The sequence below is a fragment of the Rhodobacter capsulatus genome (genome assembly GCF_052363175.1).
Classification (GTDB): Bacteria; Pseudomonadota; Alphaproteobacteria; order Rhodobacterales; family Rhodobacteraceae; genus Rhodobacter; species Rhodobacter capsulatus_D.
Map to the genome: position 1 here is coordinate 3280661 of NZ_CP198946.1, position 53721 is coordinate 3334381.

A 53721-nucleotide genomic window follows, 5' to 3' on the forward strand; every position below is an offset into this window, starting at 1 on the left:
GGGCTGAAAACCGGCGTCGCGACGCTCTGCATCGGCGGCGGCGAGGCCACGGCGATGGCGGTGGAGCTGATGACGTAAGGGCGGGGTCGGGCGGAGCGGGAAAGGCCTCGGCGATGGCCGAGGCCAGGTCTTCCTGACACGACCTGCAAAGCGCCCCATGCCGCAAGGCTTCGTGGTTGGCATCGCCCCCCGGCCTGCGCTAGAAGGGCGCAAGCCAAAGCCAGTCCGGAGACGCCAGATGCCGCATTATCGTTCCCGCAAATCGACCCATGGCCGCAACATGGCGGGGGCGCGTGGCCTCTGGCGTGCCACCGGCATGACGGATGGCGACTTCGGCAAGCCGATCATCGCCGTCGTCAACTCCTTCACCCAGTTCGTGCCGGGTCACGTCCACCTGAAGGACCTTGGCCAGATGGTCGCGCGCGAAATCGAAGCCGCGGGCGGTGTCGCCAAGGAATTCAACACCATCGCCATCGACGACGGCATCGCGATGGGCCATGACGGGATGCTGTATTCGCTGCCCTCGCGCGAGGTGATCGCGGATTCGGTCGAATACATGGTCAACGGCCATTGCGCCGATGCGATGGTCTGCATCTCGAACTGCGACAAGATCACCCCCGGCATGATGATGGCGGCGATGCGGCTCAACATCCCGGTGATCTTCGTTTCGGGCGGGCCGATGGAAGCGGGCAAGATCAGCTCCGACGTGATCGACCACGACCTTGATCTGGTCGATGCGATGGTCGTGGCCGCCGACGACAGCTACACCGACGAACAGGTCGAGGCGATCGAGAAAGCCGCCTGCCCGACCTGCGGCTCGTGCTCGGGGATGTTCACCGCGAACTCGATGAACTGTCTGGCCGAGGCGCTGGGTCTGGCGCTGCCGGGCAACGGTTCGATGCTGGCGACGCACGCCGACCGCAAGGCGCTGTTCCTTGAAGCCGGGCGCAAGATCGTCGAGATCACCAAGCGTCACTATGAAGGCGAAGAAAAGGGCCTGCTGCCGCGCGACATCGCCACCTTCGAGGCGTTCGAGAACGCGATGAGCCTTGATATCGCGATGGGCGGCTCGACCAACACCGTGCTGCACCTCCTCGCCATCGCCCATGAAGGCGAGGTGAATTTCACCATGGACGACATGGACCGGCTGTCGCGCAAAGTGCCGTGCCTGTCCAAGGTCGCCCCGGCGAAACAGGATGTGCACATGGAAGACGTGCACCGCGCGGGCGGCATCATGGCGATCCTCGGCGAGTTGCTGCGCGGCGGTCTGCTGCATGGCGATGCGAAAACCGTGCATTCGGCGACCATCGCCGAGGCGATTGCGAAATGGGACGTGATGGTGGCCAATGATCCCGCCGTCGATACGTTCTACCGCGCCGCACCGGGGGGCGTGCGCACCACCGAAGCCTTCTCGACCCAGAACCGCTACAAGGAGCTGGACCGCGACCGCAAAAGCGGCGTGATCCGCTCGGTCGAGCACGCCTTCACCAAGGACGGCGGTCTGGCCGTGCTCTTTGGCAATATCGCGGAAAACGGCTGCATCGTGAAGACCGCGGGCGTGGACGAGTCGATCCTGAAGTTCACCGGCCCGGCGAAAGTCTTTGAATCGCAAGACGATGCGGTGTCCGGCATCCTGACCGGCAAGGTCATCGAGGGCGAAGTGGTGGTGATCCGCTTCGAGGGCCCGCGCGGTGGCCCGGGCATGCAGGAAATGCTCTATCCGACGAGCTATCTGAAATCGAAGGGGCTGGGCAAGAAATGCGCGCTGCTGACCGATGGGCGCTTCTCGGGCGGCACCTCGGGGCTGTCGATCGGGCACGTCTCGCCCGAGGCCGAGGAAGGCGGGCTGATCGGTCTGGTGGAAACCGGCGATCTGATCGAGATCGACATTCCGAACCGCAGCATCCATCTGGCGGTGGACGAGGCGACGCTGGCCGCCCGCCGCGCCGCCAAGGGACCGCTGCCCTGGGCGCCCGCCGCGCCCCGTCCGCGCCATGTGTCGACCGCGCTCAAGGCCTATGCGATGTTTGCCTCTTCGGCGGCGAAGGGCGGCGTGCGTATCCTGCCGAAGTGATCGCAGATCTATCGGAGTGAAAAAGGCCCCGCCGCGGCGGGGGCCTTTTTCATCTCCAGTGTTCAGGACCAGTTTTGCAGCACATGCGCAGCGGCGGCGATCATCGCCCAGATCACCCCGTGCACCAGCGCCAGCGCGCCAAGCCCGGCCACCACCCCGGCCATTACCCAAAGCCCGTCACGCTCGAAAAGCCCGATGCCGATCAGCGTCAACGCAAAGGCCGGGCCGATATTGCCCAGCGGGATCGGCAGCGTCAGAATGATCGCCAGCACCAGCGCCAGAAGCCCCAGCCCCTGCTCGGCCCATTTCGAAGACAGAAAGCCCAGCCGCGGTTTCAGCATCTTTTCCGCCCGGGTCAGCCGCGGCACGACAAACGCGGCCAGCCGCGCGAAATCCTCCCGCGCGATCGAGCGCTTGGCGATGAAGGCCGGAAACCACGGCGGCCCGCCGATCAGCATCTGAAAGGTCAGGAAAATCAGCGGCAGCCCCAGCACGGCCGAGGTGCCCGGCGGCGTCGGCAAAACGTTCGGCAGCGAGAAGATCACCAACAGCGGACCGAAAGCGCGCACGCTGAGCCGCGTCAAAAGATCCGAAAGCGCGATGCGGTCGCGGCTTTGATCCTCGGCCAGTTCGGTCAAGAGTTCCGACAGCCGCTCGGGCCGGGGCTTGCGGGCCAGACGGCTGCGCAGGCGCGCGGCAACGGCACGCGCCCGGGCACGCGCGGCGGGGCCGGACATCCGGCTCATGCCCACCCCCCGGGGGAAATGCAGGGCAGGCAAGGGCGGCACATGGCAATTTGGCACGTCATGAGCGGAGGTTTCACAAGGATCAGAGGAGGATATCTGGCAGATAGGCACCCCCTTCCCCGCTCGCAAGGCCGCTGCGGCCGAATGTTGCGGCGGGGTCGATCAGGGGCGATGGTCAGGCTCATGGCGGCTCTCCTCTTGGGCTCAGGCAAGCGCAAGCAGGTGACGGCGGCTAGCCCGCAAAGCGGACGAGGATTGCCCGGATTGCGCGAACCGCGGGGCCATGCGATGGTGCGTCATGGCCGAGATCGTCAATCTGAACCGTTTCCGCAAGCAAGCCGCCCGCGCCGAAGCCAAGGCCGCGGCAGATGCCAATGCGGCCAAATTCGGCCGCACCAAGGCGCAGAAAAAGCTGGAAGAGACAGAAGCCGCCAAAGCCCGCGCCGCGCTGGACGCGCATCGGCGCGAGGACGGCCCAGAGGACAAGGCGTGAGCGAGGCCCCACGCAAGCATTCGCTGACCCTGGGCGGGCACCGCACCTCGGTCTCGCTTGAGGACGAGTTCTGGGCGGGCTTCAAGGCGCTGGCCGCAGAGCGCGGTCTGGGCATCAACGAGACTGCCCGCGAAATAGACGCCAGCCGCGATCCGGGCACCGGGCTTGCGACCGCAATCCGGCTGGCCGTGCTGCGCTATTACCGCGACCGCTGAGCCATGCCCGACCGCACGGCAGCCTCGCAGGCTGCCGCCAGATCCTTGCGCGAGGGGTAATCCGACACATCAAGCGGCGCATGGAACACCACCTCGGCCGCGCCCTGTTTCGGCGCCGACAGCACCTTGACCAGATGCGATCCGAACGGCATGTCCCGCCACCAGCCGTAAAAGCGCGGATCTTCGCCGCCGGGCGCGGTGTAATTCACCGTCACCGGCTGGATCTGCATCACCTTGTCGAGCCCGTGGGTGTAGAAGGCGGCAAAGAGCGTCGTCTTGAAGGGCAGCACCTGCAGCCCGTCGGTCGAGGTGCCCTCGGGGAAGAACAGCAGATGATGGCCGTCGCGGATGCGCTCCTCGAAGACCGCCTGTTGCGCCTTCGCCTCGCGCGGGTCGCGACGGATGAAGACGGTGCCGGTGGCACGGGCCAGCCAGCCGATGAAGGGCCAGTCTGCCACCTCGTCCTTGGAGACAAAATAGAGCTTCTGGCAAGCGTTGAGGGTAAAGATGTCGAGCCAGCCGGTGTGGTTGGCGACGACGGCGCCGATGTGGCGCATGGGCTCGCCGCGGACGCTGTAGCGCAGACCAAGGATAACGATGCAGATCCGGCAGACGACGGTGGTGATCGCGGGCGTCCAGGGCCGATGCTCGCCATGCAGCGGACGCTCGATCAGCCGCACCGACAGATGCACGACGAGCCCGATCAGCAGAACCGTCGCCATCGGCGCGCCCCGCAGGATCATCCGCAGCCAATCCGCGAGGGTCGCGGGCCTGTCGGGCGGCGGCTCATCCCCCATCCAGATCGGTCGTGTCATCCGCGCCCCTCCACCCGTCGCGTATAGAATTCCCGGTGCTTTTCCGACATCGCCTGCGTATCCATCAAAAGCATGACATCCGTGGTGTTGAAGGGCCGGTCGACAAAGGCGCCTTCGCCGACGAACCCCCCCAAGCGCAAGTAAGCCTTGATCAAATTCGGCATCGCTTCCATCGCGCTGCGGCGATCGAGCGCATCTTCGGGCACCAGATCCATGGTCTGGAAATGCGTCGCACGCGGGCGCAGCCCCTCGGGGGCAAGATGGTGGTGATGCAGCCAGGAGAGCGGCTGTTTCAGCGCCTCGACATCGGTGCCGTGGAACGAGGCGACGCCGAACAGGATCTCGATCTCATGCGCCAGAACGTAATCGGCCAGCGCATTCCACAGCATCAACATGGCCGCCCCGCCGCGATGATCGGGATGCACGCAGGACCGACCAAGCTCCAGCAACCGCCGCCCCGAGGCCCGCAACGGCGTCAGGTCATATTCCGCATCGCAATAAAAGCGCCCGATTTCCGCCGCCCGATCCGAGCGCAAAAGCCGGTAGGCCGCCACGACGCGATCCAGATCGTCTTCGGGTTTCGACGTGTCGATCAGCACGAGATGGTCATACAGCGGGTCGAATTCATCCGCTTCAAGCCTGTTTTCATGATCGATCAATGGCCCGGCGCCACCCAGTTCCTCGACGAACACGACATAGCGCAACCGTTGCGATGCCCGAATGTCCTGTGCATCCCGCGCCAATCTGATTTCATAAGAAAGCGGTGCTGCCGCCATGATCAAAGCCTTCTGTCTGCATCCGGTGTAGGCCGTCGCGCGGGTCGGTGCAATGACGGCCGACAAGCGTGTCCCCCCTGACGTAAGGTGACCTGCCCAGGGTTACATTTTCGGCATCAGGGTGTTAACCAATCTTAAAGCGGTTAACCTTTTATCAACCTTGGTCAGGAATAACGAGTGCAAGCTGCACCCGTCGTCCATCGATCACCTGTTTGCCGGCATGTTCGAAATTGACCGTCACCTTGTCGCCCACACGCGACTGCACCTGTCCCAGCCCCCACTCGGGGACCTGGGGGTTCTTGACCAGCATCCCCGGTTCCAGAAACTCGTTCATCCTGCCCTCGCTTCGGCGACCCCCCGAAAGGGAGACCCTTCATGCCTCATGACGCTTTTGTCACCGCCCCGCTTGCCGAAACGGCCCCGACCGAGGCCGATCTGGTGGCCCTTGTCGGCTCGCGACTCTGCCACGACCTTATCAGCCCTTTGGGGGCGATCGGCAACGGGGTGGAACTTCTGGCGATGTCGGGGCTGGGCGACAGCCCCGAGGTGCAGCTGATTTCCGAAAGCGTCGCGGCGGCCAATGCGCGGATCAAGTTCTTCCGCATCGCCTTTGGTCAAGCCTCGGTCGATCAGCGCATCGGAAGCTCTGAAATCCTTGGTGTGATTGACGAAGTCTCGCGCGGGGGGCGGGTGAAATATCACTGGCTCGAGGTCGGCGATCAGTCGCGCCGGGTGGTGAAACTGATCTTTCTCGCCATCCTCTGCCTTGAGCCCGCGCTGCCTTGGGGTGGCGAAGTCGTGATCTCGGAGGAAGACGGCGAATGGCGTCTTGTCGCGCAGGCAAAGCGCACGAAACCCGATCCGGAACTGTGGTCGCGGCTGTCGGGCAGCCTTGCCACGGTCACCCCCGCGCAAGTCCAGTTCCTGCTTCTGCCACGCGAGGCCAGCCATCAGGGCCGACGCATCGTCTGGGACGTGGCCGAGACGAGCGTCGAGATCCGGTTCTGAGCCTCGGGCCCGGCTCTATGCGCGGATCGTCCCATCGCCCCGCACGATGTATTTGAACGAGGTGAGCTGCTCGGCCCCCACCGGGCCGCGCGCATGCAGCTTGCCCGTGGCGATGCCGATCTCTGCCCCCATGCCGAATTCGCCGCCATCGGCGAACTGCGTCGAGGCATTGCGCATCAGGATCGCGCTGTCGAGCCGTTCAAAGAACCGCGCCGCGGTGGCGTCATTCTCGGTCAGGATCGATTCGGTGTGGCTCGACCCGTAGCGGCGGATATGGGCGATGGCCCCGTCCACCCCGTCCACAAGCTTCGCCGCGCAGATCATGTCGAGGAATTCACGCCCGAAATCCTCCTCGGCCGCGGGAACGGTGCCGGGGATATGCGCGAGATCGGCCGAAACCCGCATCTCGACGCCCTTCGCGATCAGATCTTCGATCAGCACCGCGCCGTGCTTTTCGTAGAACTTGCGATCGATCAGCAGACATTCCATCGACCCGCAAATCCCGGTCCGGCGGGTCTTGGCGTTCACCACCACGCGCCGCGCCTTGTCCAGATCGGCATCGGCATCGGCGTAGGTGTGGCAAATCCCCTCCAGATGGGCAAAGACCGGCACCCGCGCCTCGGCCTGCACGAGACCCACGAGCCCCTTGCCGCCGCGCGGCACGATCACGTCGATATGGGCCACGGCGCGCAGCATTTCGGCCACCGCGGCGCGGTCGCGCGTCGGCACCAGCTGGATCGCCGCCTCGGGCAAATCCGCCGCCTTCAGCCCGGCCACCATGCAGGCATGAATGGCGCGCGAGGAATGGAAGCTTTCCGAACCGCCGCGCAGGATCACCGCATTGCCTGCCTTCAGACACAGCGCCCCGGCATCGGCCGTCACATTGGGCCGCGATTCGTAGATCACCCCAATGACGCCCAGCGGCGTGCGGACGCGCTGGATATGCAGCCCCGTCGGCCGATCCCATTCGGCGATCACTTCGCCCACCGGATCACGCTGCTCAGCCACGGCACGCAACCCCTCGACGATGCCACGGATGCGGCCCTCGTCCAGCATCAGCCGGTCCATCATTGCCGGGCTGAGCCCTTTTTCGCGACCGAACGCCAGATCTTCGGCATTGGCGGCAAGGATTTCGTCCTTGCGGGCGGCAACGGTCTCGGCGGCGGTGATCAGCGCGGCCTGCTTGCGCGGCGCCGGAGCGAAAGCCAGCTCGGCCGCCGCGGCACGGGCCGCCTGGCCCATGGTGTCGATCAGGGTTTTCGCATCCAGCTCGTCGCGCATCAGAAATCCTCCGTTCGGCGCGTGATACGCCACGAAGGTGGAAGCGTCCAGAGGGAGGGGGAAAGTGGCGCGGTTGACGGGGCTCGAACCCGCGACCCCCGGCGTGACAGGCCGGTACTCTAACCAACTGAGCTACAACCGCGCGATGGGGCGGGGTGTAACGGCTGGCCGCGGGGGCGTCAAGCGGGAAAGCGCAGGAAATGCGCTGGCGCTACAGATGTTTCGGCGGGGGCGATACGGGCCACGCACCAGGGCGCGGCAGGGCCGGATGTAACAGCCGGATGAAGTTTTGGTGACAACCCATGGTTGTTCAGCCTTGGTAAACCCCTTGCCGCAAGACTTGTTCCGCGACGACAACTTTCAGGTGCGGCATGGCAAACCTTCGGGCTCTTCTCGGCAGAATCGGCGTGCAGGTGGGGCTCTGCGCCACGCTTTTTGCTGTTTTGCTCGCCATCCTGGGCTGGACGTCGCATGACGGATTTTCGGGGTTTCGGACCCAGACTGGCGACATGACACGGATACGGCTGCCAGACCTGCGCAGCACAAGCACGCTTGTCACCCAGATTTCGGAGCTTCCTCAGGGCTTTGCCCAGATCCTGCAAGCCCCGGACCCGACCGCGATCAAGGCCGCCCACGATGCTCTGGCCGCGCGGATCGACAGTTTTTCGCACTCTCCCGAGGCTGCGGCCGTGCCGGGCCTGACGGATAATTTTGCGCGGTTGCGCGATCGGCTTGACGCGCTTGCGGTGGCGTTGACGGCGCGGATGGGCGCCGAAGCGGATCTGGCACAGGCGCTCAAGGACATCGATTCGGTTTTGCAGACGGTGGTAACGGGGTTCAATGCCTATGAGCCGAAAGATGTGATCCGGCTGCGCTCGGAGATCATCCGCATCCTGACGGAAAGCGATCCCTCCGCCTTCGGACCGCGGGAGCGAAAATTCGCCGAGGCGGCCGCGAATGTCGCGCGCTCGGTTCCGGAGGCCAAGGCCGAGGGACGGCAAAAGCTGCTGGCGCTGACCGATCCGGGCAAGGGGCTTGTTGCGATGCGCCAAAAGGTTCTGGCGACCAGTGCCGAGGCCACGGCGATCTCCGGTCAGGCCCTCACCGCGACGAAAGACATCACAACCGAGGTGACATACAAGGGGCTTGCGGTGCTGGACGCAGTCGAAGGCGATATCCGCAGCCTTGATGCCGATGCCGCGCGGACGGATCAGACCTTCTCGTTCCTGCTGGCGGGGGCTGGCATCGCGCTGCTGCTGGTCGTTCTGTCGCTGCGGGCGCTGATCGTGCATCCGCTGCGCCGCTTGGCAACGCGCACCCGCGGCCTTGCCGCCGGAGATCGCAGCGTGCTTGACGGCATGCGACGCCGGGGCGGCGAGATCGGCGAGATGCAGGACGCCCTGCTGGTCTTTCGCGACAATCTTGCCGAAACCGACCGGCTCTCGGAGGTGGCCAGGCTTGCCGCGGCAGAGCGCGAAGCCGAGGCGTTGGCCCGGATCGAACGCGAGCGGGCGGCGGAACGCGCCGAAGCGATGCGCGAGGCCGACCGACGCGAGGCCGAGCGGATCGCCGAAGCCGAGCACAAGCGGCTTGAAGCGGAGATCGCGACCGAACGCGCGGCCCAGCTGGCCGAGCAGCAGCAGATCGTCGCCGCCCTTGAAACCGGGTTGCACCGGTTGGCCGAGGGCGATCTGACCGCTCTGATCCAAAGCCCCTTCCCGCCGCATTACGAAAGCCTGCGCACCAATTTCAATGCCGCGCTGACCGGCCTTGCAGAACTTGTCGAGACAATCCGGCACAGCACCGAGGGCATTCTGGCCACGTCGACCGATCTCGATCACGGGGCAGCCGAAATCTCGGCGCAATCGGCGCGGGCCGCCGCGTCACTTGAAGAAACGGCGGCTGCGATGACCGAACTGGCGGGCTCTTCGCGCACCGGAGCCGAACGCGCCGCAGAAACCGCCCAAAGCGCCGAAAAGATGCGAAGCGATATCCAGATCGCGCAGGCCGCCGTGAACAGGGTGGTCGAGGCGATGGCCCGCATCACGGCCTCGTCCGATGCGATCGCGCGGATCATCTCGGTGATCGACGACATTTCGTTCCAGACCAACCTGTTGGCTCTGAATGCGGGCGTCGAGGCCGCACGGGCGGGCGAGGCCGGGCGCGGCTTCGCCGTCGTCGCCTCCGAAGTTCGCGATCTGGCCCAGCGCACGACCGCCGCCGCGGCAGAGATCGGCGGGCTCATCATGGAGGCACGCAGCAATGTCGGGGCGGGCGAGACGCTGGTGGGGGAGGCCGATCGGGGGCTCGCGGATGCCGTGGACGTGATCGAATCGATCGTGCAGCATGTGCAGGAGCTGGCGCAGGTCAGCCGGGAACAATCGGCGAGCATCGGGGAAGTGACGGCCGCAACCGAAGTGCTGGATCTGGCAACGCAGAAAAGCGCCGAAGGGGTGGAACGGACCGCGCATTCGGGGCGCGATCTTCTGAACGCCGCGCAATTGCTGTCTCGGGCCATCGCGCGGTTCGACCTTGGCCCGGGGCGTGGCAAGATGGCAGCGCCCCGGGCCGCATGATCTGTCAGTTCCCCCGTTGGGAAGAGATCGCGAGCAACGGCACGCAGATAGAGGGCGCGTCAATCCGCGCTCCCATGCCCATGGATTTCACGAAAAGCGCGGGGAAGCGATGCGAGCGCTCATTCGCACGCCCCACGGGTCAGCAGATGGGCGATCTGTGGCCGACCCACCGGCTTTCCACGTCCGGCACAGGTGCTCAGACGGGGCCTTGCGATTGCAGAGGCATGCGGAGCCTGCCAGCGCGCCATGCCAGAACCTCGGCCCTTGCGGGACGGAAGCGCGCGAGCAGCAACAATGATGCCTGTTGCCAGATGTGTCGTGCGCCGCACCGGACGCGTTGCGGCGGCAAGCTCAACCGGGCCGCGCCGATCCCCAACAGCGGATAAAGGGCCAGCGCCACCGCGGCCGAGAAGAACATCGAGAAGATCACATCCGAGAGAAAATGCCGTCCGAGCGCGATGCGCAGAAGCCCCGTTCCCAGCACGAGGACGAGGCCGCCAAGCGTGCCGAACGATCTCTGCAACCGGGTCAGATGCGGCCAGGCCAACACCAGCCCGCCCAGAACCAACGTGGCGATCAGCGCGACATCCCCCGAGCTGAAGGAACAGTTGCGGGCGCATTGATCGGTCACCTGCCAGGCCGGGGTGAAAGTGGCCATCCCGCCGAACTCGGTGACCTGATCGGGCCGGGCGCGCCCGACATGGCTCTTGAGCAGCCCATTCACCAAAAGCCCAGGCGCCAGCACCAGATTTGCCGCAAGATAGGCGGCGCAGCGCATCTCGGCTTGCCGGAGTGCACGACCCGGCAGCGCCGCCAACACACCGAGGACGATGGCCAGAGCGAGCGCCTCGCCCCCCATGCGGATCAGATCGTTCAGCAGTCGCCAGAAACCCAATCTGGCAGGGAAGACTCCGGTTGGGTCAAAGAAATACTCGGAAACCCGCAGATCGAGGCCGGGAAACAGCGCAAAAACCGTCTGCGCAAGGATCGCGCCCAGCAGAAGCGCGGTGAAAAGACGAAAGCGCAACAGGTCGATCATGGTCGGCCATATCCTTCAAGGCAGGAGGCATCGGAAACAAGCGACAGCGAAAGAGACGATCCGCGGGCAAAGCCCGTCGCAGGCGAGAGCTGCGCCAGCACCGGGGCGGCAGGACAGGGAGCCGCCCCCCCGGATCGCAGCACCAGCAGCGCGGGCAGCGGGTCGATCCCGGCGCGAAAAGGGGCGGTCATTTCCCAGTGGTTGTGCGGTCGGCCGCGCGGCGGCAGGGCGCGCAGGGCAAGCCCCGTGTCGCGTCCGAACCAGGCCAGATCGGCCAGCAAGGCCCGATCCGCGACGACAAGCGTGCACCCCTGATGCGCCTCCGCCTGCGCAAGGATCTGCTCTGCCAGCGGCGCATGGCCAAGATAGCGGGCAAAGAGCTCGCGCCCGTCGGGCAGGCGCAGCTCGGGGGCAAGGGCGCGGGCAGCAGGCACAGCAAGCGCCAGCGTCCCGCCCAGCGCCAGCGACAGAGCCAGAAGCCGCGGCCGCGCGGCCAGAACGGGGGCGGCAAGCAGCGATACGGGCACAAGCGACAGCACCGCCCAATTCGCCAGCGCCTTGCCGCCAAAAGCCTGCAGGCTGACGATCGCCAACGGCATGACGGCGAGCGCAATCAACCCGGGCTCGGACCGGCGCCACAGCGCGATCAACGCCGCGGGAAACAGGATCGGCCCGAAAACCGCCAGTTGAGAGGCCAGAAACCGCAAGGGTTCAAGCGGATCAGGCCCCCGCACCGGCCCCGTGGCCGTATCGGACAGATGCCGGAACGTGACGAAACCGTGCTGCAAGAGCCAAAGCAGATGCGGCACAAGCACGATCAGCGCCGTCGCCGCCGCGCGCGCCAGATCCCCCCGGCCGATCCGCCAACGTGGCGACAGCACGGCGGCAAGCGCCATGCCCAGAAGGCCGTAGAGCATCGCATATTTCGCCAGCATTCCAAGCGCGACGGCAAGCCCGAGGCCCACCGCAAGCCCCGGCCGGGACCGTCCCTGTGCCCGTGCCTGCGCCAGATCGCACTGGGCAATCAAGGCCAGCACGAAGGCAAGCAGCAGCGGCGTATCGGTCGTCATCAGCGCCGATCCCAGTGTCACCGCAGGCGCGGTGGCATAACTCAGCGCCGCGACGGACGCGAGGCGCGAGGTCCCAAGACGCCGCCCGAGCGCGAAGACCGCAAGCGCCACAGCGAGATGCAGAACCACCGCCGACAGACGCACGGTTGCGACAGACGAACCGAAGATCGCGGTGACGGCGCCGATCAGCCAGCCGATCAGCGGCGGTTTCGAATAGGCACCAAGGGCGGGCGCTTGCCCCCAGACCCAGTATTGCGCCTCGTCGGTCGAAAGCTCGGTCGCGTCGAACAGCCCGAAGCCGAACCGCCACAGCGTCAGAGCTGCGATCAGCGCCAAGGCCAGATGCGGCAGCGACAGCGCCACCCGACGCGGGAGCCAGAACGCCTCAGTTCCGATCGGCACGGGGCAGTTCCTGCGGCTGCGCCCTCTTGCGGCGCCGGATCAGCCAAGCCACGCCGATCAGATCGCTGATCCCCACCAGCGCCCGCGCCAGATTGGTGTATTTCGACCGGCCATGCTGCCGCGGCGCGTGGCTGACATCGACATGGGCGACGCGCCAGCCATCGCGGGCAAAAAGCGCGGGCAGGTAGCGGTGCATGTGATCGAAATAGGGCAGATCCAGATAGGCCGCGCGCCGGAAGGCCTTGAGGCCGCAACCGGTGTCGCGCGTGGCATCGCGCAGGATCGCCTGCCGCAGCGTATTGGCAAAGCGCGAGGCCAGCCGTTTCGACAGCCCATCCTGCCGCCCAACCCGCTGCCCGGCGACAAGCCCGAGTTGCGGATCGGCCCCGGGCGCCAGCAGGGGCGCCAACAGCTGCGGCAGATTCTCGGGCGGGTTCTGGCCATCGCCGTCGAGCGTCGCGACCAGAACACCCCGTGCGGCCCGGACCCCGGAATGGACAGCCGCCGATTGCCCCGCCGAAATCGCATGCGCGATCACCCGCACCTCGGGCATCTGCGCCGCCAGATCGCGCGCCACCGCCCGGGTGTCATCAATCGAGCCATCATCGACGAGCAGGATCTCGTGCGCACAAAGCCCGGTCAGCGCGGCCCGAATGCCCGCAACCAGCGGCGGCAGGTTCGGCGCCTCGTCGTGCAGGGGAACCACGACCGAGACAACGGGCGCGGGCATCGCAGAGACTGCGCGCGGATCCGGCACCGGCGTCGACAGGTTGAAATCGGTCGCAAGATCCATCGTGACCTCCCTTTGGAGATCCGCTAGCAGCGCAAGATCACGGCGACATCACGGTTTCCCGACAGTTTGACGACAGGGCGACGACAGGCCCCGGGTCAATAGATCGGCGGCGAGACGATCCAGATCACCACGGCGGGCTCGGCGCCATCGTTGCGCCAGGCGTATGCCGTCTGACCGAATTGGAAACTGTCGCCGGGGCCAAGGTGAAACGCGGTCTCGCCGATGATCAGCGTCAGCGCCCCCGAGATCACGACGCCGCCATCCTCGGTCGGGCGGGCCTTGCGCGGCCCCTCGCTCGAAGCGCCGGGGGCGAAGACCGAGCGGATCATCTCGAACGAGCCGCCCAAAGTGGGCGAGAGCAGTTCCTCGACCAGCCCGCTTTCGGTGCTGCCGATGGTCGGACGGTCGGCGGCGCGCAGCACCAGCCCCTGTTCTTCGGGCGCCCGGCCCGAGGAGCGGAAGAAGAAGCTCAGCGTCACCTCGAGCCGCTCGGCGATCTGGCCGAGATCGCGCACCGAGGGTGTGGTCTGGCCGCGCTCGATATGGCTGAGCCAGCCGACCGAGCGCCCCACGGCCGCGGCCAGTTGCGCCAGGGTCATGCCCCGGGTCTTGCGCAGCGCGCGGATATCTTCGCCGACGTGATGGCTCATGACCTGTCCTTGTTCGCGCCGCACCATGCGGGAGGAGGCTGAAAAGCTCAAGCAAGAACCAGCGCAATTTCAGAACTTGCGCCGCATACTTTCGCATAAATGAAATTTCTTGTTGAAATTTCATTTTGGAGATGGATTTCTGAAAACCTCACCGCCCCCTGCCCCTCAGAACCGGATGCCCCCATGACCGAAATCCCCGCCAAAGCCCGCGTCGTCATCATCGGAGGCGGCATCTCCGGCTGCTCCGTCGCCTATCATCTGGCTCGGCTCGGCTGGACGGATATCGTGCTTCTGGAACGCAAGCAGCTGACCTCGGGCACGACCTGGCATGCCGCCGGGCTGATCGGTCAGTTGCGCGCCAGCCAGAACATGACGCGGCTGGCGAAATACTCGGCCGATCTTTACGCGAAGCTGGAAGCCGAGACCGGCCTTGCCACCGGCTTTCGGCAATGCGGCTCGATCACCGTCGCCCTGACCGAGGAGCGGCGCGAAGAGATCCTGCGGCAGGCGGCGCTTGCCCGCGCCTTCGGCGTCGAGGTGAACGAGCTTTCGCCCGCGGAGGTGCTGGCGCGGTATCCGCATCTGAACATCGCCGATGTGGTCGCGGGGGTGCATCTGCCGGGCGACGGGCAGGCCGATCCGGGCAACATCGCGCTGGCGCTGGCCAAGGGGGCGCGCACGCGCGGGGCGAAGATCCTCGAACAGGTGAAGGTCACGCGGATCACCACCGCGGGTGGGACGGTGACCGGGGTCGATTGGGAAGCGCAGGGCGACAAGGGCCATATCGCCTGCGATCTGGTGGTGAACTGCGGCGGCATGTGGGGTCGCGATCTGGCGGCGCAGAACGATGTGACGCTGCCGCTGCATGCCTGCGAGCATTTCTACATCGTCACCGAGAACATCCCCGGCCTTGCGCAGCTGCCGGTGCTGCGGGTGCCGGACGAATGCGCCTATTACAAGGAAGATGCGGGCAAGATCCTGCTTGGCGCCTTTGAACCGAAGGCCAAGCCTTGGGGCATGGGCGGTATCCCCGAAGATTTCTGCTTTGACCAGCTGCCCGAGGATATCGCGCATTTCGAGCCGATCCTCGAAAAGGCGATCTCGCGGATGCCGATTCTGCACAGCGCCGGGATTCACACCTTCTTCAACGGCCCGGAAAGCTTCACCCCCGACGACCGCTACTATCTGGGCGAGGCGCCGAACCTGCGCGGCTACTGGGTGGCGGCGGGCTACAACTCGATCGGCATCGTCTCGTCGGGGGGCGCTGGCATGGCGCTCGCACAATGGATGAACGACGGCGAGGCCCCCTTCGATCTGTGGGAGGTCGACATCCGCCGCGCGCAGCCGTTCCAGCGCAACCGCCGTTACCTGAAGGAACGGGTCAGCGAGACCCTCGGCCTGCTTTATGCCGACCACTTCCCCTACCGGCAGATGGAAACGAGCCGGGGCGTCCGCCGCTCGCCGCTGCATGACCATCTGAAAGCGCGCGGCGCGGTCTTCGGCGAAGTCGCGGGCTGGGAGCGGGCGAACTGGTTTGCCACCCACGGGCAGGAGCGCGAATATCGCCTGAGCTGGAAGCGGCAGAACTGGTTTGCGAACCAATGCACCGAGCATATGGCGCTGCGCACCGGGGTCGGGCTGCTCGACATGTCGAGCTTCGGCAAGATCCGGGTCGAGGGGCGCGATGCGGCGGCCTTCCTGCAACGGCTCTGCGCCAATGATGTCGACGTGCCCGCGGGCCGCATCGTCTACACGCAGATGCTGAACGCGCGCGGCGGCATCGAAAGCGACCTGACGGTGACGCGACTGTCGGAAACCGCCTTCTTCCTGGTCGTGCCGGGCGCGACGCTGCAACGCGATCTGGTCTGGCTGCGCAAGCATCTGGCCGATGCGTTCGTGACGATCACCGATGTGACCGCCGCCGAGGCCGTGCTGCCGCTGATGGGGCCGCGCGCCCGGGATCTGCTGCGGCGCATCTCGCCCGATGATCTGTCGAACGCGGCGCATCCGTTCGGCACGGCGCGCGAGATCGAGATCGGCCTTGGCCTCGCCCGGGCGCATCGGGTGAGCTATGTGGGCGAGCTTGGCTGGGAGCTGTACGTCTCCGCCGATCAGGCCGCGCATGTGTTCGAAACCCTCGTCACGGCGGGGGCCGAGGTCGGGCTGAAGCTCTGCGGCCTGCATGCGATGGACAGCTGCCGGATCGAAAAGGCCTATCGCCACTTCGGCCATGACATCACCGACGAGGATCATGTGCTCGAAGCCGGGCTCGGCTTTGCTGTGAAGACCGAGAAGGGCGATTTCATCGGCCGCGAGTCCGTTCTGCGCAAGCGCGAAAGCGGTCTGTCGCGCCGGATGGTGCAGTTCCGCCTGCGCGACCCGGAGCCGCTGCTGTTCCACAACGAACCGATCCTGCGCGATGGCAAGATCGTCGGTCAGCTGACCTCGGGCAATTATGGCCATGCGCTGGGTGGGGCGATCGGTCTGGGTTACGTCCCCTGCCGCCCCGACGAAACCGCGGCCGAGTTGCTGGCCGCGCACTACACGATCGACGTGGCCGGGCGCATCTTCGAGGCCGAGGCGAGCCTTGCGCCGCTCTACGACCCGCAATCGACCCGGGTTCGGGCCTGATCCAAAGCCGCTGCAAAGGGGGCAAATACCCCCTTTCGCAGGGAACCGCCCGCCGATCCCGCGCGTTGACCCGCTGTCATCTGCAAAGGAGAAATCGATGCACAAGAGCGCAATCGTTCTGCTGGCCGTTCTGGCGCTGGGGGCGTGCGAAACCGTCAAGGGCGCGGGCCGCGACATGCAGGCCGCGGGCCATGCGGTGACGAAGGAAGCGACCGAGACGCAGGGCGAAATGTGAACGGTGCAGGCCGGGCTTCGGCTTGGCCCGCCCCTTACACCAGACCTTCGTCCCCGATGTTCAGCACCACGCCGCAATGCTTGCAATGCACCGCATCGGCGTCATGCAGCATTAATCCGCAGCTCGGGCATTTGTGGCGCACCTTCAGCGGCCGGAACAGCACCTGCGCCAGCCGCAGAAAAAGCGTCACGCCGACGATCATCACCACGACAGAGATCATCCGCCCCGAGGTGCCCTTCAGCGTCACATCGCCAAACCCCGTCGTCGTCAGCGTCGTCACGGTGAAGTAAAGCGCATCGGCATAATGCTGGATATCGGGGTTGCGCCCTGCCTGCGTCGCATAGATCAGCCCGGTCATCACGAACAGGAACACCGCAAGGTTGATCGCGGCCAGAATCACCTCTTCATATTTTCGAAACAGCCGGAAATCCTGCCGCAGCCGCCCGAGCATCTGATACGCATGCAAGAGCCGCAGCGTCCGCAGCACGCGCAGAAAGCCAAGCTCTGCCCCCAGAAGCGGCGCCAGAAACGACACCATCGCCACCACATCGGCCCAGGTCGACAGCCGCCGCCAGAACGCGCCCTTGCGCTCCTCGACCGCGAAGCGCGCGCCGAAATCGATCACGATCACCGCACCGATCGCCACATCGGCGACCAGAACCCAGGGCGCCGCGGGCAGGAACGAGGTCACGATCACGAAAACGATCGTCGCCAGATCGAACCCCAGCAGCGCATAGCGAAACCGCTGCGCCCGCTTCGAGCGCCCGTGATAAAGATTGCGCAGATCTCTCAGCATAAGCTCTCCCTTGCAGGCCTGCGGCGGCTCACCCCTTCCCCAAAGGCCCCATTTCCCCTATCTAGCCACAAACTTCCCTTTCCCAAGGTGCGCGCAATGGCTTCCTATCAATATGTCTACCACATGGATGGCGTCTCGAAGACCTATCCCGGTGGCAAGAAATGCTTCGAAAACATCCGTCTGAACTTCCTGCCGGGCGTCAAGATCGGGGTCGTCGGCGTCAACGGCGCCGGTAAATCGACGCTTTTGCGCATCATGGCGGGCATCGACAAGGATTTTCAGGGCGAGGCCTGGGCTGCCAAGGGCGCCAAGGTCGGCTACCTCTCGCAGGAGCCGCAGCTCGACGAGTCGCTGAGCGTGCGCGAAAACGTCATGCTCGGCGTCGCCGAAAAGACCGCCAAGATCGCCCGCTACAATGATCTGGCGATGAACTACTCGGACGAGACCGCCGAGGAAATGGCGCGCCTGCAAGACGAGATCGACGCCGAGAACCTCTGGGATCTCGACAGCCAGGTCGATATCGCGCTCGAAGCGCTGCGCTGCCCGCCGGATGATGCGAATGTCGCGACGCTTTCGGGCGGGGAACGCCGCCGCGTGGCTTTGTGCAAGCTGCTCCTTGAAGCGCCCGACATGCTGCTCTTGGACGAACCGACCAACCACCTTGACGCCGAAACCATCGCCTGGCTGCAAAAGCACCTGATCGACTACAAGGGCACGATCCTCTGCGTCACCCACGACCGCTACTTCCTCGATGACATCACCTCGTGGATCCTCGAACTCGAGCGCGGCCGCGGCATCCCCTACGAGGGCAACTATTCAAGCTGGCTGGAACAGAAGGCCAAGCGGCTCGAACAGGAAGCCCGCGAGGACAAGGCCAAGCAAAAGGTCATGGAGAAGGAACTGGAATGGATCCGCGCCGGCGCCAAGGCCCGGCAGGCGAAATCCAAGGCCCGGATCGCGGCTTACGACAAGATGGCCGAGGAAGGCGTCAAGGAACGCGTCGGCAAGGCGCAGATCATCATTCCGAACGGCCCGCGTCTGGGCGGCAAGGTGATCGAGGTCGAAGGCCTGAAGAAGCACATGGGCGACAAGCTCCTGATCGAGAACCTCAGCTTCTCGCTGCCGCCGGGCGGCATCATGGGCGTCATCGGTCCGAACGGCGCCGGGAAATCGACGCTGATCAAGATGCTGGTCGGCGCCGAGGCCCCGGACGAGGGCACGATCACGCTCGGCGACACGGTGAAGCTGGCCTATGTCGATCAGTCGCGTGATGCGCTTGATGCGAACAAGAACGTCTGGGAGGAAATCTCGGGCGGGGCGGAACTGATCGAACTGGGCGATGCGCAGGTGAACAGCCGCGCCTATTGCGGCGCGTTCAACTTCAAGGGCGCGGATCAGCAGAAGAAGGTCGGCCTGCTTTCGGGCGGGGAACGCAACCGCGTTCACATGGCGAAGCTGCTGAAATCGGGCGGCAACGTGCTGCTGCTTGACGAACCGACGAACGACCTCGACGTGGAAACCCTGCAGGCGCTGGAAGCGGCGATCGAAGATTTCGCGGGCTGCGCGGTGATCATCTCGCACGATCGCTTCTTCCTGGACCGTCTGTGCACGCACATCCTGTCGTTCGAGGGCGACGCCCATGTGGAATTCTTCGAGGGCAACTTCGAGGATTACGAAAACGACAAGATCCGCCGTCTGGGTCCGGATGCGGTCGAGCCGAAGCGGGTGAAATACAAGAAGTTCACGCGATAAGGGGTTGAAATGACCGAAGCAAAAGGACTGAAAAGCTGCTTCTTTGTAACTCCAATCGGGGCGAATGTTTCACCCGAGAGGAAAAGAGCAGACGATCTTTTGCACCTTTTGCTTCGGCCCATCGCCACGAACTTGCTAAACATCGTTCGCGCAGACGAGGTTGATGCGCCCGGAGCGATCACAACTGATATCGTGCAACGTCTTTATAATTGTGAATTAGTTATTGCCGACCTCACGGGACAGAATCCAAATGTTATGTATGAAGTTGGGCTTCGCCATTGCTTTAATAGGCCGATAGTTCATATTTGCCAAAGCGGCCAAACGCTGCCATTTGATTTGGCCGCAGAGAGAACAATTTTCTTTGACTTGAATGATATTCGGTCAGTCAATGATACCAAGCCCAGACTTTTGAATGCAATTAAGTCGGCGCTAGAATATAAGAACTACCGTTCTCCCGTTGCCCAAGCACTAGAATTGGAGAGCCTTTTTGCCAGTTCACAAGAATTGCCGTTACCAAGAACTTTGCTCGAAAAGTTAAATGACCTAGAAGAAAAACTCGATGATGTTTCCTCTGACCTTTCTTTGATGTCCTTTCAGGGTGATGGCGTAAGCCCTTCTGATGCGGACGCGGGATACCTTGATCGGTTTGCGTCTGAGAGATTGATGGAGTTACTGCGAATATTTGATAGAGTGGGACCCGGAGATTTGGAAAGGCTCGTCAAGAGCCTCAAATGACCCACCGCCTCACCCGCATCCTCACCACTCTGCCCGACACTGCCACCGCCACTATCCTCGGCAAGGCGCTCGTCACAGCCCGCCTCGTCGCCTGCGCTCATATCACGCCGCCGGGGCTCTCGATTTACACGTGGAACGGCACGCCCGAGGACAGCCCCGAGGTGCAGCTCTGGCTCAAGACCACGCCCGAGCGCACCGCCGCGGTTCTGGCCGAGATCGCGCGGCTGCACCCCTATGATTGCCCGATGATCCTGACCGATCAGGTCGAGGCGAACCAGGCCTATGCGGAGTGGGTCACCGACCAGACCCGCTGAGTTTTTCCTGGCTCAAATACGCCCTGTCGCGGCCGGTCATTCGGCCCAGTCCCAGGGCACGGTGAACTGCCCCAGCACCTGGCCCAGCTTCGCCGCGTCATGCGCGCCCGTCGTCGCCAGCTGCGCCACCAGACCGCGCTTCTTGTCCTCGACCACCGCGACCACATGCACCGGCACCGCGGCCTCGGCCAGCGCGGCATCCAGCACCCGGACAATCGCCCGCTTGCGCAGCTCGGGCTTGAAGATCTTGCCCACCGCGGTTTTCGGCAACTCGTCCAGCACCTCGATGTGCTTCGGCACCGCCGCGCGTTCGTGAATGTGGCGTTTGGCATGCGCCATCAGCTCTTCGGGCGTGATCGTCGCATCCTTGACCAGCTCGACATAGGCGCAGGGCAGCTCGCCCGCAAAGGCGTCGGGCTGGCCGATTGCGCCGGCAAAGGCGATGGCCGGATGGGCGAGCAGCGCCTCCTCGATTTCCGCCGGGTCGATGTTGTGGCCGCCGCGGATGATCAGATCCTTGGCGCGGCCGGTGATCCACAGATATCCGTCCGGGTCGATCCGCCCCAGATCGCCGGTGCGCAGGAAGCGTTCCTCGGCAAAGAGGTCGTGGTTCTTGTCGACCTCGGTATAGGTCGAGCCCTCGAACACGCCGGGGTTGGCGACGCAGATTTCGCCCACCTCATCGGCCGCGCATTCGATGAACCCGGCCTCGGTCTTGCGCAGGATGCGGACGTGGGAATAGGGCAGCGGAATGCCGACCGAACCGACTTTCTTCAGCCCGTCGACCGGGTTGATCGAGACAAGGCAGGTGGCTTCGGTCAGCCCGTAGCCTTCGCAGATCTCGACCCCGGTGGCGTCCTTGAAGCGGTTGTAAAGCTCGACAGGCAGGGGCGCCGAGCCGGAAATCGCCGTGCGCAGCGAGGAAATGTCGGCATCGACCTTGCGCTGCATCAGCGCGGCGATGGCGGTGGGCACGGTGATCAGGAAGGTGACCTGCCAGCGCTCGATCAGCTTCCAGAAATTGTCGAAGACCCCCTCGCCGCGATAGCCCGCGGGGGTCGGGAACACGACATGGGCGCCGGAATGGATCGCCGACATCAGGATCGGATAGGCCGCAAAGACGTGGAAGAGCGGCAGCGGGCAGATCATCACATCGGTGTGGCGGAACAAAAGCGTGCCGCCGAGCCAGCCGTTGTAGACCATGCCGGAATATTTGTGCTGCGCCACTTTCGGCATGCCCGTCGTGCCGCCGGTGTGGAAATAGGCGGCGACGCGGTCTGTCTTTGCATCCTCGAACACCAGCTTGTCGGCGGGCTGGCCGTCGCAGGCGGTGTTGAAATCATAGACATCGGCGTGATGGCGGAAATGCGTCTTCGGCCGGATGAAGGGCACGATCCACGATTTCGGCGCGGTCAGGTAGCGGTTCAGATCGACTTCGAGGATCGTCTTGACGTTCGGCGCGTGCTTGACAGCCTCGGCCGCCTTTTGCGCGATGTCGGATTTCGGGAAACTTTTCAGCGTGACCAGCACCTTGGCCTTGGTCTCGCGCAGGATCGCGGCGATCTGTTCTGGTTCCAGCAGCGGGTTGATCGGGTTGACGATCCCCGCCGTCGTTCCCGCCAGCAGCACCACCGCGGTTTCAAGGCTGTTCGGCAGCAGGTAAGCCACCGTGTCCTTTTCGCCCACGCCCATGCGGCGCAAAAGGTTCGCGGCTTGCGTCACCCGGGCCAGCACCTGCGCCCAGGTCATGGTGATCGAATGATCCTTCGGCCCCGAGGTGATCTGGAACGTCAGCGCCGGACGGGAGCCGTGCTTGGCCGTCACCCGGGACAGGAAGTCATACATCGTGATCGCGCGGTCTCGGTCTTCCCAGGGCATTTGCCCTTCGACGCGGTCGCGGTCGGCCACGGTCGCATAGGTCTCGGTCATGGTGTCCTCCCCCGGCCCGTTCCTCCGCAGGCCTTGGCTTTACAATGCGTTATAAAGCAGCATCCGGGCAAGGGCGGGAAGGGTTGAAACGTCACGTCATGGCGGGCATGACGCCGCGCCATGGGCTCAGGAGGCCGCACCATCGGTGAATTGCAGCCGGGCAAGCTCGGCATAAAGCCCACCCTCGGCCACCAGAGCCTCATGCGTGCCCTGCGCGACGATCTTGCCCTGATCGAAGACCACGATCCGGTCGGCCTTTTTCACCGTGGCCAGGCGATGCGCGACGATGATGGTGGTGCGGGTGGCGCGCAAATCATCGACCGCCGCCTGCACCGCCCGTTCCGAGGCCGCGTCCAACGCCGAGGTCGCCTCGTCGAGCAGCAGCACCGGCGCGTCGCGCAAGATCGCCCGAGCAATGGCGATGCGCTGTTTCTGCCCGCCCGAAAGCATGATGCCGCGCTCGCCCACATAGGTGTCGAAGCCCTGCGGCAGCGCCGAGAGGAAATCATGCGCGTAAGCCGCGCGGGCCGCGGCCTCGACCTCGGCATCGGTAGCCTCGGGACGGCCGAAGCGGATGTTTTCGCGCGCGGTCGTGGCAAAGATCACCGGGTCTTGCGGCACCAGCGCCAGCGCGCGACGGTAATCGGCCCGGGCCAGATCGCGCAGATCGAGGCCATCAAGGGTGATCCGCCCCTCTTCAGGGTCATAGAACCGTTCAATCAGTTGAATGATCGTGGTTTTCCCCGCGCCCGAGGGGCCGACCAGCGCCACGGTTTCCCCGGGCGCAACCCTCAGGCTGACCGCGTTCAGCGCCGAAGTCTCGGGCCGCGACGGGTAATGGAAGGTGACATTTTCAAAGGCAATCGCGCCTTTGACCGGGCTCGGCAGCGGCACCGGCTTGGCCGGGTCGGTCACGGTATCGTCCGCATGCAGCAGCTCCACCAGCCGCTCGGTCGCGCCCGCGGCCCGCTGCACCTCGCCCCAGATTTCCGTCAGCGCGCCAACGGCGGCCGAGACCATCACCGCATAGATGACGAATTGCACCAGCTGGCCGACCGTCATCAGCCCCTCGCGCACATCACGCGCGCCGATCCAGAGGACGCCGACGATCCCGGCGAACACAAGGAAAATCACGATCATCGTCATGATCGCGCGTGTGGTGATCCGGGCATTGGCCGAGGCGAAGGCCTTTTCGGTGACCTCGGAAAAGGCGTTCCGGGTCAGCGCCTCATGGGTGAAGGCCTGCACCGTCTGCACCGAACTCAGCGCTTCCGACGCCGAACCCGAAGACGAGGCGATCCAGTCCTGATTCTCGCGGCTGAGCTTGCGCAGGCGGCGACCCATGACAACGATCGGAATGATCACCAAGGGCACGATCAGAAGCACCAGCCCGGTCAGCTTGGCCGAGGTGAACAGCAGCATGGTGATGCCGCCGATCAGGATCAGGATGTTGCGCGCCGCCACCGAGATCGAGGAGCCGAGCAGCGACAGGATCAGCGTCGTGTCGGTGGTGATGCGCGAGATGATCTCGCCGGTCAGGACGCGCTCGTAAAAGGCGGGCGAAAGCTCGATCACCCGGCCGAAGACCGCCTTGCGGATATCGGCCACGACGCGCTCGCCAAAGCGGGTGACGAGCCAGTAGCGCAGCCCGGTGCCCACGGCCAGCAGCGCTGCGATGACATGGGCGGCCAGAAAATAGCTGTCGAGCAGCTCGCCGCCCTGCTGGAAGCCGTCGACCACGCGGCGTGCGGCAACGGGCAGGATCAGCGTCACCATCGCCGTCAGCACCAGCGCGGCAAAGGTCGCCAGCGCCAGGCGGCGATAGGGCATCAGGAAGGGGGCAAGACCCCGGATCGCGCCCATGCGTTTCGGTTTCGGGCGGTCTTCCAGCGGGGTGGCAGGTCTGCGGGCCATCGGCTCTCCCTTTCGGTTTTGTCCGATCTATGGTCGCAAGGCCCTGACGGCAAGGTTCACGCCCAGAAAGAGGCTGGTGCGGGCGACCGGACTCGAACCGGTATGGAGTTGCCTCCGAGGGAGTTTAAGTCCCATGCGTCTACCATTCCGCCACGCCCGCGGCCCGCCTTGGGTAGCGCGGGCGGGCGAGCGGGGCAAGAGCCTAGCGCCCGGTGAACTGCGGCGGGCGCTTTTCCAGAAAGGCCTGCACGCCCTCGCGGAAATCCGCGCTGCGGCCAAGCTCGCCCTGATAGCGGGCCTCGAGCGACAGCTGCGCGCCAAGCGGGTTCGACAGCCCCATGTGGAAGGCGCGCTTCAGCGCCGCAAAGGCCGCCGTCGGCCCCTTGGCCAGATGCGTGGCCCGCGCGCGCCAGTGATGCTCGAAATCGACATCGGGCACGGCTTCCCAGATCAGCCCGATCCGCGCAGCCTCTTCGGCGCCGATCTTCTCGGCAAAAAGCGCCATCCCCATCGCGCGGGCCATGCCGACCTGCCGGGGCAGCCACCAGGTGCCGCCCGCATCCGGCATCAAGCCGATCCGGGTAAAGGCCTGCATGAACGCCGCAGACTGCGCCGCGATCACCACATCGGCCGCCAGCGCCAGATTGGCCCCCGGCCCCGCCGCCGCCCCATTCACCGCCGCCAGAACCGGCAGCGGCGCGTTGTAGATCGCCTGCAGCAGGGGTTCATATTCCTCGCGCAGCACGGTCTCGAGGTTCAGCCCCTCGGCCGCGCCATCGCCCAGATCCTGCCCCGAGCAGAAGGCCCGCCCCGATCCGGTCAGAACGACCGCCCGCGCCTCGCCGCGGGCGCGGTGCAGCGCCTCGGTCAGCTCGCGCCGCATCGCCGCATTCAGCGCATTCATCACCTCGGGCCGGTCGAGCGTGATCACCGCCAGCCCCTCGGAGATCTCGTAGCGGATCGTGTGATAGCTCATGGCCTGCCTCCTCTTTGCCCCAGCTTGCCGCGCGGGCCGCGAAAGGCAAAGCGAAACCGCACGTCACGACCAGACCCCGGCCCCGGCTTTTCCTTGGCAAAATACGCAAAGCGGGGGTGCGGGGGGCGCAGCCCCCCGCGGGTCGCCTCGGGCTTGCCCGAGGCGAAAGCCCTCACTCCTTCAGCAGTTCCTTGAGCCGCGCCTCTTCCTCGGCGGAAAGCACAGTCGCCCCCGCCTCGTCCTCGCGCCGACGCCCGCGCAGCCACAGGAAGACCCCGCCCAAAGCCACCACCAGCACCGCAGGCCCGATCCAGTACAGGATCAGGTTCGCCCCCGTGCGTTCGGGCTCGAAGAGCACATATTCGCCGAACCGCGACTTGACGTAGTCGATCACCTGCGCGTCGCTATCGCCCGCCACCAGCCGCTCGCGCACCGCAAGCCGCAGATCGCGCGAGACTTCGGCATTCGACTCGTCAATGTTTTCACCCTGACAGACCGGGCAGCGCAGCACCTGCGAGATCTGCCGCGCGCGGGCTTCAAGACCGGGATCGGACAGAACCTCGTCGGGCTGCACCGCATGGGCGGGCGTGGCGAGCAGCAACAGCAGGGCAAGACGTTTCAGCATCACTCACTCCGCCGCAACAGCATTGGGGGCCACCGACCGCCGCGCGCCCGCCGCGCTGCGATAGCGCCGGTCGCTCAGGCTCAGACCGCCGCCAAAGGCCATCATCAGACAGCCCGCCCAGACCCAGTTCGCAAAGGGCTTGATATAGGTCCGCACCGCCCAGCCGCCGCCCTCCTGCGGATCGCCGATCACCAGATAGACATCGCGCCAGAAGCCGTTGTCGATATCGGCCTCGGTCGTCGGCATCGCCTGCACCGGATAGATGCGCTTTTCGGGATGCAGCGTGGTCACCAGCTTGTCGCCCTGCCGCACCTCCATAGTCGCGCGTTTCGCGGTGAAGTTCGGCCCCGGCACCTCCTCGACGCCCTTCAGCGTGATCGTGTAGCCGCCGACGGTGAAACTGTCGCCCGCCTTCGCCACGCGGATATCCTCGATCTGACCGGCCATCAGCAGCCCGACGCCCGCGAAGACGATGCCGAGCCCGCCATGCGCGAAGGCCTTGCCCCAATCGGCCCGCGGCAGCCGCAGGACGCGCCCCGGCGTCCGCCCCGCCCGTTGCCAGATCTCGGCCAAGGCGCCAAAGACGATCCAGGCGCCAAGCCCCGCCGCGCCCAGCGCCAGCATCGGCCGCCCCGTCGCCATGGTCCAGACAAGCGCCAGCACGGCCAGCGTCAGCGCAAGGGCGGGCAGCAGCGGCTGCACCAGCTTGCCAAGGCTCGCGCGTTTCCACGGCATCATCGCACCGAGCGGCAGCAGCAGCGCCAGACCGATCATGAAGGGCGTGAAGGCCTTTTCAAAGAACGGCGCGCCGACCGAGAGCTTGCGCGCCCAGACCAGCTCCGCGATCAGCGGCCAGACCGTGCCGGTGAAGACGACAAGCGCCGCCACCGCAAGAAGCACGTTGTTCACGACGAGCGCCGATTCCCGGCTGACCATGGAGAACAGCCCCTTCGCCTGCATATTCGAGGCCCGCGCGGCATAAAGCGTCAGCGCCCCCCCGGTGAAGAAGGCGAGGATGAACAGGATGAACACACCGCGTTCCGGGTCGTTGGCAAAGCTGTGCACCGAGGAAATCACCCCCGAGCGCACAAGGAACGTCCCGATCAACGAGAAGCCGAAGGCCATGATCGCCAAAAGGATCGTCCAGCTTTTCAGCGCCTCGCGCTTTTCGACGACGATGGCGGAATGCAGCAGCGCCGCCGCCAGCAGCCAGGGCATCAACGAGGCGTTTTCCACCGGGTCCCAGAACCAGAACCCGCCCCAGCCGAGTTCGTAGTAAGCCCACCACGAGCCGAGCGCGATGCCGATGGTCAGGAAGATCCAGGCCGCAAGCGTCCAGGGCCGCACCCAGCGCGCCCAGGCGGCATCGACCCGCCCCTCGATCAGCGCGGCAACGGCGAAACTGAAGGCCATCGAAAGCCCGACATAGCCGAGATAGAGGAACGGCGGATGGAAGGCCAATCCGGGGTCCTGCAACAGCGGGTTCATGTCACGGCCGTTGAAGGGCACCTCTTCGAGCCGCAGGAACGGGTTCGAGGTGAAGAGCACGAACACAAGGAAGGCGACGCCGATCGTCGCCTGCACCGACAGCACCCGCGCCCGCAGCCGCTCGGGCAAAGCGCCGCCAAAGGCCGCCGCCGCCGCACCGAACATCGACAGGATCAGCACCCAGAGCAGCATCGAGCCCTCGTGGTTGCCCCAGACGCCGGTGACCTTGTAAAGCATCGGTTTGTCGGTATGCGAGTTTTCGTAGACAAGCTTCAGCGAAAAGTCTGACACCACAAAGGCATAGGTCAGCGCGGCAAAGGCCGTGGCGATCAGCAGAAACTGCGCCAGCGCCGCGGGGGTGGCGACAGCCATCCAGCCCGACCAGCCCTTTTGCGCGCCCACCAGCGGGATGATCGCCTGCACCAGCGCCACGCAAAGGGCAAGGATCAGGGCGAAGTGACCGGTCTCGACGATCATGCGGGGTCCTCCTCAAGTCGCGGGCATCATAGAGACGCAGCCCCCCGGGGCCAAGGCAGATGCGCATCTGCCCCGCATCTTTCGCAAAAGCGTGAAGCGGTCATTTCCTTTGACTTTGCGTCAGCCCGCCGCTAAGCGAAGGGCATGATCACGCGGACCGCCCTTATTGCCCGTCCCCGACGTCGCGCGCCCCGCGCCTGACGTTCGATCACCCGTGGCCTCTCGCCACACCTCTTTAGCAAAACCGTCCCTGAAGGCCCCAGACCGTTGACAGCCGCCCTGCGCCTGTTGCACGCCTTGGCCTTCCATTTTCAGGAGCAGAAAATGATCGCTTCCGTGCTGCCGACCTACACCCGCGCCCCCCTCGCCTTCGTGCGTGGCGAGGGCTCCTGGCTCTGGACGACGGATGGCAGCCGATACCTCGACCTTGGCGGGGGGATCGCGGTGAATGCGCTCGGCCATGCCGCGCCGGAACTGGTCGCGACGCTCACCGAACAGGCGGGCAAGCTCTGGCATGTGTCGAACCTCTACCAGATCCCGGAGCAGGAACGGCTCGCCGACATGCTGGTGGCCCATACCTTTGCCGACACCGTCTTCTTCACCAACTCGGGGACCGAGGCCTGCGAACTCGCCGTGAAGATGGTGCGCAAGTATTTCTACGAAAAGGGCCAGCCCGAGCGCACTGACATCCTGACCTTCTCGGGCGCCTTCCACGGCCGGTCCTCTGCCGCCATCGCCGCGGCCGGGACGGAAAAGATGGTCAAGGGCTTCGGCCCGCTACTGCCCGGGTTCGTCCACCTGCCCTGGGGCGATCTGGAGGCGGTCAAGGCCGCCGTCACCGACACCACCGCCGCGATCCTGATCGAACCGATTCAGGGCGAAGGCGGCATCCGCCCCGCGCCCGAGGGCTTCCTGAAAGCCCTGCGCGAGATCTGCGACGCCACCGGCACGCTTCTCGTCTTTGACGAGGTGCAATGCGGCGTCGCCCGCACCGGCCGCCTGTTCGCGCATGAATGGGCGGGCGTCACCCCGGACGTGATGATGGTGGCCAAGGGCATCGGCGGCGGCTTCCCGCTCGGCGCGGTGCTCGCCACCGAAACCGCGGCTTCGGGGATGATCGCGGGCACGCATGGCTCGACCTATGGCGGCAACCCGCTTGGCTGCGCGATCGGCGCGAAGATGATCGAGATCGTCAGCGCCCCCGGGTTCATGGAAGAGGTCAGCCGCAAGGCGGGCTTCCTGCGCCAGCGGCTTGAGGGCCTCGTCGCCGCCCATCCCGACATCTTCGAGGAGGTGCGCGGTCAGGGCCTGATGCTCGGCCTGCGCTGCAAGCTGCCGCCCGGAGATGTGGTGAAGGCGGCTTACGCGCAGAACCTGCTCACCGTGCCTGCCGCCGACAACGTGCTGCGGCTCCTGCCCGCGCTGACCATCTCCGAAGACGACATGGCCGAGGCCGTCCGCCGCCTTGATGCCGCCGCCACCGCGCTCGAACAGCAACCGGCCTGATTTATCTTGCCACAAATATCTCGGGGGGATTGGGGGGCAGAGCCCCCCGGCCTTTCGGGAAGGAAACCGGAATGACCCATTTTCTTGATCTTCACATCACGGCCCCTGCCGAATTGCGCGCGATGATCGACAGCGCCCGCGCGATGAAAACCGCCCGCAACGGCCGCCCGAAAGGCGCGCCCGATGACGACCAGCCGCTGGCGGGCTGCATGGTGGCGCTGATTTTCGAAAAACCCTCGACCCGGACCCGCGTCAGCTTCGATGTCGGCGTGCGGCAGATGGGCGGGCAGACGATGGTGCTCTCGGGCAAGGAGATGCAGCTGGGCCACGGCGAAACCATCGCCGACACCGCCCGGGTGCTCTCGCGCTATGTGGACCTGATCATGATCCGCACCTTCGAGGAAGCGACCCTGCTCGAAATGGCGGAATATGCCTCGGTTCCCGTCATCAACGGGCTGACGAACCGCACCCATCCCTGCCAGATCATGGCCGACATCATGACCTATGAAGAACACCGCGGCCCGATCGCCGGGCGCAAGGTGGTCTGGTCGGGCGACGGCAACAACGTCTGCGCCAGCTTCCTGCAAGCGGCCGGGCAGTTCGGGTTTGACCTGACCTTCACCGGGCCGCAGACGCTCGACCCTGAACGCGAATGGATCGAGTTTGCCCGCGGCAAGGGGGTGAATGTGGTGATCGAGCGCGACCCGGCCAAGGCGGTCGAAGGCGCCGATCTGGTCGTCACCGACACCTGGGTGTCGATGCATGACCCGGAATCGGCCAAGGAACGCCGCCACAACCAGCTGCGCGCCTATCAGGTGAACGAGGCGCTGATGGCCAAGGCGAAGCCCGATGCGCTGTTCATGCATTGCCTGCCTGCGCATCGCAACGACGAGGCGACCTCGGCCGTGATGGACGGCCCGCATTCGGTGATCTTCGACGAAGCGGAAAACCGGCTGCATGCGCAAAAGGCGATCATGCGCTGGGCCTTGGGCAAGTAAGGCAAGGCCGGGGGCGCTGCCCCCGGACCCCCGGCGTATTTGCGCCAAGAAAAAGGGCAAGGCGATGAGCAAGACCGCACTTCTGATCATCGACATGCAGAGCGAGATGCAGACGCGGCTCGATGCGGGCCGCGCGACGGTGAACCCCGAGGCCGGGGAGGCGATCGCGGCATTGGCTGCCGCCTGCCGGGAAAAAGGCGTGGCGGTGGTGCATGTGCGCCATCACGACCCCGATCCCGCCTCGCCCTTTCACGCGGATGCCCCCGGCGCGCAGCCGATGCCCTGCCCGGCGAAGCGGTGTTTGTCAAATCCACCTCCTCGGCCTTTGCCTCGACCGATCTGGCGACGCATCTGCGCGGACAGGGGATCACCCGGCTGATCATCACCGGAGCGGCGCTGGGCTTTTGCGTCACCTCGGCCGTGCGGGCGGCGGCAGATCTGGGCTTTGCGGTGATCTTGCCGCGCGATGCGGTCTTGGGCTTCGATCTGCCGATGATGGGGCTTTCGGCGGACGAGATCGCGAAAGTGACCTTCGGCTTGCTCGGCGCCGATTTCGCGACGCTTTCGAGCACGGCCGAAGTGATCGCCAGCCTTTAGGTGCCGCGCGGTTTCGCCCGCGTCGTCGGATCGGCCTCGCGCGGGTTTTCCGGCCAGGGGTGGCGCGGATAGCGGCCGCGCATCTCTTTTCTCACCTCGGCATAGGAACCATCCCAGAAGCCGGGCAGGTCCATCGTCACCTGAATCGGCTTGCCCCCGGGCGAGAGCAGCTCGATCCGCAGCGGGTGCCGTTTCGGACCGACGGACGGATGCACGCTCACCCCATACATCTCGGGCAGTTTCACCTCGATCGTCGGCACCTCAGCGCCGTAATCGATCGGCACGCGGCGCCCCAAGGGCGTTTCGAAATGGCCGGGGACGAGGCGATCGAGCTCGGCCATCTGGCCCCAGTCGAGCTGCGCCCGCAGCGCCTCGGTCAGGTCAAGATTGCGCAGATCGGCCTCGGTTCGGGCTTTCTTCAGCCACGGTAGAAGCACGTCGCCCGCCAGAAGCGCGGCATCGGAGAGGTCGGGGAGGTCTACACCATCGGCGCGCAGGATATCGACGCGGGCGCGGAACCGGGCGGCGCCGGGCGTCAGCGTCAGGCCGATCTGGCGCAGACCGTCGAGCGCGCCGCGCGCCATCGCCTCGGGCGGGGCCTCGGGCCAGTGCCGATCTTCCAGCACCAGCGCGCCGAAACGCTCCTGACGCCGGGCGACCACCCTGCCCTCGCGCTTCGACCATTCGCAGAGATCAACCCAGCCGATGCGGTTGCCATAGAGGCGGCGCAGCTCGGCATCGGCGAGCGCAAGGCCCTGCCGGACGCGGGCCTCGCGCGGGTCGCCGTCAAGGTCTGAGGCGACGATGAGCCGGTGCTTGCCCAGACCATCGGCCTCATCGACCACCGCACCCTTGCCGCCCGAAAGCACATAGCGCGCGGCATCGCCCTTGCGACGCAGACCGATGCGGTCGGGGTAGGCCAACGCCAGCATCTCGGCCGTGGAATAGGCGGCCGCGACCGGCTCGACCATCCGGGCAAGGCGCTTGGCTTCGAGACGAATGCGCTCGATCGTGCCGCGATGGAGTTGGCCGGGGTGATCGGTCTCGTAGCGGCCCGGGTTGGCGATGGCCGCAAGGCGCAGGGTCAGATCGGCCGAGGCGCCGCGGATCGGGTCGCGTTCTTCCAAAAGCGCGGCCAAGGTCGCGGCCTCTGGCCCCGACGTCACCAGCATATGGGCAAGGCGCGGATGCAGCGGCAGGGCGGCGAGCGCCTTGCCATGGGGCGTGATCCGGCCGCCCTCGAGCGCGCCGAGGCTTTCCAGCAGCACCCGCGCCTCGGCGAGCGCTGGCCCGGGCGGCGCGGTCAGGAAGGCAAGGTCCGAGCCATCGCTGCCCCATTGGGCGAGCTCAAGCGCAAGGCCCGACAGATCAGCCACCGCCATTTCGGGCGGGGCAAAGGCGGGCAGCGCGCCTTCCTCGCCCCTGGTCCAGAGCCGGTAACAGATCCCCTCGGCCACCCGACCGGCACGGCCGCGGCGTTGCTCGGCCTCGGCGCGCGACACACGCTCGGTCACCAGACGCGCCATCCCCGAGGCGGGATCAAAGCGCAGCCGCCGGGCCCGGCCCGCATCGACCACCACGCGGATGTCCTGAATGGTGAGCGAGGTCTCCGCGATCGAGGTCGCGAGCACCACCTTGCGACCGTTTTCGCAAGGCGCAATAGCGGCGCGTTGGGCGGCAAAGTCCATCGCCCCGAAGAGCGGGCGCAGATGCACCCCCGCAGGCAGACGGTCGCGCAGAAGCGATTCGGTGCGGCGGATCTCGGCCTCGCCGGGCAGGAAGACAAGGACACCGCCCGTTGTCTCGGCCACGGCTTCCTCGACCAGCCCGGCCACGGCGGGCTCAAGCCGAATCCCCGGCGCCATCGGACGGCCCAGCCAACGGGTTTCGACCGGAAAGGCGCGGCCCTCCGAGCGCAGGATGGGGGCATCATCGAGCAAAGCCGCCACCGGCTCGGCATCGAGCGTGGCCGACATGACAACCAGCATCAGATCAGGGCGCAGGGCGGAGCGCGCCTCCCAGACCAGCGCGAGGCCCAGATCGGCATTCAGCGAGCGTTCGTGGAATTCGTCGAAGATCACGCAGCCGATGCCGGTCAGTTCCGGGTCGGACTGGATCATCCGGGTGAGAATCCCTTCGGTCACCACCTCGATCCGGGTCGCTTTCGAGAGCTTCGCCTCGCCGCGGATGCGGTAGCCGACGCGCTGCCCCACGGCCTCGCCCAGAGTTTCCGCCATCCGTTCAGCCGCCGCGCGGGCGGCCAGACGGCGCGGTTCCAGCATCAGGATCCGGCCCGGCACCAGATCGAGCAGCGCAAGCGGCACGCGGGTGGTTTTCCCCGCGCCCGGCGGCGCCATCAGAACGGCGCGACCTGCGCGGCCAAGGGCGTCGCGCAGGTCGGGAAGAACAGCGTCGATGGGAAGCGTCGCGGTCACTGCCGGATCAGGTGGCCTTGGCCGATGATCGTGTCGGTGGCGATGTCGACCACGCGGAGCCGGGTGCCGTCGCCGGTGGGCGCATAGGTCAGCGTGAAGGGGAAGCGGGTCTTTTCCGCCATTTCCTTTTCCTTGAACCCGGCAATGCGTCGGTATTCGCCGGTGCAGGTCACGCCATCCTCGGTCGGCTGCGGCGCCGACAGCGCCACTTGCGAGCGCCGGACGCCATCGAACATCGTCACTTTCAGCGTGCAGGCCTCGTCCCGGTCGACATCGCGCAAGACCGCGTAGAGCGCGGTCAGGGGGTCGATCGTGCCGCCCTGCTTGGCCGGATCGACGTCGGTCGGACGCGGCGCCCGCGGCGGCTCGTGGCTGACCGAGGCGGGGGTGCCGTTCTTGTAGATCATCGTGTTCTTCGAGCTGTCATCGCCGCGCTGCGAGGCGACCTCGACCGCGCGGGGCGTGAAGCGGCCCTTCGCGAAGCTGCCCGAGGCGGTGGCATCGTAGCGGATCTTCTTGATCATGCCCGCCAGCCCGGTGGTCTTGACGACACCATTGGCGGCATAGGCGCCGCCCGCGATCTTGCCGTCGATGGCCAGCTCGCCCGCCTTGATCCCCTTGAGGACGACGTCGAAGACGATGCGGTCGCTCTGATCGGCCAGTGCGGGCTGGGCCGCCAGCAGCGCAAGGCCGGTGGCGAAAGCGGAAAGGGTGCGGGTCGGAACTGCTGTCATGGGCCTGTCTCTGCGGATGCCTTCGGACTGGACATACACCGCCCGTTGAGGGCATGAAACCGAAACCGTTTCACGCTGGTTGACGTTTTCGTTCGATCGGCACCGTTTCGCACAGGCCCGCCATGACCGCTTCCTTCGACACTGCCGCCGATCTGGCCCCCCGTCTCCTTGCCGGAGAACGCCGCGCGCTGGCGCGGGCGATCACGCTGGTGGAATCGGGCCGCGCCGATCATCGGGCGCAGGCGACGGCGCTGCTCGACCGGCTGGGCACCGAGAAAAAGGCGCTGCGGATCGGGCTTTCCGGCACGCCCGGGGTCGGAAAGTCGACCTTCATCGAAAGCTTCGGGATGATGCTGGTCGGGCTTGGGCTGCGGGTCGCGGTGCTGGCGGTCGATCCGTCCTCGGCGCGCTCGGGCGGCTCGATCCTGGGCGACAAGACCCGGATGGAGCGGCTCTCGCGCGAGCCTGCGGCCTTCATCCGCCCCTCGCCGTCGCAAGCACAGCTCGGCGGCGTGGCAAGGCGCACCCGCGAGGCGGTGGCGCTGTGCGAGGCGGCGGGCTTCGATGTCGTGCTGATCGAGACCGTCGGCGTCGGCCAATCGGAAACGCTGGTGGCCGAGATGACCGATCTTTTCATCCTACTGATGGCGCCCGCGGGCGGCGATGAACTTCAGGGCGTCAAGCGCGGGATCATGGAAATGGCCGACATGATTCTGGTCAACAAGGCCGATGGCGATCTGAAACCGGCGGCGCTGCGCACGGTCTCGGATTACGCCGGTGCGCTGCGGCTCTTGCGCCGCCGTCCGCAAGACCCGGAGGGGTTCCCGAAAGCCGTGCCGGTCTCGGCGCTGGCCGAGGAAGGGCTGAAGCTGGCCTGGGAAGACATGCAGAGCCTTGCCGCCTGGCGGCGCGAAAAGGGCCATTTCGATCGCCGTCGGGCCGAGCAGGCGCGGCACTGGTTCGAAACCGAAGTGCGCGAGGGGCTTCTGGCCCGGTTGACGCAGGACCCGGCGATTCGGGCGCGGATGCAGGCTTTGGGCACCTCCGTGGCCGAGGGGCAGGCCGCCCCGGCGGCCGCCGCGGCCGAGATGCTGGCGGAGTTGCAGCGCTGACATGAAAAAACCCCGCCAAAGGCGGGGTTTTCAGATCCGGTGGATCAGCCGATTACGCGGCGGCTTGCGCCTTGGCGATAGCTTTCTTGATTTTCAGCGCATTCGCCGAAAGTTCGTCATCCGAGGCTTTCGCGAGGAAAGCATCCAGACCACCACGGTGATCGACGGTGCGCAGGCCAGCGGCCGAAACGCGCAGCTGGAACGATTGCCCCAGCACGTCCGAGATCAGGGTGACTTCGTTCAGGTTCGGCAGAAAGCGGCGACGCGTCTTGTTGTTCGCGTGGCTGATGTTGTTGCCCGACATCGGGCCTTTGCCGGTCAGTTCGCAGACGCGCGACATGGCGTTGATCCTTCGTTTCCTCGGGCGACGCGGCCCACTTCCAATACTGCGGGACCCGCTGCACGCGGTGCCCGGAAATCCGTTCGCGGGGCATAAGGGCAAAGCCGCCCCGCGTCAAGCGATTCATGCGCAGAGCATCTCGTCCACCCAGGCCGGAACCACCTGTGTCGCGGGACCATGCCGGGCCTCGTCGAACATCCGGGTGCCCTGCGACGGCTCGAGATTGAGTTCCAGCGTCGGCACGCCCGCATGCATCGCATCGGCCACGAAGCCCGCCGCCGGATAGACATTGCCCGAGGTGCCGATCGAAACGAAGAGATCCGCCGCCCGCAGCGCCGTCCAGATCTCTTCCATACGATAGGGCATCTCGCCGAACCAGACGATATCGGGCCGCGTCGCGGGCTTGCCACAGGCCGGGCAGAACTGGGTCTTGTTCATCTCGGCGGGCGCAGACCAGCGATGGCCGCAGGCGGCGCACAGCGCCCCATTCAGCGTCCCGTGCATGTGGATGAGATTTTGCGACCCGGCGCGCTCGTGCAGGTCATCGACGTTTTGCGTGACGATCAGCACCTGATGCGCCCCCGCGGCTTCAAGTCGCGCCAGCGCCCGATGCGCCGCATTGGGCTCGGCCGCGGTCGCCGCCGCCCGGCGCTGGTTGTAGAACCGGTGCACCAAGGCGGGATTGCGCGCAAAACCCTCGGGCGTTGCCACATCCTCGATCCGGTGCTCCTCCCAAAGACCATCGCTGGCGCGGAAGGTGCGAATGCCACTTTCGGCAGAAATTCCCGCACCTGTGAGAATCACGATTCTGGCCATCGGCGTTTCCCCTTGGTAAACACCCCTCATGCGTATCCTGTTTCTCTGCCTTGGCAACATCTGTCGCTCCCCCGCAGCCGAGGGGGTCTTCCGCACGCTCGCCGCGAACGAGGGCGTGCCCGTCACGCTCGACAGCGCCGGAACCGGTGGCTGGCACGCAGGCGAGCCGCCCTATGGCCCGATGCAGGCGGCGGCGAAAGCCCGCGGCCATGATCTGAGCAGCCTGCGGGCGCGGCAGCTGAAGCCCGAGGATTTCCGCAGCTTCGATCTGATTCTGGCGATGGACCGGCAGAACTACCGCGATGCGCAGACAGTGCGGCCTGCGGATGCGACGGCGCGGCTGGAGATGTTCCTGCAAAGCGAACGCGGGGTCTCGGACGTGCCGGACCCCTATTATACGCGGGATTTCGAAGGCTGCCTCGACATCATCGAGGCAGGATCACGGGCCTTGCTGAAGCGGCTTCAGCGCGCGCAGTAAGCTTCGGCCGCTTGGGCAAAGCCCTTGTAGCGCAGCCAGAAATCTTCGTCCGAAGCGCGGTCGGAGACGCGGGTTTCCTGCGCCTGATCGGGATCTTCGAAGAATTTCGCCGCGCGGCGCTGATCCGAACGCGACAGGGTCTGGTCAGCCACCTGCTGGATGCAGCCACAAAGCGACGGATCGGCGGTGCGGCCGGCGCGCAGGCAGGCGTTGTCGATCGGACCCGCAAAGGCAGCCGATCCCACAAGAACAAAAGCCGCAGAGAACGCGGCGGCGGTCAGGGTAAGTTTCATCATGCTCTGCTCTCGGTTGCGGGTCGGGTTCGTGCCCAAATCCCATCGATTTGACGTTTCCTTTAGGGGATTCGGCAAGCAGGCACAATGGCTTCGGCAGCTTTCCGCCGATCAAATGCCACTGCCGCCAGATTTGGCGGCAGTGGCCTGATTTTTGCCGAAATCTTGGTCAGGCGATGACTTCGGCTTCGAAGCCTGCAGCCTTGAGCGCCGCCAGAACGGTTTCCTCGGGCAGACCATTCACCTCGACCTCACGGTCGTCGAGACTGACGAGGGCCTTTCCGCCCACTTCGGTGATGGCAGCTTCCACGCTGGCCTTGCAATGGCCGCAGGTCATGTTGGGGACGGACAGGATCATCGGGGGCCTCCGCAATTCATTCCCATGATCTGGCGCGAACCATCGGCGTCGTCAACCGGGATACCGGGATTGTGCAAAAGAAAGCCGAGCCTGCCCCTGCCCGGCTCAGAATGCCAACACCCCCTCGGCCAGAAGCAGCCCATCGCAGGTGACGCGGTAGGGGCGCTCGCCCGGCCGCAACTGGCCCAGCGAATATTCGACCGTGATCGGTTGCTCGACCGTGGTGAAGATCCCCGCCCGCTGCCGCGTGCGCAGCGACAGAAGCACCCCCGAGGTGGTCAGCGCCGCCTCGCCGACAATGCTCCAGCCCGCATCGGGCAGCACGCCCTTGAGCCGGATGAAAGTGACCAGACCGGCGCTGCGGGTGCTGACCGATTTGATCGTGAGCGGGGTTTTCAGAGTGGCTTGCGTGTTCATGATGCGCCTCAGCCTCCGGTCGTGTCGTGCTGTGGCTTGGCAGTGCAATCGGGTCTCGACATCCTCTCTCTCCCTCCCTGGATGAGATTGTCCGTTGATCGTCTGCTAGGCGCCGGATCCCCGGCCCGATAACGCTACCACTCGCCCTATGGTTGCGTCAACGGACTCGCATTGACCGGGCGACCTGCTGCTCGCGCCGACCGCACGCGCCGCCCCGCAATCCCCCTTCCCGCACCCCTGATTTGCTGCTATTTGCGCGCCCATGAAAAAGCTCGATCACATCCGCAACTTCTCCATCGTGGCGCATATCGACCACGGCAAATCCACCCTTGCCGACCGTCTGATCCAGATGACGGGCACGGTGGCCGCGCGCGACATGAAAGAGCAGATGCTCGACAGCATGGATATCGAGCGCGAGCGCGGCATCACCATCAAGGCGAACACCGTGCGGATCGAATATCCGGCCCAGGATGGGCGGACCTACATCCTGAACCTGATCGACACCCCCGGCCACGTCGACTTCGCCTATGAGGTGAGCCGCTCGATGCGCGCCGTCGAGGGTTCGCTGCTCGTCGTCGACGCCTCGCAGGGCGTCGAGGCGCAGACGCTGGCGAACGTCTATCAGGCGATCGACGCGGGCCATGACATCGTGCCGGTCTTGAACAAGATCGACCTGCCCGCCGCCGACCCGGATGCGGTGAAGAAGAACATCGAGGATGTGATCGGCCTCGATGCTTCCGACGCGATTCCGATTTCGGCGAAGACCGGGCTTGGCATTCCCGATGTGCTCGAAGCCATCGTGCACCGCCTGCCCGCGCCCGAGGGCGATGTGGATGCGCCGCTGAAAGCGATGCTCGTCGACAGCTGGTACGACCCCTACCTTGGCGTCGTCGTGATGATCCGCGTCATGGATGGCGTCGTGCGCAAGGGCGACCAGATCAAGATGATGCAGACCGGCGCCAGCTACCGCATCGACAAGCTCGCCGTGCTGAAGCCGCAGATGGTCGACATTGCCGAGCTTGGCCCGGGCGAGATCGGCGTTCTGACTGCCTCGATCAAGCAGGTCCGCGATACCCGCGTCGGCGACACCATCACCCACGAGCGCAAGCCCTGCGACGCCGCCCTGCCGGGCTTCAAACCGGCGCAGCCGGTGGTGTTCTGCGGTCTTTTCCCGGTCGATGCGAACGACTTCGAGCCGCTGCGCGACGCGATCGAGAAACTGGCGCTGAACGACGCGAGCTTCACCTACGAGATGGAAACCTCGGCCGCGCTTGGCTTTGGTTTCCGCTGCGGCTTCCTCGGCCTTCTGCACCTTGAAGTCGTGCGCGACCGTCTGGAACGCGAATATGACCTCGATCTGATCACCACCGCGCCCTCGGTCGTGTTCAAGCTCTACATGAAGGACGGCGAAGTGCGCGACCTGCACAACCCCGCCGACCTGCCCGACCTGACCTATGTCGACCATATCGAGGAACCGCGGATCAAGGCGACGATCATGGTTCCGGATGAATATCTGGGCGACGTGCTGAAGCTGTGCCAGGACCGCCGCGGCATCCAGATGGACCTGACCTACGCGGGTTCGCGGGCGATGGTGGTCTATGACCTGCCGCTGTCGGAAGTCGTGTTCGACTTCTACGACCGGCTGAAATCGGTGACGAAGGGCTACGCCAGCTTCGACTATCAGCTCGCCGAGTACCGCGAGGATTTTCTGGTCAAGATGTCGATCCTCGTGAACGACGAGCCGGTGGATGCGCTCTCGATCATGGTGCACCGCGACCGCGCCGAAGGCCGCGGCCGGGCGATGGTGGAGAAGCTGAAAGAGCTGATCCCGCGGCACATGTTCAAGATCCCGATTCAGGCGGCGATCGGCGGCCGGGTGATCGCGCGCGAAACGCTGAGCGCGATGCGCAAGGACGTGACGGCGAAATGCTACGGCGGCGACGCGACGCGGAAGAAGAAGCTGCTCGAGAAGCAGAAAGCCGGGAAGAAGAAGATGCGCCAGTTCGGGAAGGTGGAAATCCCGCAAAGCGCGTTCATTGCGGCATTGAAGATGGATGAGTGAGATGCGACCCCGCCCTTGGGCGGGGTCAAATCGTTCCAGGGAAACGATTTGAGCATCGAACGCCCGAGCACACTTGCGAGGGCCAGCGGCGCGAGCGAGAGACTTGAAAATTCACCCTGCTGTGCGATCCTCTTCGGATGGATTTTGTCAGGGTTGATTGGATATGGACCATAACGGCTACGCACTGGGTCGCATTCACCGGGTCGCAAACGATCGGAAGTTCTTTTGTCACTTCACCGGCTTCCTTGAGGGTGTCGCCGCAAGCGGCATGATCGAGCGTGGTGAAGTCGCCCCCCTTCTCGCTGAATGCCGCGAATTTGTCTCGAGAATTGCCGATGATGATGCGCACGAAATTCTCGAAGACTTCGAGGCGGAGTTACTGGAGCATGACACGATCACCCTGATGGTGGAGGTGCGTGCACGACAAATCGATCCTGAATGCCCCAAGAGCAGCCTCAACCGCTTTCTGGGCTACTGTCGCGGGATCGTCTGCGACAGCGTGATTACGACGTCGGAGGCGCAAGGCATCCTCCAGATGATCGCAAAGGCTCCACAGCTTCTGGATGCAATCGGGGTCAAAGAAATTCACAACACCTGCCTCGATGCGGTGCAGGACGAGATCGTCACACCGGATGAGTCCCTGATCGTCTGCGAGGCTATCGGGAGAGTGGTCGGTGACTCCTATGGCGACACGGGCTTGTCGGATGTTTTTGGGGTGGCGAACTACGACGAATGCAAGCTTGCTCGGTTTCCCGAAGACCTTGACGGGGCTCAGGTCGTCTTGACGGGAACGTTTCAAACCGTCCCGCGAAGCCATTTCGAGGACGAACTCGCTGACCTGGGCGCGGTCATTGCGAAGTCGGTCAGCGGCAAGACAGATTATCTGATCGTCGGAGGCACCGCTTCGCGCGATTGGATCGAAGTTAACCGTGGCACGAAACTTCGTAAGGCGATGGAACTTTGCCTTGTGGGGAAAGGGCCCCGGTTTGTCTCCGAATGGCAATTGCTCAGATTGATGGGCAAGTGAAGCCGCGTGGGGTGATGATCCGCCCGATGTGCAACGTGCCCCCGGTCCATGTCGGGCGACGCACCGAATGATCTGAACCAGCGCGGGACGGGCGACTCACTGAAGGCCTTTGGGCACCCGGCGGTCACGGGGCATCTCGAGCGCGGGGCCTCTGCCGAGCAGCCCTCCCCCCCTCAGACAACGCTCACGGCCCCCTTCACCCTCCCTCACAATGTCGCGTGATCGGTGTAATTGCGCACAATAATACGATTTTTTTCGCTGTTTTCAATTACCACGCACAGATCCATATTCCCCTCATGACGACGGAACGACACGCTGTCACCGTCCATCACGTTGATAAACAAAGGAAATGGAGAACTTCTATGCGCAATGAACTCGTCTTCGCCGGTCTGGCCCTTGTCCTTGCGGCGGGTGCCGCGAATGCCACCGGCGTGACCCCGGGCCATCAGCAGCTGGCCAACCAACTCGGCGTCGAAGCCGGGGCTTACAGCACCAGCGAACTGGCCCAGATCGCCGATGCCCGCCGCCATGATGACCAAAGCACCGTCGCCTGGCTTCTCGCTCATGGCAACAGCCGTGCAAGCAACGAAACCTCGGTCGGCAAGGCGCAGATCGCCGCGCAGCTCGGGCTCGACGCGTCGGACTTCACCGCCGCCGAACTGACTCAGATCGTTGACGCGAAACGCGAGGGCAACCTGCATACGGTGAATTTCGTCCTGAAACACGAAAACCGCAACGACATCTATTTCCCGCAGCGCGACGTCGGCCACGAAAAGTAAGACCGTCGGTCCGCCGTGGCGGCGGGCTTTGACGTCAAGGGGCGGTTCCTTCGGGGCCGCCCTTTCTGCATCCCGAATGAAAAACGGCCCCTGAAGGGGCCGCTTTCCGAAATCCCGTGCGCACAGGCTCAGGCGATGGCGAGGTTGATCGCCGATTCGCGGCCATCGCGGCCTTTTTCCAGATCGTAGTTGATCGCTTGGCCGTCGTTCAGGCCGCGCAGACCGGCGCGCTCGACCGCCGAGATGTGCACGAACACGTCCTTACCGCCGGTTTCCGGGGCGATAAAGCCGAAGCCTTTGGTTTGGTTGAACCATTTCACGGTGCCTTTGGCCATCCGTAGTCTCCTTCTATATGCCGCCCGCAGGATTGCGGCGGCCCGGCTCAGTCACGTCACGATCGAGAACTGTAGCCGCAGAGGGAGCAGGTCGTCGAAAAGGCGCGGTGCGCAGGGAAATGATATGGGGCCATCACTCCCGCATTGCAAGAAAATTGCGCGCGGGATGGCGCGGCAAAAAGCCTATTGCACGCGCCCCCAAAGATCGTAATCGGAGGCCTCTTCGACCTCGACCGTGACCATGTCGCCCGGCGCGAGCGACTCGAAATCCTCGTCGATGAACAAATTGCCATCGATTTCAGGGGCATCGGCACGGGTGCGGCAGGTGGCGCCCTCGTCATCGACGGTATCGACCAGCACCTGCTGAATCGTGCCGACCTTGGCCGCAAGCTTCGCTTCGGAAATCGCCTGCGCGGTTTCCATGAAGCGTTCCCAGCGCTCCTGTTTCAACTCTGGGGCGATATGGCCCGGCAGATCGTTCGAGCGGGCGCCCTTGACGTTCTCGTACTGGAAGCAGCCGACTCGGTCGAGCTGCGCCTCCTGCATCCAGTCGAGCAGATACTGGAACTCCGCCTCGGTCTCGCCGGGATAGCCGACGATGAAGGTCGAGCGCAGCACGATCTCGGGGCAATCCGCACGCCAGGCGGCGATCTCGTCAAGCGTCTTCGCCGAGGCCGCGGGCCGGGCCATGCGTTTCAGCGTCTCGGGGTGGGCGTGCTGGAACGGAATGTCGAGATAAGGCAGCACGAGGCCCTCCGCCATCAGCGGGATCAGCTCGCGCACATGCGGGTAGGGGTAGACGTAATGCAGCCGCACCCAGGCGCCCGAGGGCTGGGCGAGCTTGCCCAGTTCCCGCGTCAGGTCGGTGATATGCGCGCGGACCTCGCCATCCTTCCAGGCGGTCGCCTCGTGCTTGCGGTCAAGCCCGTAGGCGGAGGTGTCCTGCGAGATCACCAGCAACTCCCGCACGCCGGCCTCGAGCAACTTCTCGGCCTCGCGCAGCACCGCATGGGCCGGGCGGCTGACCAGCTTGCCGCGCATGTCGGGGATGATGCAGAACTTGCAGGCGTGATTGCAGCCCTCGGAAATCTTCAGATAGCTGAAGTGGCGCGGCGTCAGCTTGATGCCGGTGGCGGGCAGAAGATCGACAAAGGGATCGGGCTTCGGCGGCACCGCGCCGTGCACGGCATCCAGCACCTGCTCGTATTGCTCGGGGCCGGTGACGGCCAGAACCTTCGGATGCACGCCGGTGATGAACTCGGGCTCGGCGCCCAGACAACCGGTGACGATCACCTTGCCGTTTTCGGAAAGCGCCTCGCCGATGGCTTCCAGGCTTTCGGCCTTGGCGCTGTCCAGAAACCCGCAGGTGTTCACGATCACCGCATCGGCGCCCTGATAGCTGGGCGAGATCGCATAGCCCTCTGCCCGCAACCGGGTCAGGATGCGTTCGCTGTCGACGAGCGCCTTGGGGCAACCGAGCGAGACCATGCCGATCGTCGGCTGGCCCGGACGGGGGGCATCGGTCATCAGCGCCTTGGGGGCGAGGTCGGGGCGGAGGTTGGGCGGGTTCTGGCTCATGGGCAGGGCTTATACCGGCAAGCGCGCAAGGCGGGAAGGAGAGAAACGGAAAGGGCGCCCGCAGGCGCCCTGTTCTTTGTGCGATCCGTCAGCTCAGCGACGACGATCCAGGCGCTGTTGCGCCTTGCCGGGCCGCGTCGCCTCAGCGCCGACGATCCCGGCGGGCGCTCATCGGTTGGAACGCCACCGAGACATGCGCCTCGCAATAGGGTTTGCCCGCCTGACTCGGCAGGCCGCAGAAATAGAAATGCTCCGTCGCCGGGTCCCCGATCGGCCATTTGCAGGTGCGCTCGGTCAATTCCATAAGCGAGATCTTGCGCGAGCGCTTTTCGACTTCGCGCACCGAAGCGAGCGTCTCGGGGCTGATTTCATTCAGCGAGGGCTGCGGCGGCAGCGGTTGGCCCGCGGGCACCAGCGCCGGTTTGCGCACGACGCCGGGCACCGAGGCGACCGGCGCAGCCGGTTGCGGCGCGGCGGGCGCGGGGCGCGGCGGCACCGCGGCGATCGTCGGACGCACGGGTTCGGGCTCGGGCTCGACACGCGGGGTCGCGGCGGCGGCGGGCGCAGCCACCGGCTCGGGCGCGGCGGGTTTCGCAGCAGCGGCAGGCGCCGCGGCCGGGGCGGGCGCAGCAGGCGCCCCTTCGACCCGGTTCGACAGGCCCAGACGGTGCACCTTGCCGATCACGGCATTGCGCGTCACCCCGCCCAGTTCCTTGGCGATCTGACTTGCCGATTGACCCTCGGTCCACATCTTCTTCAGAAGTTCGACACGTTCATCGGTCCAGGACATCGGCGCACCTTGTTTCTTCGCCCCTGCGAGGGCGGCGTTCATCACCCGGCTGGGCGTCACCCGGCGGGGCGGTCATGCCCCATTTTAGCCGGGACGGTGCGCAATACAAGGACCGTCCCGGAATTTCAAGGGCGACCGAGAAGCCCGGCGCTCAGAACCGCGCAGCCGGGCGGCGGGAGGACAGCTGGAGGTTGGTTTCCGTCCGCCCCACCCCCTCGACACGACGGATCGACAGGATCGTCTCGTCGAGTTCTTCAAGCGAGCGGGCCCCGATTTCGGCAATCAGGTCCCACTGCCCGTTCGTCGTATGCACGGCCTGCACAGGCGGCAGGCCGAGCAGGCGGGCGACCACCTTTTCGGTGGCGCGGCCGTCGATGCACAGCATCATCAGGCCCCGCACCGGCGCGGCAGAGACATCGGCGCGCGTCATCACGGTGAAGCCCGAGATTTCGCCACGCGCCACCAGCCGCTCGATCCGCGCGCGCACGGTGGCGCGCGAGAGACCGAGTTGCACGGCAAGGTCAGACACCGCCGCCCGACCGTCGCGGCGCAAAGCCGCGATCAGCCGTTGATCGGTGTCGTCCAGACGCTCAACCCCGCGTGCAGGCTCGCCCCACATCGCCTCAGCCCTTCGCGGCGAGGATCGAGGCTTCGAGGATATCAAGCGCCTCGTCGAAGACCGCGTCCTGAATGGTCAGCGGCGCGAGGAAGCGGATGACGTTGCCATAGACGCCGCAGGTCAGCAGGATCAGGCCGCGCTTCAGCGCCTCTTCACGGACGCGGTTGGTCATCTCCGGGTTCGGCGTGTGGGTGCCCGCCACGTTGAACTCGACCGCGTTCATGAAGCCCGGGCCGCGGATGTCGATGATTTCCGGCACGCTGTCCTGCAGGGCGGCCAGACGCTGCTTGAGCCGCGCGCCCAGACGCTCGGCGCGGGCGCAGAGCTGTTCATCCTCGATCACGTCGAGCACGGCATGCGCGGCGGCGACGGCAATCGGGCTGCCCGCATAGGTGCCGCCCAAACCGCCCGGGTTCGGGCTGTCCATGATTTCCGCCTTGCCGGTCACGGCCGAGATCGGGAAACCGCCGCCAAGGCCCTTGGCCATCGTGGTCAGGTCCGCGGCAACGCCGTGATGTTCCATCGCAAAGAGCTTGCCGGTACGGGCAAAGCCGGTCTGCACTTCGTCGGCGATCAGCACGATGCCGTTCTTGTCGGCGATTTCGCGCAGCTTCTTCATGAAGCCTTCCGGCACCGGGTAGAAGCCGCCCTCGCCCTGCACGGGCTCGACGATGATCGCGGCGACGCGGGCGGGTTCGATGTCGGCCTTGAACAGGCGTTCCAGCGCCGCAACCGCTTCATCCCCCGACACGCCGTGCAGCGGGCAGGGGAAGGGCAGGTGCCAGACGTCGTTCATCATCGGGCCGAAGCCGACCTTGTAGGGCTGAACCTTGCCGGTCAGCGTCATGCCCATGAAGGTGCGGCCGTGGAAGCCCCCCGCAAAGGCGACGACGCCCGCGCGGCCGGTATAGTGCCGCGCGATCTTGATCGCGTTTTCAACGGCTTCTGCGCCGGTGGTCGCGAAGATGGTTTTCTTGGCGAAGTCGCCCGGAACGGCGGCGTTCAGACGCTCGGCCAGTTCGACATAGTTTTCGTAGGGAACGACCTGATGGCAGGTGTGGGTGAAGGCGTCGAGCTGCGCCTTGACCGCCTCGATCACGCGCGGATGGCGGTGGCCGGTGTTCACCACGGCGATGCCCGCGGCGAAGTCGATGTAGCGGGTGCCGTTCTTGTCCCAGATTTCCGCGTTCTCGGCGCGTTCGGCATAGATCTGCGTCGTCACGCCAACGCCTTTGGCGATGGCGGCGGTGCGGCGGGCGGAAAGGTCGGGCGAGGTTTGGACGGTCATGGAGGGCTCCGATTCGAGATGCGCCATCCTCTCACTTTACATTTTTTCTGCAAGAAAATTCTTGGCAAGGTCAGTAACAAAGGTCATCCTTGTCTTGTAAGGCAGGAAAATGACCGAGTCGCAGCCAGACCCATCCGAGGAAGAACCGTTGTTTCGTGTGGCCGAGGCCGCGCGGGCGGCGGGCGTGGCCTCGTCCACGCTGCGGCTGTGGGAGACGCAGGGGCTGGTGGCACCGCAACGCCGGGCCTCGGGGCAGCGGCTCTATTCCGCCGCCGATGTGGCGCGGCTGCAGCGCATCGCCTATCTGCGGCGCGAAGCCGGGCTGAACCCCGCCGCGATCCGCGCGACGCTGGAAGCCGAGAACGACGCCCCCGCCCCGCCCGCGATCACCAACGAACCCCTTGGCGCGGCGCTGCGGGCGCTGCGGCAGAACCGCGGCGAGACGCTCGACACCGTGGCGCAGGCGATGGGCGTGTCGGCCTCGGCGCTGTCCACACTCGAACGCACTGGCGCCGGGGTCAGCTTCAAGACGCTGGCCGATCTGGCGCAATATTACGGCTCCACCGTGTCGCGGATTTCCGGGCAGGACGAGATCGGCCAATCGGTCGTGCGCGCGGGCGCCGCCCGGGTCTGGCCGATGCCGGTCGAGGGCGTGCGGGTCGAGGTTCTGGCCGAGGGACGGCGGCAAATGGATTGCCACCGCTTCATCCTCGCCCCCGGCGCGGCGTCGGAGGGCGGCTACGGCCACGAGGGCGAGGAATTCATCACCGTGCTGGAGGGCCGCTTCCGCATCACGCTCGACGGCGACGAGCTGCATGAACTGGGCGTCGGCGACAGCATCTATTTCGAAAGCCGCCGCCCGCATGCCTGGGCCAATGCCGCCGACGGTCGCACCGTGGTGATCTGGGTCAATACGCCCCCCACCTTCTGACACCTTTGCGTGAAGGTCTTGCGGCCCCGCGCCCGCGGGGTCACTCTGGCGAAAACCCCGGAGGTCTCATGCGCATCGCCGTTCTCGCCCTTGCCGCCCTCGTCGCCCTTGCCGCCTGCAAGGAAGACAAACCGAAGGCCCCGATCGACCCGCTCAGCCTGATGGGACGCGAGGTCGAATGGGTCGTGACAGAGGTCGCAGGCACGCCCGTGCCGGAGGGCGTCAGCGTCACGATGCTTTCACCCGAAACCGGGATGATCGCGGGCTCCTCGGGCTGCAACCGCTATTCGGGGCGCGTCGAGATGCAGGACGGCTTCCTGCAGGTGGGCGCATTGGCCGGAACCCGGATGATGTGCCCGCCCGCGCAGATGCAGGTTGAACAGGCCTTCCATTCCACCATCGGCACGGTGAAGAACCTGCGGCTGGCGGGCAAGGTGCTGGAATTCAGCGATGCAACTGGCAAGGTGGTTCTGCGCGCCAGCCGCTGAGGCTTGACGCACACCCCGTCTTCGGGAAGGCTGACCCCATGTTCCCGATCCGCGATCATAACCCCTCGACCCGCACCCCCTGGGTGGTGCGCGGCCTGATCGTACTGAACGTGCTCATCTACGTGCTGACGGCCGAATGGGGCGGGCGGATGATCGGGCTTTGGCAATGGGGCGCGCTTTACCCCGATGCGATCAGCCACGGGGTCTATCTGCACGGGCTTTTCACCTACATGTTCCTGCATGCCGGGATCATGCACATCGCGGGCAACATGCTGTTCTTGTGGGTCTTTGGTGACAATCTCGAAGACCAGCTCGGCCATCTCGGCTTTCTGATCTTCTATCTGCTTGGCGGGCTGGCGGCGGCGGCGGCGCAAATTGCGGGCGCTCCCTATAGCGACGCGCCGATGGTCGGTGCCTCCGGCGCGATTGCCGCGGTGATGGGGGGTTATCTGCTGCTCTTCCCCAAGGCCCGCGTCGATATCCTGTTCATCTTCGTCATTCTCTACAAGATCTTCACCATCCGCGCCTGGATCGTGCTCGGCTTCTGGTTCGCGATCCAGCTGCTGAATTCGCTCGGTGGCTCGGGAGATGGCGTCGCTTACTGGGCCCATGCGGGCGGCTTCGTCGCCGGGCTGGTGCTGGTGATACCCGCCTTCCTGCGCCGCGGCGGACCGCAGTTCTGGCGCGCGCATGGCGGCCTGCCGCCGAACCCGTCGATCGACTATGTGGCGACCCGCGTTCCGGTGGTGAAACGGCGCCGCTAGCGGCCCCGGATCATCGCCGCCGCGCGTTCGGCGATCATGATCGTCGGCGCATTGGTGTTGCCGCCGATCAGGCGCGGCATAACCGACGCATCGACGACCCGCAGCCCGGCAATCCCCCGCACCCGCAATTCGGGGTCGACCACCGCCAGCGCATCCGTGCCCATCTTGCAGGTGCCGACCGGGTGATAGATCGTGTCGGCGCGCGCCCGGATGTCGGCCATCAGCCCGGCGTCCGAACCGTCTGTCGGATAAAGCCGCTCGCCCCGCCAGGGCGCCAAAGCCTCGGCGCCGACGATCTGTTCCAGCATCCGCCCGGCCCGCAGCATCAGGGCTTCGTCGCGCGGATCGGTCAGAAAGCCCGGATCGATCAACGGCGCCTTGCGCGAGTTTTTCGAGGCCAACCGCACCGTGCCGCGCGACTGCGGCCGCAGCACGCAGATATGCGCCGACCAGCCGTCCGCGACATGCAGTTTGCGCATGTGCGCATCGACGATGCCGACGACGAAATGGATCTGCAGATCGGGGATTTCGACCTCGGGCGCGGATCGCAGAAACGCCCCCCCCTCGGCCATGGGCGAGGCGAACAGCCCCTCGCCATGCCGCATCCAGCCACCGGCCGCCTTGGCCAATCGCATCAGTCCGCGCGGGTTCAGCCCCACCACATCGCGGCGCGGCGAAAAATGGGAAACCGTGTAATCGAGATGGTCTTGCAGGTTCACCCCAACCCCGGGCAGATCCTGCACCACCTCGATGCCCATCTCGCGCAGATGCGCCCCCGGCCCGATGCCCGAGAGCATCAGAAGCTGCGGCGAGCCAAACGCCCCGGCCGAAACGATCACCTCGCGCGCCGCTTCCAGCCGCAGCCGGTGCCGCCCCTGCCGCACCAGTGCCCCGGTCGCCCGGCTCTCGGAAATCAGCACCTTTTCCGCCCGCGCCCCGGTCAGAACGGTCAGATTGGGCCGGTCCATCACCGGATGCAGATAGGCCGCGGCCGCGGAACAGCGCTCGCCCTTCCGCGGCCCGTCCCAGAATTGCGTCACCTGAAAGGGCGCCGCCCCCTCCTGACAATCACCGTTGAAATCCTCCGTCGGGGGGCAGTCCACCGCGCCGCAGGCCTGCACGAAAGCCCGGGTAATCGGGCGCGGGCGGCGCTGATCGCCCACCTGCAACGGGCCATCGGCCCCGTGATGCGCCGAAGCCCCGCGGATGTTGCGCTCGGAGCGCAGGAACCACGGCTGACACGCCGCCCAATCCCAGCCCGTCGCCCCCTCGGCCGCCCAACGGTCATAATCCGACGGATGGCCGCGCACATACAGCATCGCGTTGATCGCCGAGGATCCCCCAAGCCCCCTGCCCCGCGGCTGAAACCCCCGCCGCCCGTTCAGCCCCGGCTGCGGCACCGTGTGCAGCGCCCAGTTGTGGGCGCCGAGATAGCCGGGCACCAGCGCGGCGACCAAGGCAGGCGCCCGCACCAGAATGTCCTTTGCCGCATCGCCCGCCTCGACCAGACAGACGCGCGTGCCCGGATCTTCGCTCAGCCGCGCCGCCAGCACCGATCCGGCCGAGCCGCCGCCCAGAATGACATAGTCGAAATGCATCAGGCTCCCCCGTTTCCGAGAGAGCCTAACCGGTTTTTCAGAGCGACAAAGCGTGACCTGCCGTCACTTCCGCTGCACGCCGCCCGTGGCCTTGGTGACCTTTTCCACGACCTTCGCCGAAACCGCCTCGATCTCGGCATCGGTGAGCGTCTTGTCGCGCGGTTGCAGCCGGACCGAGAGCGCGATCGACTTCTTGCCCGCGCCCATCTGCTCCTCGGCCTTGGCGCCGGTGAACTGGTCGAAGACAGAAACCTGATCGATCAGCACCTTGTCGGCGCCGTAAGCCGCGTTCACCGCCGTCAACGCCTCGACACCCGCATCAACGACGAAGGCGAAATCGCGCTCGACCGCGTGCAGATCCGAGAGCGCCAGCGCAGGCCGCGTCGGGGTCTTGGCTTTCGGGAAGGGCACCGCCTCGATCCAAACGGTGAAGGCGACCGCCGGCCCCTTCACGCCCATCTCGCGCAGCACTTTCGGATGCACCTCGCCAAAGGTGGCCAGCGCATTCGGCCCCAGCGCAATGGTGCCCGAGCGGCCCGGGTGGAACCAGCCCGCCACCTTGCGATTGACCTGCACCCGCGCAGGCGCGCCGATCGCGGCCAAAACCGCCTCGACATCCGCCTTGGCGTCGTAAAGATCGACCGGACGGCGCGAGGCCCAGGGGTCACGCGGCGCCGAAGCGCCCACCAGAAGCCCCGCCGCCTGCAACGCCTGATCGCCCGGCTCGCCACCGCTGAAAGCAGGGCCGACCTCGAACAGCGCCAGATCGCCAAAGCCGCGCGCCTGATTGCGCGCCGCCGCCTGCAGAAGCCCCGGCAGCAGGTCCGGGCGCAGATGGGTCATCTCCGACGAGATCGGGTTTTCGATCCGCGTCGCATCCGCGCCACCGCCAAAGAGCGCCGCCGATGTCGCGTCGATGAAGCTGTAGGTCACGCATTCATTGTAGCCCAAGGCCGCAATCGTGCGCCGCGCGGTGCGTTCGCGGGTCTGGATCGGCGTCAGCACCGGACCGGGAACACCGGTGGTTTCACGCGCCATCGGACGGCCGACCAGCTTCGTGAGGGACGCAATCCGCGCCACTTCCTCGACCAGATCCGCCTCGCCCAGCACGTCGGGCCGCCACGAGGGCGGCGACGCCATATCGCCCTCGAAGGTGAAGCCAAGCGCGGTCAGGGTTTCGCGCTGCACCGCCTCGGGAATATCCATGCCGACAAGGCTGATGACCCGGGCGGGGTCGAGCTTGTAGGCGCGCTTGGTGTTCGGCACGGCGCCGTCCATCACCACGCTTGAGGCCTCGCCGCCGCAAAGGTCGAGCACCATCTGCGTCGCCAGTTCCAGCCCCGGCAGGGTGAATTCCGGGTCCACGCCGCGTTCGAACCGATAGCGCGCATCCGAGTTGATCTTCAGCGCGCGGCCGGTGGTGGCAATGGTGATCGGGTCCCAATAGGCGCTTTCGAGGAAGACATCGGTGGTGTCGTCCGTGCAGCCCGAAAGCTCGCCGCCCATGATCCCGGCAAGGCTTTCCGGCGCCGCATCGTCGCAAATCACCATCTGACCGGGGCGGAGCGTGTAGGTCTTGCCATCGAGCGCCAGCAGCTCCTCGCCGCCCTTGGCAGGGACAATCCGCAGGTTCCCCGCCACCTTCGCCGCGTCAAACACATGCAGCGGGCGGTTCAGGTCATAGGTGAAGAAGTTGGTGATATCGACAAGAGCCGAGATCGGACGCAGCCCGATCGCCCGCAGCCGCGCTTGCAGCCAGTCGGGGCTCGGCCCGTTCTTGACGCCGCGGATCAGACGGCCGGCAAAAAGCGGGCAGCCCTTTTCCTTCAGGGCAGCGTCGATTTCCACCTTGATCGGGCTTTCAAACCCGCCCGGCACGGCCTCGATGGCGAGCGGCTTCAGCCGCCCCAGACCGCGCGCCGCCAGATCGCGGGCAACCCCGCGCACGCCCAAAGCATCGGGGCGGTTCGGGGTGATCTTGATGTGGATCATCGGATCGACGGCTTCGGGGCGGTTTTCCGCCAGCCAGTCGATGAACTTGCAGCCAACCTCGGAATTCAGGCTGTCTTCGGGCAGCTCGATGATGCCGTTATGCTCGTCGGACAGTTCCAACTCGCGTTCCGAACACATCATGCCGTGGCTTTCGACGCCGCGGATCTTGCCGATGCCGAGCGTGGTGTCGATGCCCGGCACATAATCTCCCGGTTTCGCCAGCACGACGGTGATCCCCGCCCGCGCATTCGGCGCGCCGCAGACGATGGTCTTTTCGCCCTCGTCGGTCAGCACGCGGCAGACCCGCAGCTTGTCGGCATCGGGGTGCTTTTCGGCGTGCAGCACCTTGGCGATGGTGAAGGGGGCGAGTTTCGCGCCCGGGTTCACCACCTCCTCGACCTCAAGGCCAAGGTCGGTGAGCGCATCGGCGATCTCGGTGACCGAGGCCTCGGTCTCGAGATGGTCTTTCAGCCAGGAGAGGGTGAATTTCATTGGGCTCCGTCCTTCACATCCGTCACACCGGGTTTGACAAAGGTAATCTTGATCACCGGTTCGGTAATTTTTGTAAGGCCGTAGGTCTTTCTGAGGCTGTCGCGTAGTTCGGTAAGAAGATCGTCATAGACGATCCAATCCTCTTTCTTTGCGTATCCTTCAGAAATTTTCTTAGCCTTTTCCAAGACCGTCTGATCCGCATAGAGTTCCAGCGTATTAATTGCTTTTTCCAGCTTAAGCTTGCGCTGGAACCCCTCTTCTGCCGGCATGCCTGGATACTCTATCGCCTCGACTACAAGCAAATATGCCTCTTCGAGACGCTTAGTTACCCACTCAGAACGTCTCTTAGCCGCATCTTCTTTTTGCCGCAGATAGTGAGCAATAACGACGCCGACGCCCGCCGCAATAACCAGCTTCACGACATCGTACGCTAGTTGCTGCCAACTCAACGCGTCACTCACTTGCTCAACCCCCCGAACACAGTCGGCAGGTCCAGCGCGGCGAAACCGTAGTGTTTCAGCCAGCGCAGATCGCTCTCGAAGAACGCCCGCAAATCCGGGATGCCGTATTTCAGCATCGCGATCCGGTCGATGCCGACGCCGAAGGCGAAGCCCTGATATTCATTCGGGTCGATGCCGCCCGCCGCCAGAACCTTGGGATGCACCATGCCGGAGCCGAGGATTTCCAGCCAGGAATTGCCCTCGCCGATCTTCAGCTGGCCGCCTTCCCAGGAACAGCGGATATCCACCTCGGCCGAGGGTTCGGTGAAGGGGAAGTGGCTGGCGCGGAAGCGCAGTTCGACCGAGGGCACCTCGAAGAAGGTCTTGCAGAATTCCTCCAGCACCCATTTCAGGTTCGCCATCGAGATGTCGCGGCCGATCGCCAGCCCCTCGACCTGATGGAACATCGGCGCGTGGGTCTGGTCCATGTCCATGCGGTAGACGCGGCCCGGCGCGATCACGCGAATGGGCGCGCCCTTGGCCTGCATGGCGCGGATCTGCACCGGGCTCGTGTGGGTGCGCAGCACATGCGGCGGGCGCGGGTCGGCGGCGTCGCGGGCCATGAAGAACGTGTCATGCTCCTG

At 65.5% G+C, this 53721-nt stretch carries 54 protein-coding genes and 2 tRNA genes (2 of these 56 only partly in view); 23 read left to right on the forward strand and 33 right to left on the reverse strand.

Annotation, left to right across the window (positions count from 1 at the left end):
* A protein-coding gene (locus ACTTAI_RS17020) for an acetyl-CoA C-acyltransferase (RefSeq protein ID WP_444452693.1) crosses the window boundary here: on the forward strand, window positions 1–78 show its final stretch. It extends 1116 nt beyond the left edge of the window; only the last 78 of its 1194 coding nucleotides appear in the window; the start codon falls outside the window, past its left edge; it ends in the stop codon at window positions 76–78.
* 160 nt (window positions 79–238) lie between these two features.
* On the forward strand, window positions 239–2074 hold the full coding sequence (gene ilvD, locus ACTTAI_RS17025; RefSeq protein ID WP_444452694.1) for a dihydroxy-acid dehydratase: 1836 nt from the start codon (window positions 239–241) through the stop codon (window positions 2072–2074).
* A 62-nt stretch (window positions 2075–2136) separates the two neighbouring features.
* Here ilvD and ACTTAI_RS17030 read toward each other — a convergent pair whose 3' ends face one another.
* On the reverse strand, window positions 2137–2820 hold the full coding sequence (locus ACTTAI_RS17030; protein WP_444452695.1) for an exopolysaccharide biosynthesis protein: 684 nt from the start codon (window positions 2818–2820) through the stop codon (window positions 2137–2139).
* 298 nt (window positions 2821–3118) lie between these two features.
* On the opposite strand from ACTTAI_RS17030, the gene ACTTAI_RS17035 reads away from it, so the two are divergent.
* Window positions 3119–3313, forward strand: coding sequence for a DUF4169 family protein (locus tag ACTTAI_RS17035; RefSeq protein WP_444452696.1), 195 nt, complete (start codon window positions 3119–3121; stop codon window positions 3311–3313).
* Window positions 3310–3528 carry a ribbon-helix-helix domain-containing protein gene (locus ACTTAI_RS17040; protein WP_444452697.1) on the forward strand — a complete coding sequence of 73 codons (219 nt, stop codon included), beginning with the start codon at window positions 3310–3312 and terminating at the stop codon, window positions 3526–3528. The genes ACTTAI_RS17035 and ACTTAI_RS17040 overlap by 4 nt, the downstream gene beginning before the upstream one ends.
* On the opposite strand, the gene ACTTAI_RS17045 is transcribed toward ACTTAI_RS17040, so the two are convergent.
* The 3 genes from ACTTAI_RS17045 to ACTTAI_RS17055 form a co-directional block, all read right to left on the reverse strand.
* A complete protein-coding gene (locus ACTTAI_RS17045) occupies window positions 3513–4343 on the reverse strand; it encodes a lysophospholipid acyltransferase family protein (RefSeq protein WP_444452698.1) in 831 nt (276 codons plus the stop codon). The genes ACTTAI_RS17040 and ACTTAI_RS17045 overlap by 16 nt on opposite strands.
* Complete coding sequence (locus tag ACTTAI_RS17050) at window positions 4340–5119, reverse strand: GNAT family N-acetyltransferase (protein WP_444452699.1); 780 nt, start codon at window positions 5117–5119, stop codon at window positions 4340–4342. The genes ACTTAI_RS17045 and ACTTAI_RS17050 overlap by 4 nt, the downstream gene beginning before the upstream one ends.
* A gap of 154 nt (window positions 5120–5273) precedes the next feature.
* On the reverse strand, window positions 5274–5453 hold the full coding sequence (locus ACTTAI_RS17055; protein WP_444452700.1) for a DUF3553 domain-containing protein: 180 nt from the start codon (window positions 5451–5453) through the stop codon (window positions 5274–5276).
* Window positions 5454–5494: 41 nt separating this feature from the next.
* Between ACTTAI_RS17055 and ACTTAI_RS17060 the strand changes: the two genes are divergently transcribed.
* Window positions 5495–6127 (forward strand): histidine phosphotransferase family protein, encoded by a 633-nt coding sequence (locus tag ACTTAI_RS17060; RefSeq protein WP_444452701.1) that lies wholly within the window; start codon window positions 5495–5497, stop codon window positions 6125–6127.
* 15 nt (window positions 6128–6142) lie between these two features.
* On the opposite strand, the gene ACTTAI_RS17065 is transcribed toward ACTTAI_RS17060, so the two are convergent.
* Together ACTTAI_RS17065 and ACTTAI_RS17070 are read right to left on the reverse strand one after the other, a co-directional pair.
* Window positions 6143–7408 (reverse strand): glutamate-5-semialdehyde dehydrogenase, encoded by a 1266-nt coding sequence (locus ACTTAI_RS17065; RefSeq protein WP_444452702.1) that lies wholly within the window; start codon window positions 7406–7408, stop codon window positions 6143–6145.
* Window positions 7409–7473: 65 nt separating this feature from the next.
* Window positions 7474–7550 (reverse strand) — tRNA-Asp (locus tag ACTTAI_RS17070).
* Window positions 7551–7779: 229 nt separating this feature from the next.
* Between ACTTAI_RS17070 and ACTTAI_RS17075 the strand changes: the two genes are divergently transcribed.
* Complete coding sequence (locus ACTTAI_RS17075; RefSeq protein WP_444452703.1) at window positions 7780–9984, forward strand: methyl-accepting chemotaxis protein; 2205 nt, start codon at window positions 7780–7782, stop codon at window positions 9982–9984.
* Window positions 9985–10180: 196 nt separating this feature from the next.
* Here the strand turns inward: ACTTAI_RS17075 and ACTTAI_RS17080 are convergent, their stop codons facing one another.
* The 4 genes from ACTTAI_RS17080 to ACTTAI_RS17095 all read right to left on the reverse strand — a co-directional run bounded on the left by ACTTAI_RS17080 (window position 10181) and on the right by ACTTAI_RS17095 (window position 13938).
* Window positions 10181–11023, reverse strand: coding sequence for a phosphatase PAP2 family protein (locus ACTTAI_RS17080; protein WP_444452704.1), 843 nt, complete (start codon window positions 11021–11023; stop codon window positions 10181–10183).
* The gene (locus tag ACTTAI_RS17085) at window positions 11020–12495 is read right to left on the reverse strand and encodes an ArnT family glycosyltransferase (RefSeq protein WP_444452705.1); all 1476 of its coding nucleotides are present in this window, start codon (window positions 12493–12495) and stop codon (window positions 11020–11022) included. The genes ACTTAI_RS17080 and ACTTAI_RS17085 overlap by 4 nt, the downstream gene beginning before the upstream one ends.
* A complete protein-coding gene (locus tag ACTTAI_RS17090) occupies window positions 12479–13288 on the reverse strand; it encodes a glycosyltransferase family 2 protein (RefSeq protein ID WP_444452706.1) in 810 nt (269 codons plus the stop codon). Before ACTTAI_RS17090 ends, ACTTAI_RS17085 begins: the two co-directional genes overlap by 17 nt.
* A gap of 95 nt (window positions 13289–13383) precedes the next feature.
* Window positions 13384–13938 carry a helix-turn-helix domain-containing protein gene (locus ACTTAI_RS17095; RefSeq protein WP_444452707.1) on the reverse strand — a complete coding sequence of 185 codons (555 nt, stop codon included), beginning with the start codon at window positions 13936–13938 and terminating at the stop codon, window positions 13384–13386.
* Between the two features lie 183 nt (window positions 13939–14121).
* On the opposite strand from ACTTAI_RS17095, the gene ACTTAI_RS17100 reads away from it, so the two are divergent.
* A complete protein-coding gene (locus ACTTAI_RS17100) occupies window positions 14122–16569 on the forward strand; it encodes a GcvT family protein (protein ID WP_444452708.1) in 2448 nt (815 codons plus the stop codon).
* 97 nt (window positions 16570–16666) lie between these two features.
* Window positions 16667–16804, forward strand: a complete 138-nt coding sequence (locus ACTTAI_RS17105; RefSeq protein ID WP_444452709.1) for an entericidin A/B family lipoprotein — start codon at window positions 16667–16669, stop codon at window positions 16802–16804.
* Window positions 16805–16838: 34 nt separating this feature from the next.
* Here ACTTAI_RS17105 and ACTTAI_RS17110 read toward each other — a convergent pair whose 3' ends face one another.
* Window positions 16839–17600 (reverse strand): ion transporter, encoded by a 762-nt coding sequence (locus tag ACTTAI_RS17110; RefSeq protein WP_444452710.1) that lies wholly within the window; start codon window positions 17598–17600, stop codon window positions 16839–16841.
* Between the two features lie 96 nt (window positions 17601–17696).
* Between ACTTAI_RS17110 and ettA the strand changes: the two genes are divergently transcribed.
* Genes ettA through cutA form a run of 3 tightly spaced genes read left to right on the forward strand, consistent with a single transcriptional unit; the run spans window position 17697 to window position 20401 of the window.
* A complete protein-coding gene (gene ettA / locus ACTTAI_RS17115; RefSeq protein ID WP_444452711.1) occupies window positions 17697–19352 on the forward strand; it encodes an energy-dependent translational throttle protein EttA in 1656 nt (551 codons plus the stop codon).
* 9 nt (window positions 19353–19361) lie between these two features.
* On the forward strand, window positions 19362–20087 hold the full coding sequence (locus tag ACTTAI_RS17120; RefSeq protein WP_444452712.1) for a hypothetical protein: 726 nt from the start codon (window positions 19362–19364) through the stop codon (window positions 20085–20087).
* Window positions 20084–20401 carry a divalent-cation tolerance protein CutA gene (gene cutA, locus ACTTAI_RS17125; RefSeq protein WP_444452713.1) on the forward strand — a complete coding sequence of 106 codons (318 nt, stop codon included), beginning with the start codon at window positions 20084–20086 and terminating at the stop codon, window positions 20399–20401. The genes ACTTAI_RS17120 and cutA overlap by 4 nt, the downstream gene beginning before the upstream one ends.
* A 36-nt stretch (window positions 20402–20437) precedes the next feature.
* On the opposite strand, the gene ACTTAI_RS17130 is transcribed toward cutA, so the two are convergent.
* The 6 genes from ACTTAI_RS17130 to ACTTAI_RS17155 all read right to left on the reverse strand — a co-directional run bounded on the left by ACTTAI_RS17130 (window position 20438) and on the right by ACTTAI_RS17155 (window position 27810).
* Window positions 20438–22330 carry an acyl-CoA synthetase gene (locus ACTTAI_RS17130; protein WP_444452714.1) on the reverse strand — a complete coding sequence of 631 codons (1893 nt, stop codon included), beginning with the start codon at window positions 22328–22330 and terminating at the stop codon, window positions 20438–20440.
* Between the two features lie 126 nt (window positions 22331–22456).
* Window positions 22457–24244, reverse strand: a complete 1788-nt coding sequence (locus ACTTAI_RS17135) for an ABC transporter transmembrane domain-containing protein (protein ID WP_444452715.1) — start codon at window positions 24242–24244, stop codon at window positions 22457–22459.
* Between the two features lie 74 nt (window positions 24245–24318).
* Window positions 24319–24404 (reverse strand) — tRNA-Leu (locus tag ACTTAI_RS17140).
* 42 nt (window positions 24405–24446) lie between these two features.
* Entirely contained in the window at window positions 24447–25220 is a 774-nt protein-coding gene (locus tag ACTTAI_RS17145; RefSeq protein ID WP_444452716.1) for an enoyl-CoA hydratase-related protein, read from the reverse strand.
* Window positions 25221–25392: 172 nt separating this feature from the next.
* Window positions 25393–25845 (reverse strand): cytochrome c-type biogenesis protein, encoded by a 453-nt coding sequence (locus ACTTAI_RS17150; protein ID WP_444452717.1) that lies wholly within the window; start codon window positions 25843–25845, stop codon window positions 25393–25395.
* Between the two features lie 3 nt (window positions 25846–25848).
* Window positions 25849–27810 (reverse strand): heme lyase CcmF/NrfE family subunit, encoded by a 1962-nt coding sequence (locus tag ACTTAI_RS17155; RefSeq protein ID WP_444452718.1) that lies wholly within the window; start codon window positions 27808–27810, stop codon window positions 25849–25851.
* Between the two features lie 324 nt (window positions 27811–28134).
* On the opposite strand from ACTTAI_RS17155, the gene ACTTAI_RS17160 reads away from it, so the two are divergent.
* The 4 genes from ACTTAI_RS17160 to ACTTAI_RS17175 all read left to right on the forward strand — a co-directional run bounded on the left by ACTTAI_RS17160 (window position 28135) and on the right by ACTTAI_RS17175 (window position 30911).
* On the forward strand, window positions 28135–29316 hold the full coding sequence (locus ACTTAI_RS17160; RefSeq protein WP_444452719.1) for an aspartate aminotransferase family protein: 1182 nt from the start codon (window positions 28135–28137) through the stop codon (window positions 29314–29316).
* Window positions 29317–29387: 71 nt separating this feature from the next.
* Window positions 29388–30314 carry an ornithine carbamoyltransferase gene (argF, locus tag ACTTAI_RS17165; RefSeq protein ID WP_444452720.1) on the forward strand — a complete coding sequence of 309 codons (927 nt, stop codon included), beginning with the start codon at window positions 29388–29390 and terminating at the stop codon, window positions 30312–30314.
* 106 nt (window positions 30315–30420) lie between these two features.
* Complete coding sequence (locus ACTTAI_RS17170) at window positions 30421–30693, forward strand: hypothetical protein (RefSeq protein ID WP_444455793.1); 273 nt, start codon at window positions 30421–30423, stop codon at window positions 30691–30693.
* Window positions 30612–30911 (forward strand): isochorismatase family protein, encoded by a 300-nt coding sequence (locus ACTTAI_RS17175; RefSeq protein WP_444452721.1) that lies wholly within the window; start codon window positions 30612–30614, stop codon window positions 30909–30911. The genes ACTTAI_RS17170 and ACTTAI_RS17175 overlap by 82 nt, the downstream gene beginning before the upstream one ends.
* Here the strand turns inward: ACTTAI_RS17175 and hrpB are convergent.
* Both hrpB and ACTTAI_RS17185 read right to left on the reverse strand, forming a co-directional pair.
* Complete coding sequence (hrpB, locus tag ACTTAI_RS17180; RefSeq protein WP_444452722.1) at window positions 30908–33346, reverse strand: ATP-dependent helicase HrpB; 2439 nt, start codon at window positions 33344–33346, stop codon at window positions 30908–30910. The genes ACTTAI_RS17175 and hrpB overlap by 4 nt on opposite strands.
* Complete coding sequence (locus ACTTAI_RS17185) at window positions 33343–34080, reverse strand: DUF3108 domain-containing protein (protein WP_444452723.1); 738 nt, start codon at window positions 34078–34080, stop codon at window positions 33343–33345. The genes hrpB and ACTTAI_RS17185 overlap by 4 nt, the downstream gene beginning before the upstream one ends.
* A 122-nt stretch (window positions 34081–34202) precedes the next feature.
* On the opposite strand from ACTTAI_RS17185, the gene meaB reads away from it, so the two are divergent.
* Window positions 34203–35192 (forward strand): methylmalonyl Co-A mutase-associated GTPase MeaB, encoded by a 990-nt coding sequence (gene meaB / locus ACTTAI_RS17190; protein WP_444452724.1) that lies wholly within the window; start codon window positions 34203–34205, stop codon window positions 35190–35192.
* A gap of 52 nt (window positions 35193–35244) precedes the next feature.
* Here the strand turns inward: meaB and rpmB are convergent, their stop codons facing one another.
* Together rpmB and ACTTAI_RS17200 are read right to left on the reverse strand one after the other, a co-directional pair.
* Window positions 35245–35532: a 50S ribosomal protein L28 gene (gene rpmB / locus ACTTAI_RS17195; protein ID WP_013068826.1), complete on the reverse strand. Its 288-nt coding sequence runs from the start codon at window positions 35530–35532 to the stop codon at window positions 35245–35247.
* Window positions 35533–35655: 123 nt separating this feature from the next.
* Window positions 35656–36348, reverse strand: coding sequence for an NAD-dependent deacylase (locus ACTTAI_RS17200; protein WP_444452725.1), 693 nt, complete (start codon window positions 36346–36348; stop codon window positions 35656–35658).
* 28 nt (window positions 36349–36376) lie between these two features.
* Between ACTTAI_RS17200 and ACTTAI_RS17205 the strand changes: the two genes are divergently transcribed.
* The gene (locus ACTTAI_RS17205; protein ID WP_444452726.1) at window positions 36377–36826 is read left to right on the forward strand and encodes a low molecular weight protein-tyrosine-phosphatase; all 450 of its coding nucleotides are present in this window, start codon (window positions 36377–36379) and stop codon (window positions 36824–36826) included.
* Here ACTTAI_RS17205 and ACTTAI_RS17210 read toward each other — a convergent pair.
* The 3 genes from ACTTAI_RS17210 to ACTTAI_RS17220 all read right to left on the reverse strand — a co-directional run bounded on the left by ACTTAI_RS17210 (window position 36811) and on the right by ACTTAI_RS17220 (window position 37894).
* Entirely contained in the window at window positions 36811–37122 is a 312-nt protein-coding gene (locus ACTTAI_RS17210; protein ID WP_444452727.1) for a hypothetical protein, read from the reverse strand. The two genes, ACTTAI_RS17205 and ACTTAI_RS17210, sit on opposite strands and share 16 nt — an antisense overlap.
* Before the next feature lie 166 nt (window positions 37123–37288).
* Window positions 37289–37477: a copper chaperone CopZ gene (gene copZ, locus ACTTAI_RS17215; RefSeq protein ID WP_444452728.1), complete on the reverse strand. Its 189-nt coding sequence runs from the start codon at window positions 37475–37477 to the stop codon at window positions 37289–37291.
* A 105-nt stretch (window positions 37478–37582) separates the two neighbouring features.
* Window positions 37583–37894: a hypothetical protein gene (locus ACTTAI_RS17220; RefSeq protein WP_444452729.1), complete on the reverse strand. Its 312-nt coding sequence runs from the start codon at window positions 37892–37894 to the stop codon at window positions 37583–37585.
* 262 nt (window positions 37895–38156) lie between these two features.
* Between ACTTAI_RS17220 and lepA the strand changes: the two genes are divergently transcribed.
* The 3 genes from lepA to ACTTAI_RS17235 all read left to right on the forward strand — a co-directional run bounded on the left by lepA (window position 38157) and on the right by ACTTAI_RS17235 (window position 41762).
* Window positions 38157–39956: a translation elongation factor 4 gene (gene lepA, locus ACTTAI_RS17225; protein ID WP_444452730.1), complete on the forward strand. Its 1800-nt coding sequence runs from the start codon at window positions 38157–38159 to the stop codon at window positions 39954–39956.
* 163 nt (window positions 39957–40119) lie between these two features.
* Window positions 40120–40983 (forward strand): BRCT domain-containing protein, encoded by an 864-nt coding sequence (locus ACTTAI_RS17230; RefSeq protein WP_444452731.1) that lies wholly within the window; start codon window positions 40120–40122, stop codon window positions 40981–40983.
* A 362-nt stretch (window positions 40984–41345) separates the two neighbouring features.
* Entirely contained in the window at window positions 41346–41762 is a 417-nt protein-coding gene (locus tag ACTTAI_RS17235; protein ID WP_444452732.1) for a hypothetical protein, read from the forward strand.
* 128 nt (window positions 41763–41890) lie between these two features.
* Here ACTTAI_RS17235 and ACTTAI_RS17240 read toward each other — a convergent pair whose 3' ends face one another.
* From ACTTAI_RS17240 to ACTTAI_RS17260, 5 genes are all read right to left on the reverse strand, one after another.
* A complete protein-coding gene (locus tag ACTTAI_RS17240) occupies window positions 41891–42097 on the reverse strand; it encodes a cold-shock protein (RefSeq protein WP_110806090.1) in 207 nt (68 codons plus the stop codon).
* Between the two features lie 183 nt (window positions 42098–42280).
* Entirely contained in the window at window positions 42281–43675 is a 1395-nt protein-coding gene (rimO, locus tag ACTTAI_RS17245) for a 30S ribosomal protein S12 methylthiotransferase RimO (protein WP_444452733.1), read from the reverse strand.
* A gap of 142 nt (window positions 43676–43817) precedes the next feature.
* Window positions 43818–44465: a GcrA family cell cycle regulator gene (locus ACTTAI_RS17250; protein ID WP_444452734.1), complete on the reverse strand. Its 648-nt coding sequence runs from the start codon at window positions 44463–44465 to the stop codon at window positions 43818–43820.
* A 151-nt stretch (window positions 44466–44616) separates the two neighbouring features.
* The gene (locus ACTTAI_RS17255) at window positions 44617–45051 is read right to left on the reverse strand and encodes an Lrp/AsnC family transcriptional regulator (protein ID WP_110806204.1); all 435 of its coding nucleotides are present in this window, start codon (window positions 45049–45051) and stop codon (window positions 44617–44619) included.
* A 37-nt stretch (window positions 45052–45088) separates the two neighbouring features.
* Window positions 45089–46372: a 4-aminobutyrate--2-oxoglutarate transaminase gene (locus ACTTAI_RS17260; RefSeq protein WP_444452735.1), complete on the reverse strand. Its 1284-nt coding sequence runs from the start codon at window positions 46370–46372 to the stop codon at window positions 45089–45091.
* Between the two features lie 109 nt (window positions 46373–46481).
* On the opposite strand from ACTTAI_RS17260, the gene ACTTAI_RS17265 reads away from it, so the two are divergent.
* From ACTTAI_RS17265 to ACTTAI_RS17275, 3 genes are all read left to right on the forward strand, one after another.
* Complete coding sequence (locus tag ACTTAI_RS17265) at window positions 46482–47303, forward strand: MerR family transcriptional regulator (protein WP_444452736.1); 822 nt, start codon at window positions 46482–46484, stop codon at window positions 47301–47303.
* Between the two features lie 68 nt (window positions 47304–47371).
* The gene (locus tag ACTTAI_RS17270) at window positions 47372–47791 is read left to right on the forward strand and encodes an META domain-containing protein (protein WP_444452737.1); all 420 of its coding nucleotides are present in this window, start codon (window positions 47372–47374) and stop codon (window positions 47789–47791) included.
* Window positions 47792–47829: 38 nt separating this feature from the next.
* On the forward strand, window positions 47830–48555 hold the full coding sequence (locus ACTTAI_RS17275) for a rhomboid family intramembrane serine protease (protein WP_444452738.1): 726 nt from the start codon (window positions 47830–47832) through the stop codon (window positions 48553–48555).
* On the opposite strand, the gene ACTTAI_RS17280 is transcribed toward ACTTAI_RS17275, so the two are convergent.
* The 4 genes from ACTTAI_RS17280 to pheS form a co-directional block, all read right to left on the reverse strand.
* Window positions 48552–50153, reverse strand: a complete 1602-nt coding sequence (locus tag ACTTAI_RS17280) for a GMC family oxidoreductase (RefSeq protein ID WP_444452739.1) — start codon at window positions 50151–50153, stop codon at window positions 48552–48554. The genes ACTTAI_RS17275 and ACTTAI_RS17280 overlap by 4 nt on opposite strands.
* Before the next feature lie 63 nt (window positions 50154–50216).
* A complete protein-coding gene (gene pheT / locus ACTTAI_RS17285; protein WP_444452740.1) occupies window positions 50217–52637 on the reverse strand; it encodes a phenylalanine--tRNA ligase subunit beta in 2421 nt (806 codons plus the stop codon).
* Entirely contained in the window at window positions 52634–53098 is a 465-nt protein-coding gene (locus ACTTAI_RS17290) for a hypothetical protein (RefSeq protein ID WP_444452741.1), read from the reverse strand. The genes pheT and ACTTAI_RS17290 overlap by 4 nt, the downstream gene beginning before the upstream one ends.
* A protein-coding gene (gene pheS / locus ACTTAI_RS17295) for a phenylalanine--tRNA ligase subunit alpha (protein WP_444452742.1) crosses the window boundary here: on the reverse strand, window positions 53095–53721 show its 3' portion. 456 nt of this gene lie beyond the right edge of the window; only the last 627 of its 1083 coding nucleotides appear in the window; the start codon falls outside the window, past its right edge — the gene reads right to left on this strand; its stop codon occupies window positions 53095–53097. Before pheS ends, ACTTAI_RS17290 begins: the two co-directional genes overlap by 4 nt.

What these genes read in the sequence shown, in the direction of transcription:
- ilvD (WP_444452694.1), top strand. Translation starts at nt 239, where the DNA reads ATGCCGCATTATCGTTCCCGCAAATCGACCCATGGCCGCAACATGGCG.
- ACTTAI_RS17030 (WP_444452695.1), bottom strand. Translation starts at nt 2,820, where the DNA reads ATGAGCCGGATGTCCGGCCCCGCCGCGCGTGCCCGGGCGCGTGCCGTT.
- ACTTAI_RS17035 (WP_444452696.1), top strand. Translation starts at nt 3,119, where the DNA reads ATGGCCGAGATCGTCAATCTGAACCGTTTCCGCAAGCAAGCCGCCCGC.
- ACTTAI_RS17045 (WP_444452698.1), bottom strand. Translation starts at nt 4,343, where the DNA reads ATGACACGACCGATCTGGATGGGGGATGAGCCGCCGCCCGACAGGCCC.
- ACTTAI_RS17050 (WP_444452699.1), bottom strand. Translation starts at nt 5,119, where the DNA reads ATGGCGGCAGCACCGCTTTCTTATGAAATCAGATTGGCGCGGGATGCA.
- ACTTAI_RS17055 (WP_444452700.1), bottom strand. Translation starts at nt 5,453, where the DNA reads ATGAACGAGTTTCTGGAACCGGGGATGCTGGTCAAGAACCCCCAGGTC.
- ACTTAI_RS17060 (WP_444452701.1), top strand. Translation starts at nt 5,495, where the DNA reads ATGCCTCATGACGCTTTTGTCACCGCCCCGCTTGCCGAAACGGCCCCG.
- ACTTAI_RS17065 (WP_444452702.1), bottom strand. Translation starts at nt 7,408, where the DNA reads ATGCGCGACGAGCTGGATGCGAAAACCCTGATCGACACCATGGGCCAG.
- ACTTAI_RS17075 (WP_444452703.1), top strand. Translation starts at nt 7,780, where the DNA reads ATGGCAAACCTTCGGGCTCTTCTCGGCAGAATCGGCGTGCAGGTGGGG.
- ACTTAI_RS17080 (WP_444452704.1), bottom strand. Translation starts at nt 11,023, where the DNA reads ATGATCGACCTGTTGCGCTTTCGTCTTTTCACCGCGCTTCTGCTGGGC.
- ACTTAI_RS17090 (WP_444452706.1), bottom strand. Translation starts at nt 13,288, where the DNA reads ATGGATCTTGCGACCGATTTCAACCTGTCGACGCCGGTGCCGGATCCG.
- ACTTAI_RS17095 (WP_444452707.1), bottom strand. Translation starts at nt 13,938, where the DNA reads ATGAGCCATCACGTCGGCGAAGATATCCGCGCGCTGCGCAAGACCCGG.
- ACTTAI_RS17100 (WP_444452708.1), top strand. Translation starts at nt 14,122, where the DNA reads ATGACCGAAATCCCCGCCAAAGCCCGCGTCGTCATCATCGGAGGCGGC.
- ACTTAI_RS17105 (WP_444452709.1), top strand. Translation starts at nt 16,667, where the DNA reads ATGCACAAGAGCGCAATCGTTCTGCTGGCCGTTCTGGCGCTGGGGGCG.
- ACTTAI_RS17110 (WP_444452710.1), bottom strand. Translation starts at nt 17,600, where the DNA reads ATGCTGAGAGATCTGCGCAATCTTTATCACGGGCGCTCGAAGCGGGCG.
- ettA (WP_444452711.1), top strand. Translation starts at nt 17,697, where the DNA reads ATGGCTTCCTATCAATATGTCTACCACATGGATGGCGTCTCGAAGACC.
- ACTTAI_RS17120 (WP_444452712.1), top strand. Translation starts at nt 19,362, where the DNA reads ATGACCGAAGCAAAAGGACTGAAAAGCTGCTTCTTTGTAACTCCAATC.
- cutA (WP_444452713.1), top strand. Translation starts at nt 20,084, where the DNA reads ATGACCCACCGCCTCACCCGCATCCTCACCACTCTGCCCGACACTGCC.
- ACTTAI_RS17130 (WP_444452714.1), bottom strand. Translation starts at nt 22,330, where the DNA reads ATGACCGAGACCTATGCGACCGTGGCCGACCGCGACCGCGTCGAAGGG.
- ACTTAI_RS17135 (WP_444452715.1), bottom strand. Translation starts at nt 24,244, where the DNA reads ATGGCCCGCAGACCTGCCACCCCGCTGGAAGACCGCCCGAAACCGAAA.
- ACTTAI_RS17145 (WP_444452716.1), bottom strand. Translation starts at nt 25,220, where the DNA reads ATGAGCTATCACACGATCCGCTACGAGATCTCCGAGGGGCTGGCGGTG.
- ACTTAI_RS17150 (WP_444452717.1), bottom strand. Translation starts at nt 25,845, where the DNA reads ATGCTGAAACGTCTTGCCCTGCTGTTGCTGCTCGCCACGCCCGCCCAT.
- ACTTAI_RS17155 (WP_444452718.1), bottom strand. Translation starts at nt 27,810, where the DNA reads ATGATCGTCGAGACCGGTCACTTCGCCCTGATCCTTGCCCTTTGCGTG.
- ACTTAI_RS17160 (WP_444452719.1), top strand. Translation starts at nt 28,135, where the DNA reads ATGATCGCTTCCGTGCTGCCGACCTACACCCGCGCCCCCCTCGCCTTC.
- argF (WP_444452720.1), top strand. Translation starts at nt 29,388, where the DNA reads ATGACCCATTTTCTTGATCTTCACATCACGGCCCCTGCCGAATTGCGC.
- ACTTAI_RS17170 (WP_444455793.1), top strand. Translation starts at nt 30,421, where the DNA reads ATGCAGACGCGGCTCGATGCGGGCCGCGCGACGGTGAACCCCGAGGCC.
- ACTTAI_RS17185 (WP_444452723.1), bottom strand. Translation starts at nt 34,080, where the DNA reads ATGACAGCAGTTCCGACCCGCACCCTTTCCGCTTTCGCCACCGGCCTT.
- meaB (WP_444452724.1), top strand. Translation starts at nt 34,203, where the DNA reads ATGACCGCTTCCTTCGACACTGCCGCCGATCTGGCCCCCCGTCTCCTT.
- rpmB (WP_013068826.1), bottom strand. Translation starts at nt 35,532, where the DNA reads ATGTCGCGCGTCTGCGAACTGACCGGCAAAGGCCCGATGTCGGGCAAC.
- ACTTAI_RS17200 (WP_444452725.1), bottom strand. Translation starts at nt 36,348, where the DNA reads ATGGCCAGAATCGTGATTCTCACAGGTGCGGGAATTTCTGCCGAAAGT.
- ACTTAI_RS17205 (WP_444452726.1), top strand. Translation starts at nt 36,377, where the DNA reads ATGCGTATCCTGTTTCTCTGCCTTGGCAACATCTGTCGCTCCCCCGCA.
- ACTTAI_RS17210 (WP_444452727.1), bottom strand. Translation starts at nt 37,122, where the DNA reads ATGATGAAACTTACCCTGACCGCCGCCGCGTTCTCTGCGGCTTTTGTT.
- copZ (WP_444452728.1), bottom strand. Translation starts at nt 37,477, where the DNA reads ATGATCCTGTCCGTCCCCAACATGACCTGCGGCCATTGCAAGGCCAGC.
- ACTTAI_RS17220 (WP_444452729.1), bottom strand. Translation starts at nt 37,894, where the DNA reads ATGAACACGCAAGCCACTCTGAAAACCCCGCTCACGATCAAATCGGTC.
- lepA (WP_444452730.1), top strand. Translation starts at nt 38,157, where the DNA reads ATGAAAAAGCTCGATCACATCCGCAACTTCTCCATCGTGGCGCATATC.
- ACTTAI_RS17230 (WP_444452731.1), top strand. Translation starts at nt 40,120, where the DNA reads ATGGACCATAACGGCTACGCACTGGGTCGCATTCACCGGGTCGCAAAC.
- ACTTAI_RS17235 (WP_444452732.1), top strand. Translation starts at nt 41,346, where the DNA reads ATGCGCAATGAACTCGTCTTCGCCGGTCTGGCCCTTGTCCTTGCGGCG.
- ACTTAI_RS17240 (WP_110806090.1), bottom strand. Translation starts at nt 42,097, where the DNA reads ATGGCCAAAGGCACCGTGAAATGGTTCAACCAAACCAAAGGCTTCGGC.
- rimO (WP_444452733.1), bottom strand. Translation starts at nt 43,675, where the DNA reads ATGAGCCAGAACCCGCCCAACCTCCGCCCCGACCTCGCCCCCAAGGCG.
- ACTTAI_RS17250 (WP_444452734.1), bottom strand. Translation starts at nt 44,465, where the DNA reads ATGTCCTGGACCGATGAACGTGTCGAACTTCTGAAGAAGATGTGGACC.
- ACTTAI_RS17260 (WP_444452735.1), bottom strand. Translation starts at nt 46,372, where the DNA reads ATGACCGTCCAAACCTCGCCCGACCTTTCCGCCCGCCGCACCGCCGCC.
- ACTTAI_RS17265 (WP_444452736.1), top strand. Translation starts at nt 46,482, where the DNA reads ATGACCGAGTCGCAGCCAGACCCATCCGAGGAAGAACCGTTGTTTCGT.
- ACTTAI_RS17270 (WP_444452737.1), top strand. Translation starts at nt 47,372, where the DNA reads ATGCGCATCGCCGTTCTCGCCCTTGCCGCCCTCGTCGCCCTTGCCGCC.
- ACTTAI_RS17275 (WP_444452738.1), top strand. Translation starts at nt 47,830, where the DNA reads ATGTTCCCGATCCGCGATCATAACCCCTCGACCCGCACCCCCTGGGTG.
- ACTTAI_RS17280 (WP_444452739.1), bottom strand. Translation starts at nt 50,153, where the DNA reads ATGCATTTCGACTATGTCATTCTGGGCGGCGGCTCGGCCGGATCGGTG.
- pheT (WP_444452740.1), bottom strand. Translation starts at nt 52,637, where the DNA reads ATGAAATTCACCCTCTCCTGGCTGAAAGACCATCTCGAGACCGAGGCC.